Source organism: Klebsiella sp. GG_Kp173, from assembly GCF_040062415.1.
Classification (GTDB): Bacteria; Pseudomonadota; Gammaproteobacteria; order Enterobacterales; family Enterobacteriaceae; genus Klebsiella; species Klebsiella quasipneumoniae.
Window position 1 is genome coordinate 280429 of sequence record NZ_JBEAFZ010000001.1, and the last position, 57671, is coordinate 338099.

A 57671-nucleotide genomic window follows, 5' to 3' on the forward strand; every position below is an offset into this window, starting at 1 on the left:
TCGCCTTTATCCTTGGCGATTTGTGCCGCTATCCGACGATGGGGTGGGGAAAGATGGCCTGTTTCCCCGGGAAGGCCAGCAAAATATCCTCTTTGTCAGAGTTATAGTGATGACATCAATGAATAAGCTGCATCACATTGGTTATGTTGCTCTTTCCGCCTGAAGAATGACTTCAGGTCGCTGATAAGCTGCTGGGGGAACTGACAGGATGAGCACCACACCGTTAACGCTTTCTATTGCCGGGCAACCGACGCCCATCACCCTGCCGCAGGTGCCGGGAACCCGGGGCCATGTGGGAGTCGACATACGCGAGCTGAATCACTCCGGATTCTGCAGCTACGACCCTGGCTTTGCCAACACCGCCGGATGCCAGTCGGCGATCTCGTGGATCGATACGGAAAACAGCGTGCTGCTGCACCGCGGCTATCCGGTGGATCAGCTGGCTCGCCAGTGTGATTTTCTCGAGGTGGCGTACATCATGCTGCGGGGCGACGCGCCGGATGAGGCCAGCTATCAAACGTTTCGCGAGACCATCACCCGCCATACCCTGGTGCACGAGCAGATAGCCCGCATGTGCAGCGGCTTTCGTCGCGATTCGCACCCGATGGCGCTGATGTGTGCTCTGGTGGGGGCGCTGGCGGCGTTCTATCATGATGTTCTGGACGTGGAAAATCCGCAGCATCGGGCGCTGGCCGCCACGCGGCTGCTGTCGAAAATGCCCACTATCGCCGCCATGAGCTACAAGTACACCATTGAACAACCCGCCGCCTATCCGCGCAACGATCTCTCCTATGCCGGAAATTTCCTGCAGATGCTGTTTGCTATCCCGGCCGAGAAGTACGTCCTCAATCCGGTTATCGAGCAGGCGATGAACCAGATCCTGGTCCTGCATGCCGATCACGGGCAGTGCGCCTCCACCACCACGGTGCGCGCGGCGGGCTCCTCCGGAGCGAACTTATTCGCCTGCGTCGCCGCCGGGCTGGCATCATTATGGGGACCGATGCACGGCGGCGCCAATGAGTCGAGCATGCGGATGCTGGAGGAAATTGAAAGCGTCGATCAGGTTCCGGCGTTTCTGCGTCAGGCAAAGCGCGACCCGCAGGCATTTCGCCGCCTCGGTTTTGGCAACTCACGCTACCGTCACCGTGACCCGCGCGCCGATATCCTGCGTGAAACCAGCCATCGGGTCCTGGCGGAGGTAGGCATGTCCGACCGTTTGCTGCAGGTAGCGATGGCCCTTGAGGACGTGGCGCTGACCGATCCCTACTTTGTGGAAAATGGCCTGTCGCCGAGCGTGGATTTTTATACCGCGGTGATCCTCAAGGCGATGAATCTGCCTTCGTCGATGTTTGCGGTGGTCACCGCGGTCGGCCGGACGGTCGGCTGGGTGGCGCACTGGAACGAGATGCACCAGGCGCCGTTGACCATCTACCGGCCACGGCAGATTTACGTTGGCGAGGAGTATCGGGATTACGTCTCACGACGTAGCGAGCAGCCGACCGGATCGCGGTGACAGCGGGTGAGGCGAACGCCAGCGCGACCTTCGTGGTGACCTATAACTGATCTGCCTGACGGCGCGACGCCGTCAGGCATGCGCCAGTAAAGGAAACATCAACTTCCTGTCTTTAAACAAGTTTTCCTTCTGGTCATAGACAAAGAGGATATCTTCTCCCTCAATCTTCTCGTACTCGCCGAGCCGGTCTTCATTGGGGGTAAAGCCGAGGATAGCCTGGTAAACATGGTCATCGGCCAGCTCGTTGACCAGCGTCGACAGGCTTTTGTCCGCATCGCAGAATAGATCAAAGCAGATCAGCACCGGACCGTTTTGCATGGCGATAACCACCGCCTCATTTTTTGCCGAATAGTAAACGAAATGCTTCATAAAGGCTGAGCAGTAAAACATCAGCAGGCCAAAGTTGTGCTCCACCCGCAGCGGTGAGAACGGGTTGGATTTTTCATAGTAATGGCGGAGCAGGGCGACATCGTCAGCGCTGTCCATATCCAGTTTGCGAAAATCACCGGCGCGCGGAGCGACCGGCATAATATATTGATGCTCTTCGCTGCGGGTGAAACCAAATTTGGGGTAAAAATCCACCGTGGTGGGATTGGCAAATAAAAAGAAGGCGTCCGCCTCCTGCTGCCAGTCCTGCAGAATATGGTGGATAAGCTGGCCGGCTAATCCCTTATTGCGGTGGTCCGGTTCGGTCATCACGGTACCAATCTGAATATACCGCCGGGGCTCGCCCTGCCAGCGCAGATCGATGATGTTGGCCGAGGCGTTAGCGATAATTTTATTACGTTCGACAAAGGCGTAGGGGATATAGGCGTCGGTCCAGTAACCTTGCTGATACCACTCTTCAAAAGACAGGTCGAAAGTCTTAACGGCAAGGTCAATGAAGCTTTTTCTTAATATGTTATTTTCTCTGACTTGCTTCACTAATTGATAATTCATTGTCATAGTTCCTTCTCACTATGGCTTCTGAAAGCGACGACGTCGGCAAAGGCACTTGCGTCGAATGAGCGCTGTAAACGTAGCATATCTGGGAAAAGGATCCGCAATGTCGATGCTTAACCTTTGCCCGAGTCACAAATAACCGCATGAAGGCGTCACAAATGACGTTGAACATCCCGCCGCGCAGCACGTTATCTCCGTGCTGCAGAGCAACCACGGGGCCAATGCAACAGGCGATGAGAAAATATGCTGTTTGTTTTTTGGGCAACCAGTCGCGCTGTAGAGGTCTGGTTTATTTTTTTATGCATAAAAAAGGAAGTTTTACGCGAAGTGGCTAATAATAGAGTAGCCGCAATCGCAAGACTGAAATTAGTGATTGAACAACGTATAATATCGTGCTTTGTGTCTTAGTGTTACCGCACGAATTGGAAAAATACAACCGGCAGGATCCGCTACTTTATTTCGCGGTTTTTGCTCAGCTATTATTGAGTGAATTAACAGGATTACTATGTCAAATTTACCCAAATTTTCCCGCGCGCTGTTGCACCCGCGTTACTGGCTGTTATGGCTGGGAATTGGCCTCTTATGGCTGCTGGTGCAATTACCGTATCCGGTGATCTACCGACTGGGCACTGCGCTCGGGCGGCTGGCAATGCGGGTGATGAAAAGCCGCGCACGGATTGCCAGACGTAATCTCGAACTCTGCTTTCCCGCGATGAGCGTCGCCGAGCGTGAGGCACTGCTGGTGAAAAACTTTGAATCGCTGGGCATGGGGCTGATGGAGACCGGCATGGCCTGGTTCTGGCCGACGCACCGGGTGGCGCGCTGGACCGAGACCAGCGGCGTAAACGAGGTGGTCGAACTTCTGGAACAAAAGCAGGGCATCTTACTGATCGGTATCCATTTTCTGACCCTCGAAATGGGGGCGCGAATGTATGGCATGTTTACCCCGGGGATCGGCGTCTACCGGCCCAATGATAACCCGCTGATTGACTGGCTGCAGACCTGGGGACGCTTGCGCTCGAACAAGACCATGCTGGATCGAAAAAATCTGAAAGGCATGGTCAGGGCGCTGAAAGAGGGAGAGATCCTCTGGTACGCGCCGGATCATGATTACGGGCCGGCCAGCAGCGTTTTTGCGCCGCTGTTTGCTGTCGAGCAGGCGGCGACCACCACCGGCACCTGGATGCTGGCGAAGATGTCCGGGGCGACGATTGTGCCGTTTGTTCCGCGACGCAAGCCTAACGGTATGGGATATGAGCTGATCTCCCTGACGCCGGAGCGCACGCCGCCGCTGGCCAGCGCCGAGGTTACCGCGGCGTGGATGAACCAGATTATCGAACAGTGCATCCTGATGGCGCCTGAACAATATATGTGGCTGCACCGGCGCTTTAAGACCCGCCCGGAAGGGGTGCCGCCGCGTTACTGAACGCTGCGGCCAAAAAATCAGCGCACCGGTAGCACGCTTATTAAATCGCCGTCTATACTGAAAGAGCCTGATCTAAGGCCCATTCCAAGGAGATTGCAGGATGAAAAAAGTGATAGTCGCGTTAGCCCTTTCCGCCGTTGCATTTGGCGCGTCCGCCGCGCAGTTGATCACCAAAGAAGAAGCTAAACACTTCAAACTGACCAAGGTCGGACCGATCTCGGTGGGGCCGTCAGGTGGGCAGTTCTCTTCACCTTCCGATCTGCACGATCAGCTCTCTAAGCTGGCCGATGAGAAAGGCGGAAAGTACTACGTGATTACTGCTGCGCGTGAGCATGGTCCTAACTTTGAAGCCACAGCGGAAGTGTATAAATAATCGATTCTTCCGCGTGCCATAACGGCACGCCACTGACTGAGCCTGGAGCGCATTACGCCTCCGGGCTTATTTTTTTCCGCTGCCCACGTTCCGCCGGCTAAGCGGAAGCGAAAACGTTTTTTATCGCTATATATGAATTTGATGATCACGTTGTTAATGAAATATTGCTTTTTATTGTCGCTAAAAGGCGAATTCCAACCTAATGCCTGAGGGAGTGACCCCTGGCAAAAATAGGTAGGACAAATGTGTTATCATCGCGCCTTTCCCTTTTTGTCTGGGGCTTTCTTGTATGCTACAACCTGTTGTTCGCGTCGGTGAATGGCTGGTAACCCCCTCTGTAAACCAAATCAGCAGGAAGGGGCGCCAGCTTACCCTTGAACCGCGTTTAATCGACCTTCTGGTCTTTTTCGCTCGCCATCCGGGGGAAGTGCTTAGTCGGGACGAGCTTATCGAAAACGTCTGGACCCGGAACGTTGTGACCAGCCACGTCGTCACGCAGAGTATTTCTGAACTGCGCAAGTCGCTCAAAGACGGCGACGACGTTAGCCTAGAGTACATCGCGACGGTACCCAAACGGGGGTATAAGCTCACGGTGCCGGTGATCTGGTGCACCGAAGAAGGGGAGGAACTCGCCCCACAGATGGAGGCGCTGACGCCTTCGCCTTCGGTCGCCGCGACCGCGCCGCCGGCTGCCGGTGCGCCGCCCGATGCGCCCGTCTCCGCCGCCGATCCCGCCGTGCCAGCTCCCGCTCCGACAGTGGCCAGCGCGCCGTCAGTGCGTAAACGGCTCACCACCGCCCTGGTGTGGGGACTGTTCCTGTTGGCGCTGGGCACCTGCGTGGCGCTGGTGGCGCTGTCGAGCATGGAATCGCGGCCGCCGGTCAACAAGGCGCGCCTGTTGCTTAATCCGCGCGATATCGATATCCACCTGGTGAATGGTAACTCCTGCACCAACTGGTCGTCGCAGCACTCCTACGCGGTCGGCCTGGCCAGCCTGATCACCACCTCGCTGAACACCTTCTCGACCTTTATGGTGCATGACAAAACGGACTACAACATCAATGAGCCGAGCAGTTCCGGTAAAACGCTAACCATTGAGTTCGTCAATCAGCGCCACTACCGGGCGCAGCAGTGCTTTATGTCGGTCCAGTTGGTGGATAATGCCGACAGCTCGACGATGCTCGATAAGCGCTACTTTGTGACCAATGACAACCAGCTCACCATCCAGAACGATCTGATGAACAGCCTGTCGGATGCCCTGACGCAGCCGTGGCCGGCGCGGATGCAGGCGATGCTCAGGCAGTATCAGCCGTCGCAAAGCGTGGCGTTAACCTATTTCTACCAGTCGCATCAGCTGTTAATGAAGGGCGATGTTGACTCATTAAGTAAGGCCAGCAGCCTGCTGGATGATGTGATTAAACGGGCGCCTGATTTTATTTATGCGTATGCCGAAAAGACGCTGGTGGATGTATTACGCCATTCGCAACAGCCGCTGGATGATAAACAGCTGGCAGCCCTCTATAGCGAAGTTGAGCGGGTAGGGGAGATGCCAGGTATCAAAGATATGGCGATTTATTATCAAATAAAAGCGGTGGATTTGCTGGGGAAAGGCAAAGTCGATGAAGCAAATACCGCTATTAACAGTGCGATCGATTTAGAGATGTCGTGGCTGAATTATGTGCTGTTAGGCAAAGTCTATGAGATGAAAGGTGAGAACCGGCTGGCAGCAGATTCTTACATTACGGCGTTTAATTTACGCCCCGGGGGAGACACATTGTACTGGATTGAAAACGGGGTTTTCCAGACGTCGGTCAACCGGGTGGTTCCGTATCTCGATAATTTCCTCTCTTCAGAATAAGTAAACCCTCATCGTGTACAAGGTTTTGGGCATGATGAGGTTAAATTTATGTTTCTCATGAAGCCTCTTGTTGTTATTTGTATTTAGCATTCAGGAGGCTTTAAATAACAGTTCGGCAACACACCGCATCTGGTTTAAGTGCATGTAAAACAACAATGTTTATCTTTTTATGACACCCTGTTGTCATGTTTATATGTTAAGCGAAAAAGGTCAAAATATCATTTGTCTGATGTTTGTTGTTATTTCACTTTATCTTTAGGACTTATCTCGTACAAATCAGTAATCTTGTTGGCAGTTGGTCGGGTCAATTAATGGTTCTGTATCATGATCTGTACCTCCCAAATAAACTTAGGAGAAAAACAACCATGAGTTCTGCCAAGAAGATCGGGCTATTTGCCTGTACCGGTGTTGTCGCCGGTAATATGATGGGGAGCGGTATTGCATTATTACCTGCGAACCTGGCCAGCATCGGTGGTATTGCCATTTGGGGCTGGGTAATTTCAATTATTGGTGCGATGTCTCTGGCTTATGTTTATGCCCGACTGGCCACTAAAAACCCGCAGCAGGGTGGCCCAATTGCTTACGCAGGGGAAATATCTCCGGCATTCGGTTTCCAGACCGGTGTGCTTTATTATCATGCAAACTGGATTGGTAACCTGGCTATCGGGATTACCGCGGTTTCTTATCTGTCTACGTTCTTCCCCATTTTAAATAACCCGGTGCCAGCAGGGATTGCCTGTATTGCCATCGTGTGGATCTTTACTTTCGTTAATATGCTCGGCGGGACCTGGGTCAGCCGTCTGACCACTATTGGTCTGGTGCTGGTGCTTATTCCAGTGGTGATGACCGCGGTCGTCGGCTGGCACTGGTTTGATGTCGCTACCTATCAGGCGAACTGGAACACCTCCAGCACCACCGATAGCCACGCGGTCATTAAAAGTATCCTGCTCTGCCTGTGGGCCTTCGTTGGCGTAGAATCCGCCGCCGTGAGTACCGGGATGGTGAAAAACCCGAAACGTACCGTACCGCTGGCTACCATGCTAGGTACTGCGATGGCCGGTATCGTCTATATCGCCGCGACTCAGGTTATCGCCGGTATGTATCCTGCTTCTCAGATGGCCGCGTCTGGTGCGCCGTTCGCGATTAGCGCCTCCACCATCCTCGGCGGCTGGGCTGCGCCGATGGTATCCGCTTTCACCGCCTTTGCCTGCCTGACTTCTCTGGGCTCGTGGATGATGCTGGTTGGCCAGGCAGGTGTCCGCGCCGCCAACGACGGTAACTTCCCGAAAGTGTATGGCGAAGTTGATAGCAACGGTATCCCGAAAAAAGGCCTGCTGCTGGCCGCAGTGAAAATGACCGCGCTGATGGTGCTGATTACCCTGATGAACTCCGCCGGTGGTAAAGCCTCTGACCTGTTCGGCGAACTGACCGGTATCGCGGTACTGCTGACCATGCTGCCTTACTTCTACTCCTGTGTTGACCTGATTCGTTTTGAAGGCATCAACATCCGTAACTTTGTCAGCCTGATTTGTTCGGTACTGGGTTGCGTGTTCTGCTTCATCGCGCTGATGGGCGCAAGCTCCTTCGAACTGGCCGGCACCTTTATCGTTAGCCTGATTATCCTGATGTTCTACGGTCGCAAAATGCACCAGCGCCAGAACAACACATCGGATAGCAACAGCCCCGCTAACGCGCACTAATCAGTAACCCTTTTTCCTGAGGCTCCTTCCATCACCTGTCATAGCGCGACGGGAGGGGCTTTCTACATCTGGAGATTTGACTATGAACGTTATTGCAATCATGAATCACATGGGGGTTTACTTCAAAGAAGAACCCATCCGTGAACTGCATCGTGCTCTCGAACGCCTGGACTTCCGCATTGTCTACCCGAACGACCGTGACGACTTATTAAAACTGATCGAAAACAACTCTCGTCTGTGCGGCGTGATCTTCGACTGGGATAAATACAATCTCGAGCTGTGCGAAGAAATCAGCAAAATGAACGAGTACATGCCGCTGTATGCGTTCGCTAACACCTACTCCACGCTGGACGTTAGCCTGAACGATCTGCGCATGCAGGTTCGCTTCTTCGAATATGCGCTGGGCGCTGCGGAAGATATCGCGAACAAAATCAAACAGAACACTGACGAATATATCGACACCATTCTGCCGCCGCTGACCAAAGCGCTGTTCAAATATGTGCGTGAAGGCAAATACACCTTCTGTACCCCGGGCCACATGGGCGGTACCGCCTTCCAGAAAAGCCCGGTAGGCAGCATCTTCTACGACTTCTTTGGCTCCAACACCATGAAATCCGATATCTCGATTTCGGTTTCTGAACTGGGTTCCCTGCTGGACCACAGCGGCCCGCACAAAGAAGCGGAAGAGTATATCGCTCGCGTATTCAACGCTGAACGCAGCTATATGGTGACCAACGGCACCTCTACCGCCAACAAAATCGTCGGTATGTACTCCGCGCCGGCCGGCAGCACCGTATTGATTGACCGTAACTGCCACAAATCGCTGACTCACCTGATGATGATGAGCGACATTACGCCGATCTACTTCCGTCCGACCCGTAACGCCTACGGCATCCTCGGCGGTATCCCGCAGAGCGAATTCCAGCACGCGACTATCGCCAAGCGTGTGAAAGAGACGCCGAACGCGACCTGGCCGGTACACGCGGTGATCACCAACTCGACTTACGATGGTCTGCTGTACAACACTGACTTCATCAAGAAAACCCTGGATGTGAAATCCATCCACTTTGACTCCGCGTGGGTGCCTTACACCAACTTCTCGCCGATCTATGAAGGCAAATGCGGGATGAGCGGCGGCCGCGTCGAAGGGAAAGTGATTTACGAAACCCAGTCCACGCACAAACTGCTGGCGGCGTTCTCTCAGGCGTCGATGATCCACGTGAAAGGCGACGTTAACGAAGAGACCTTTAACGAAGCCTACATGATGCACACCACCACCTCCCCGCATTACGGGATCGTGGCGTCCACCGAAACCGCGGCAGCGATGATGAAAGGCAACGCCGGTAAGCGCCTGATCGACGGCTCTATCGAACGTTCCATCAAGTTCCGTAAAGAGATCAAACGTCTGAAAGGCGAGTCTGACGGCTGGTTCTTCGACGTATGGCAGCCGGAACATATCGACGGCCCTGAATGCTGGCCGCTGCGCTCCGACAGCGCATGGCACGGTTTCAAAAACATCGATAACGAACACATGTACCTCGACCCGATCAAAGTCACGCTGCTGACCCCGGGGATGAAGAAAGACGGCACCATGGATGACTTCGGTATTCCGGCAAGCATCGTGGCGAAATATCTCGACGAACACGGCATCGTGGTGGAGAAAACCGGTCCGTACAACCTGCTGTTCCTGTTCAGCATCGGTATCGACAAAACCAAAGCGCTGAGCCTGCTGCGTGCGCTGACCGACTTCAAACGCGCGTTCGACCTGAACCTGCGGGTGAAAAACATGCTGCCGTCGCTGTACCGTGAAGATCCTGAATTCTATGAGAACATGCGTATTCAGGACCTGGCGCAGAACATTCACAAACTGATTGAGCACCACAACCTGCCGGATCTGATGTTCCGCGCCTTCGAAGTGCTGCCATCGATGGTGATGACCCCGTATGCCGCGTTCCAGAAAGAGCTGCACGGTCAGACGGAAGAAGTGTACCTCGAAGAGATGGTCGGCCGCGTCAACGCCAACATGATCCTGCCGTATCCTCCGGGAGTGCCGCTGGTGATGCCGGGTGAAATGATCACCGAAGAGAGCCGTCCGGTGCTGGAGTTCCTGCAGATGCTGTGCGAAATCGGCGCCCACTACCCGGGCTTCGAAACCGATATCCACGGCGCCTATCGTCAGGCGGATGGTCGTTACACCGTTAAAGTGCTGAAAGAAGAGAATAACAAGTAATAGACGCACACCAGGGAAGTGGCTTGCCACTTCCCTTTTTCACGCTGCAAGGAGAACACATGAAAACACCCTCACAGCCGCGCGCGATTTACTACATCGTTGCGATCCAGATCTGGGAGTACTTCAGCTTTTACGGCATGCGCGCCTTACTCATCCTCTACCTCACCCACCAGCTTGGCTTCGACGACAGCCACGCCATCAGCCTGTTCAGCGCTTACGCATCTCTGGTTTACGTTACCCCTATTCTCGGCGGCTGGCTTGCCGACCGCCTGCTCGGCAACCGCACGGCGGTGATTGCCGGGGCGCTGTTGATGACTCTCGGCCACGTGGTGCTGGGCGTTGAGTCGACCTCCGCATGGAGCCTGTACGTCGCGCTGGCGATCATTATCTGCGGCTATGGCCTGTTCAAATCCAATATCAGCTGCCTGCTTGGCGAACTCTACGCCCACGACGATCCGCGTCGCGACGGCGGCTTCTCGCTGCTGTACGCCGCCGGCAATGTCGGCTCCATCGCCGCGCCCATCGCCTGCGGGCTGGCGGCCCAGTGGTACGGCTGGCATATCGGCTTCGCCCTGGCGGGAATCGGTATGTTCATCGGACTGATGATTTTCTTAAGCGGCAGCCGCCATTTCCGGCATACCCGCGGCGTCGATAAACCGGCGCTGCGGGCGGTGAAATTCGTGCTGCCGACCTGGGGCTGGCTGCTGGTGATGCTGTGCCTGGCGCCGGTGTTCTTCACGCTGCTACTGCAAAACAACTGGTCCGGCTATCTGCTGGCGATCGTCTGCTTGTTTGCCGCCCAGATGGTGGCGCGGATCATGATCAAAGCGCCCGAGCATCGTCGCGCGCTATGGCAGATCGTCCTGCTGATGCTTGCCGGGACGCTGTTCTGGGTGCTGGCTCAGCAGGGCGGGAGCTCGATTAGCCTGTTTATCGACCACTTTGTTAACCGCCGCCTGCTGAACTGGGAGGTGCCGACGGCGCTGTTCCAGTCGGTTAATGCGGTGGCGGTGATGGCGGCCGGCGTGGTACTGGCGTGGCTGATGCGTCCGGAAGGCAGCGTACGTTCGGTGCTGCGCGTCTGGTTGAAATTCGCTTTCGGCCTGCTGCTGATGGGCGGCGGCTTTATGCTGCTGGCGCTTAATGCCCGCCACGGCGCCGCTGACGGTCAGGCCTCGATGGGCATGATGGTCGCCGGGCTGGCGATGATGGGCTTTGCCGAACTGTTTATCGACCCGGTGGCGATGGCGCAAATCACCCGCCTGAACATGCCCGGCGTCACCGGGGTGTTGACCGGGATCTACATGCTGGCCACCGGCGCGGTGGCCAACTGGCTGGCGGGCGTGGTCGCCCAGCAGACCACCGAATCGCAAATCAGCGATACGGCGATTGCCGCCTATCAGCATTTTTTCTCGCAGATGGGCGAATGGACCCTCGGCTGCGTGGCGGTGATGGTGATTATCGCCTTTGCCGCAGCCTGTAGCGTCGGCAAACGCCGCGCGGCGGCTGGCGAACTTCCCGGCGGCGGCGCCTGATGCGCGTCCCGGCGGGTGTAACCGCCTCCGCCGGGCTATCGGCCAGCGCGATTTATCGCCCCGGTAAGCGCAGCGCGACCGGGGGTATTCCATCAACAGCGGAGCGCAAAGCCGCTCCTTGCACAGCGTAGTGAACAGGAGGAGGATATTCTGGCAGGCGCGGAAGCCAACGATAAAAAATACCGTTAGTGAAGGCATAGCTGAGTGAGATCAGCTTGAAGTGAAGCCAGATTCGTTACTCTTGTTCTTCGGTGTAAAGCCGGAGACAGGCCGCGCGGAAGGGTGACCTGGTTCAATTTATCGAAGCTAGTTTGAAAGCAAGGTTATGAGGAACCCATATGTCTGAACAACAAGCACAAGGTGCCGATGAGGCCATTGACCTTAATAATGAACTGAAAACTCGTCGCGAAAAACTGGCTGCGCTGCGTGAGCAGGGCGTAGCTTTCCCCAACGATTTCCGTCGCGATCATACCTCTGACCAATTGCACGCTGAATTCGATGCGAAGGATAACGATGAACTCGCTTCCCTGAACGTTGAAGTTGCGGTGGCCGGCCGGATGATGACCCGCCGCGTGATGGGCAAAGCCTCCTTCGTCACCCTCCAGGACGTCGGCGGCCGTATCCAGCTGTACGTGGCCCGCGATGACTTGCCGGAAGGCGTCTACAACGAACAGTTTAAGAAATGGGATCTCGGCGACATCATTGCCGCCCGCGGCAAGCTGTTCAAAACGCAAACCGGCGAACTCTCCATCCACTGCACCGAGCTGCGCCTGCTGACCAAAGCCCTGCGCCCGCTGCCGGATAAATTCCACGGCCTGCAGGATCAGGAAGTCCGCTATCGCCAGCGCTATCTGGATCTGATCGCTAACGAAGAGTCGCGCCATACGTTCCGCATCCGCTCGCAGATCCTCGCGACCATGCGTCAGTTCATGGTGGCTCGCGGCTTTATGGAAGTGGAAACCCCGATGATGCAGGTGATCCCTGGCGGCGCGTCCGCCCGTCCGTTTATCACTCATCACAACGCGCTCGATCTCGATATGTACCTGCGCATCGCGCCGGAACTGTATCTGAAACGTCTGGTGGTCGGCGGTTTCGAACGCGTGTTTGAAATCAACCGTAACTTCCGCAACGAAGGGATCTCGGTACGTCATAACCCAGAGTTCACCATGATGGAACTGTACATGGCGTACGCGGACTACAAAGACCTGATCGAACTGACCGAGTCGCTGTTCCGCACCCTGGCGCAGACGGTGCTGGGCAAAACCGAGGTGCCGTATGGCGACCAGGTTTTTGACTTCGGCAAGCCGTTTGAAAAACTGACCATGCGCGAAGCCATCAAGAAACACCGTCCGGAAACCAACATGGCGGATCTGGATAACTTCGACGCGGCGAAAGCGCTGGCGGAATCTCTCGGCATTCAGGTAGAGAAAAGCTGGGGTCTGGGGCGCATCGTCACCGAAATCTTCGATGAAGTGGCGGAAGCGCACCTCATCCAGCCGACCTTCATCACTGAATATCCGGCAGAAGTCTCCCCGCTGGCGCGCCGCAACGACGTGAACCCGGAAATCACCGACCGCTTCGAGTTCTTCATCGGCGGCCGCGAAATCGGTAACGGTTTCAGCGAGCTGAACGATGCGGAAGATCAGGCGCAGCGTTTCCAGGATCAGGTCAACGCCAAAGCGGCGGGCGATGACGAAGCGATGTTCTATGACGAAGACTACGTCACCGCGCTGGAGTACGGCCTGCCGCCGACCGCCGGTCTGGGCATCGGTATCGACCGCATGGTGATGCTGTTTACCAACAGCCATACCATCCGCGACGTAATCCTCTTCCCGGCCATGCGTCCGCAGAAGTAATCTGTTGCACTCCCTCCCGGCCCGCGCCGGGAGGTCTCCCCGCATGAGTCACATCACATTGCTTGCCTGGCCGGATGAACCGGTCACCGCAGTCTATCGGCATGGTGTGCCCCCGCCGGGGAGCAGGGAGTTTACTCTATTTTTTGCAACGTGCCGCGCTGGCTGCCGTTTGTCCAGTTGCCGTTAAAGGCGTCGTTGAGAGTAAAGGTTGAGTTTTTCACCCGGAAAGTCAGCTTACCCTGGCTCGCTTTCGCGTCCTCCACCAGATGACCATGAGTTTTCACCGTTTTAGCGGTGACGGTAATCTCATCAATTTTGTCGCCATATTCAGTATAAACATACCAGGTGCCCAGCCAGGGGCCGAAGCCGCTGCTGGCCTGCTGCGCGGCGGCGGCATTCTCGGCTTTGGTTTTATGAATATCGCAGGTGGTCCCGTCGGTCATCTGCGTACAGCCGGAGCGTTCAAGCTGCTCCCGGTATTTCGCGCTAATGGCGTGGGCCGGCGCGGCGGCGACCAGCGCCAGGGTGAGGGTGGTGAAAAGCCAGGTCTTATTCATCTTATTGTTTCTCATTGCGATAGCGGCGCGCATTGTCATAAAGGTTGATACACATTGGTGTATTCTCCGGGGGCGTCAGAATAAATATAACCGCAGCCATTCCTGACAAATAATGAGCAGAAAGGCGAAGGGTTATTTATTTGTAAAAACATCATTACCCTGATTTTATTTATCACCGTATCTTCCCGCTGCTTGTCATATTATTGCAGAGAGAATGTTAAGTAATTGATGTTTTAAAAGCGATTATTTGTCACTTACGCAAATAACAGCAGGCCAGACCTGGGCGCAGGGCTAAAGCCCGCGCTGGTGCGGTATTGAGTTTTTTTCATATTGCTATCATCATATTTCGAATGAAAGGGATAACCTCTGAAACGGGTTATTAAGCCAGTAATTTTTATCTGCAAAATAAGCCTGCGGCAAGCATTATTTCCATTAATTTTCCAGGGCTACTGGCGACAACGGATATTCCGCCCGCGGCAATGATGGATTTCCATCATTTCTCCGTTTTCATCGCTGGTCGTCGCCTGCTTATAGTGACGGCACACCAGACGACTGGCTGAAAAGGAGATAAACATGGCGACAGAGCACCTGCAGTGGGGCATTAGCCCCCTGTGCTGGACCAACGATGTGCTGGAGGATTTAGGCGGCGATATCCCTCTCGACACCTGTCTGCGCGAGGCGCGGGAGGCGGGATTTCAGGGCATTGAGTTAGGGCGCAAGTTTCCCCGCCAGGCGGAGACGCTGGGGCCTCTGCTGGCGGCGGCTGACCTGCGGCTGGCGTCCGGCTGGTACAGCGGCTTACTGGCTGACCGCAGCGTGGAAGCGGAGCTGGAGGCGGTGCGGGGCCACGCGCAGCTCCTGCAGCAGCTCGGCGCCAGGGTCATGGTCTATGGCGAGTGCGGGCAACTGCCCGGTGAAACGCCGCTTGATGAGCCGATCTCGCTCTCACCGCCGTTAAGCCGCGTCAGTCTGACGGTGTATTGCCATAAGCTGAATACCTTTGCCGACCTGCTGCTGCGGGACTACGGTCTGCGCCTGGCCTATCACCATCACCTGATGATGCTGGTGGAGCACGACGACGAGCTGGAGCGGTTTCTGTCACAGACCCATGACAACGTCGGGCTGGCGTTTGATACCGGACACGCCTTCGTCGCCGGGGTCGATATCCCGCGCGTGCTGGAAAAATATGGTCACCGTATCCACCATCTGCATCTGAAAGACGTCCGTCCGCAGGTGCTGGGGCGCCTGTATCGCGAAAACCTGAGCTTTAACGAGGCGGTGCGCGCCGGGCTGTTTACCATCCCTGGCGACGGCTGCATCGACTATGCGCCGATCCTCGACTTTGCCCGCGACAGCGACTACCGCGGCTGGCTGATTATCGAAGCCGAGCAGGACCCGGCGATGGCGCCGCCGTTGGCCACCGCCCGCCGCGCCTTCGCCTGGCTGGCGCACCATTTCTCGTCCCCTTCATCATCAGAGGAGCACGCATCATGAGCGCGCGGTTAAATATTGGTCTCATCGGCTCCGGTTTTATGGGGCAGGCGCACGCCGACGCTTACCGTCGCGCGGCCATGTTCTATCCCGATCTGCCAAAGCGCCCCTATCTTTACGCGCTGGCGGATCAGGATCAGGCGCTGGCCGAACGTCATGCGGTGAAGCTGGGGGCGGAGAAGGCTTACGGTGACTGGCGCGAACTGGTGAACGATCCGCTGGTGGACGTGGTGGATATTACCTCGCCGAACCATCTGCACTACACGATGGCGATGGCGGCGATCGCGGCGGGTAAACATGTCTATTGCGAGAAGCCGCTGGCGGTTAACGAGCAGCAGGCGCAGGAGATGGCGCAGGCGGCCCGGCGCGCGGGGGTGAAGACCATGGTGGCCTTTAACAACATCAAAACCCCGGCGGCGCTGCTGGCAAAGCAGATTATCGCCCGGGGCGATATTGGCGAACCGGTGCGCTTTCGCGGCACCTTTGATCAGGGGTTTTATAACGACCCGAACCTGCCCTGGTCCTGGCGCTGCTCGAAAACCCTCGGCGGCAGCGGGGCGCTTGGCGACCTCGGCGCCCATACCCTGTCCGTCGCCCAGTTTTTGATGGGCGGGATCCGTGAAGTGACCGCCAGCGCGCAAACCTGTCTGCGCCAGCGTCCGGTACCGCAGACCGATGCCGGGTATGCCAGCCGGGTCGCGGCCGATGCCGAGTGGCGGGAAGTGGAAAATGACGATCAGGTTCAGTGTCTGGTCAATTTCGACAGCGGCGCCGCGGGGGTGATTGAGGCCTCGCGCATCGCCGCCGGGCGCATCTTCGGCGTGTTCTGGGAGGTCTCCGGCACCGAAGGCACGCTGTATATGGACGGGGAGCGCTTTAACGAACTGCAGGTCTATCGCTTCCGCGATGACAAACACGACCGCGGCTTTAAAACGCTGTATGCCGGGAGCCAGATCCCGGCCTATGCCGGCTTCTTCGGCTTCGATTTTGGCGGCGGCGGGCTGGGCTATTTTGACGTCAAGGTGATTGAAGTGCATGACCTGGTGCAGGGGATTTGCGGGGACGACGACTGCTATCCCAGCTTTGAATTTGGTTTACAGAATCAGCGCGTGCTGTCGGCGATTGAAGCCTCGATGGTCAGCCGTCGCTGGGTTAACGTGGTTAAGGATTAAGGAGCCGCTATGTTTCCCTCACAATTACCGACCCCGCGCCGCCCGGCGGCGCAGAGCATTCCTTCCCTGCGCTGGGGCATCATCGGTCCAGGCTGGATCGCCGAGCGCTTTGTGCACTCATTGAAAACCCAGAGCCGGCAGCAGGTGGTGGCCGTTGCCTCCCGCAGCCAGGCGAAGGCCGACCGGGTAGCCGCGGAATGGGGGATCCCCCAGGCTTACGGCCATGTGGCGGAGATGCTGGCGCGTCCGGATATTGATGCGGTGTATATTGCGACGCCGCACAACCATCACTTTCCCGACGGCATGCAGGCGCTGAAGGCGGGCAAACACGTGCTGATTGAGAAGCCCTTCGCGCTCAACCTTGGCGAAGGACGTGAACTGCAGGCCGAAGCCGCCCGCCAGGGAAAGCTGGCGCTGGAGGCGATGTGGTGCGATTACGCGCCGAAGTATGATGTGATCCGCCAGCTGCTGGAGGATGGGGTGCTCGGCGACCTGCATACCCTGCTGGCCGATCACGGCGAGTATTTTACTACCGACCACCGCATCTTTAATGCCGACCTTGCCGGCGGGCCGATGATGGATCTCGGCAGCTATCTGACCTCGTTTGCGCTAATGGTGGGCGGTATGCCGCAGGAGATAGTCGCCCGCGGCAGCGCGACGGCAGAGGGGCTTAACGGTCAGACGTCGATGCTGTTCAGCTGGCGGAACGGGATGCAGGGGCTGTTAAACACGACGTTGTTCAGCAACACGCCGGGCGGGGCGGTGGTGGCCGGACGCCAGGCGACCCTGACGATCGACGGTCAGTTTTACGCCCCCGGCGGGTTCACCCTCGCCGCCAGCCAGGGCGGGCAGGCGCTGCGCTGGGAAGAGCCGCGCAATCGCTACGACCAGCTGTTCTGGCAGGCGGAGCATTTTGCCTGGTGCATCGGTCAGGGGCTGCGGGACTCGCTGCTGCGGCCGCTCAGTCGGGTGCTGCAGAATCTGCAGGTGATGGATGAGGTGCGGCGCCAGGTGGGCGCGGTGTTTAACGAAGAACGCTAAGGGGCCGGCCGGGCTTTGGTTTGCAGGCAGCGCCAGCGTGTCCGCCATTGCCCGGCACCGGGACGCGCACGGTGCCGGCTGTCCTGGCCCGGCGGCGCTGCGCTTGCGCGGGCCTGGGATATCTATGCAACCATTTGATATTAAAGCAGATTAATGCCTGTGTTATGTAGGCCGGGCAAGGCGTTGCCGCCGCCCGGCATAAAGGCAGGTTCAGAGCCTGATAGCTGGTGCCACGCAACCCCTCATCGACAGTCGTCGACGGCGACAAACTGGCCGCGCTGCAGAGACTGAACGGCTGCTTCGGCAATCGCCTGCGCCTGCAGGCCGTCCACCAGGCCGGGCAGGTCGGCCACGGTTTCACCATTCAGAGCGCGGATAAAGGCGTCAAGATGCTGGTAATAAGATCCTTGCACCCGGCTGAACCAGTCCGGCCACAGGCCTGGCTCAATGCGCTGATTGCCGCGCCACAGGGTAGGGCCCACCGGCGACTGGCTGCCGGACTCCAGCGCGCCCTCTGCGCCCAGCAGGGTGATCCGTTCATCATACCCGTGGCCGGTGCGGCGGGTGTTGTCCAGCTGCGCCAGCGCGCCGCCGCGCATCTGCATCATCAGGATGGAGGTGTCAACATCGCCAAATTCGGCGATTTCCGGCAGGGCCAGCGCCGCGCCCATCGCCGCCACGGTATGCACTTCATCGCCGGTGAGAAAGCGCAGAAGGTCGAAGAAGTGAATCGCCTGATCGCGCATCTGACCGCCGGAGCTGCGCAGATAGTCGAGCGGCGGCATGCTGGAGGCGCGGCAGACCATCTGCACCAGCTCCACCCGACCGATCGCGCCTTGCTCCAGCTGGCGGCGGAGCTGCTGATGGCTGCTGTCGAAGCGCCGGTTAAAGCCGACGGTGACCGGCACGTTCAGGGGAAGCACCCGCTCCACCACCTCGCGGGCGCGCGCCAGGGAGAGGTCGATCGGTTTTTCGCAATAGACCGCCTTGCCCGCCCGGGCGGCGGCTTCCAGCAGTTCGGCATGCGACGGGGTCGAGCTGGCGATCAGCACAGCGTCGATGGCGTCGCTACGGAGAGCCTCGCTCACCGTCACCGCCCGGGCGCCATAGCGGGAGGCCAGCGACTGGGCGCGCTCCGGCGCGACATCGGCTACCATCGTCAACTCGCTCCCGTCATGACGGGCGAGGCTGGCGGCATGAACCTGACCGATAAAACCACTGCCTACCAGGGCAAAACGTTTGCAATTCATTATTTTTCTCCAGAATGGCGAAGGGAAGGTGCCACCATAATCGGTTTGCTAAACTCACTGACACTGCCGTTTTGATGTATTTCCATCATTGAAGAGAGGGGCGATGAAAAACATGTCACTGGCGATGCTGGCCAGACAGATTGGCGTCGGCGTGGCCACTGTGGACCGGGTGCTGAACGAACGCGGCGGCGTATCGCCGCAGACCACGCGCAAAGTGCTGCAGGCGGCGCGGGAGGCGGGGCTGAAGCGGATCCTGCCGGAGGAGCACCGCTTTCCATGGCAGATTGAGCTCTTTCTCAGCAGCAATGACTCGTTCTTTTTTCCGCAGCTGGCGCAGGATTTCGCCGCCGTCGCGGATAGCCTCGGCTATCGCCGTCTGACCCTGCACCGCACCTTTGTCCCGGAGTCGCAGCCGGCGACCCTGGCCCGGCGCATTATGCGCAGCTGCCAGCAGCGTCAGGGGATCATCGTCTTCGGCAATGACCACCCTGTGGTGCATGACGCGCTGCGCCGCTGCCGGGAAGCGGGCGTCCCCGTCATCACCCTGGCGACGGATCTGCCCGGCGCCGACCGGCTCTGCCACGTCGGGATCAATCAGCTGCAGGCTGGCCGCACCGCGGGGTTAATGATGGGGAGAATGACGCCACGGCCCGGGGCGGTGCTGATGGTGAGCGGCCGGGAGGATTACAGCGCGCATCGCCTGCGCATCCAGGGGTTCCGCGAGGTGCTGAGCCAGCGCTTTCCCCACCTGCAGCTTAATGAGGTGCTGGCGGGCGAGGAGCGGCGGGAGCAGATCACCCGCCTGCTGGAGCAGGCCCTGTGCCGCAGCCGGCATATTGTCGGGATCTATAACACCGGGCTTGGCAATACTCAGATTGCCGAGGCGCTGGCTCGCCACCGCCGCGAAAGCGACGTCTGCTGGATCACCCATGAGCGCTACAATACCACCCGCCAGCAGCTGGCCCGGGGCAGCCTGGCGTTAACGCTCGATCAGAACACCCGCCAGCACGCCCAGCTGGCGATCGACCTGATGCTGCGCCATCTGGAGTCCGGCTATCAGCCGCAAACCTATGCCGACGGGAAAGTCGACTTTATCCTCTACAGCGCCGAGAACGTGGACTAAGGCGTGCGGCGCCTCCCTTCCTGACAACACGGATTTCCCCGGCGGATAAATGCCAACCCCGCCGGGGGCGATCGCTTTAAAGCGTTGTCTGCCTCTCATTTTTCGCTCATTTATGCAGCAATGTTAGATGTCTGTCAAAATTCTGTTACTGCATAGTTTTAAAATTTTCATTTCAGTTATTTACTTATAAAAGTTTCAAATGTCTTGTTAATGAAATAAATGGTCTGGAATTCACGGTGTGGCATAAATGGACTGATGTTTCAAAAAAGTGATGATAAAACAGCCATTATTTGTGATTCCGATCACGACGAAATGCGGAAAACCCCGCAGCGCCGTCGCCGTCACAACAGACATTTGTCGCAACCTGACTGAAATTAATTTTTCATTTTGTTTCATTCACCGGCGTACCTACAAAATCAAGGATCAACTATGAATATTAAGAAAACGATTGTTGCCTCTTTGTTAGCCTGCATGCTGCCTGCGGTGGTTATGGCAAAAGATGTCTCCATTGGCGTCTCGATGGCGCTGTTTGACGATAACTTCCTGACGATCCTGCGTACCTCGATGCAAAAAGAGATGAAAAAAGATGGGGTGAAATCGCAGATCGAGGACGCGAAAGGGGATGTCTCCCAGCAGCTGCAGCAGGTGCAGAACTTTATCGGCCAGGGGGTGGACGCCATTATCGTTAACCCGGTGGATACCAATGCGGTGAAACCGATCATGGATCAGGCCACCAAGGCCGGGATCCCGCTGGTATTTGTGAACCGTCGCCCGCAGGCGGAGCTGACCGACAAGATGGCCTATGTTGGGTCGGACTCGATTCTCGCCGGCCGTCTGCAGATGGAAGCGCTGGCGAAAGCGATGAACGGTAAGGGCAATGTGGCGATCCTGCTCGGCGACCTGGCGAATGAATCCACTCGCGACCGCACCAAAGGGGTGGAAGAGGTTGTCGCCAAATACCCGAACATCAAAATCGTGCAGAAGCAGACCGCGAAATTCACCCGCAATGACGCCGTGGACGTGGTCAGCAACTGGATGACCAGCGGCGAGGATATCCAGGCCATCGCCTCCAACAACGATGAAATGGCGATCGGCGCCCTGCAGGCGCTGGGTAAAAACCCGAACCATATTCTTATCGCCGGCGTGGATGGCACCCCGGATGCGCTGCAGATGCTGAAGAGCGGCAAGATGATCGCCACCATCTTCCAGGATGCGAAAGGCCAGGGTGAGGGCGCCGTAGACGCGGCCATCAAGCTGGCGAACGGTGAGAAAGTGGAGAAAATCATCGACGTGCCGTATCAGCTGATCACCAAAGAGAACATGGCTGAATTTACCAATCGTAATCAGAAATAATCCTGGCCAACCTGTGGTACGGAGGTGGATGTATGAACGCTTTTGCCCTTGAAGCCGAAGGTATCAGTAAGTTCTTCCCCGGCGTGAAGGCGCTCGATAATGTCTCATTACGCGTGCGCCCGGGAACGGTGCACGCCCTGATGGGTGAGAACGGCGCCGGTAAATCCACGCTGATGAAGTGCCTGATCGGTATCTATCGCCCGGATAAAGGATCGATTCGCGTGAAAGGAGAGCCGGTTGAGTTTACCGACACCATGGATGCGCTGCGCTCGGGGATATCGATGATCCACCAGGAGCTGAATCTGGTGCCGCATATGACGGTGGCGGAGAATATCTGGCTGGGGCGCGAGCCGATGAAGTACGGCTTTGTCGACCACGGCCAGCTGACCCGCCAGACCCAGGCGCTGCTGGATAAGCTGAATATTCGCTTAACCGCCGACCGGCTGGTGGGCGACCTGAGCATCGCCGCCCAGCAGATGGTGGAGATTGCCAAAGCGGTCTCATGGAACGCGGATATTGTGATCATGGATGAGCCCACTTCGGCGCTGACCGAAGGCGAGGTAGCTCACCTGTTCACCATCATCCGCGACCTGCGGGCCCAGGGCAAAGCGATCATCTATATCAGCCATAAAATGGATGAGATCTTCGCTATCACCGATGAGATCAGCGTCTTTCGCGATGGGACCTGGGTGGGGAGCAAAAACACCACCGAGTTTACCCGCCAGTCGCTGATCACCCAGATGGTGGGCCGCGAATTAACCCAGCTGTTCCCGAAATTTAATAACACCATCGGCGAAGAGGTGCTGACGGTGCGCAATCTGACGCGCCAGGGCGTGTTCCATGATGTCAGCTTTACCGTGCGTCGCGGCGAGATCCTCGGCGTGGCCGGGCTGGTGGGCGCCGGGCGCAGCGAGGTGATGGAAAGCCTGTTTGGCATGGAACGCTTCGACAGCGGCGAAGTGCTGATCGACGGGGCGCAGGTGACCATTGATTCCCCCTCCGTGGCGATTGAAAAGGGAATGGCGTTATTAACCGAAGACCGTAAAAAGTCGGGCCTGTTTCTGGTGCTGTCGGTGCTGGAAAATATGAGTATCGTCAAAATGCCGGAATATATCGGCAAGAGCGGTTTTGTCCAGCACGTGAAAATGGCCGAAGACTGCATGGAGCAAATCCGTCGGCTCAATATTAAAACGCCGACGATGGATCAAATTATTAATAACCTCAGCGGGGGGAATCAGCAAAAAGTTCTGATTGCGCGCTGGCTGTTAGCGCAACCGAAAATCTTAATTCTCGATGAGCCGACCCGCGGCATCGACGTCGGGGCGAAGGCGGAAATTTATCATCTTATCAGTGAACTGGCGAACCGGGGGGTGGCGGTCATTATGGTCTCCTCTGAGCTGCCGGAAATCCTTGGCATGAGTGACCGGGTCATGGTGATGCATGAAGGCCGTATCACCGGCATCCTGGAAAAAGACGAAGCCGACCAGGAAACCATTTTGTCGTTGGCATCCCATTGAGGCACAGAGAATGAGTAATATGAAATTAACGGCGGCTCCGGCCAGCGAGGGTTCCTCCTTCTTCGCTAATTTGCGGCATAAAATGCCGAAAGATACCGGCATCTTTGTGGTGATGCTGGTGATTGCCCTGACCTTTGAAATCGCCGGCTGGTATGTTCGCGACCAGTCGTTCCTGCTCAATACCAACCGCCTGGTGCTGATTGTGCTGCAGGTGGCGATCATCGGCATCATCGCCGTCGGCGTCACCCAGGTGATCATCACCACCGGGATTGACCTCTCCTCCGGTTCGGTTATCGCCCTCGCGGCGGTGGTGGCGGCGAGCCTGGCGCAAACCTCCGACAGCCTGTCGCCAATGTTCCCGGCGCTGGTCAACCTGCCGGCGGTGATCCCGATTTGCGCGGGGATCGGCGTCGGCCTGTTGTGCGGGCTGACCAACGGTTTCCTGGTGACGCGAACCGGCATCCCCCCATTTATCGCCACCCTCGGGATGATGGTCTCGGCGCGCGGTCTGGCGCAGTATTACACCCAGGGCAATCCGATAAGCTTCCTCTCCGACAGCTTTACGGCGATAGGCCAGGGGGCGATGCCGGTGATCATCTTCTTCGTGATTGCCGCAGTGTTTCACATTGCGCTGAAGCATACCCGGTATGGCAAATATGTGTATGCCATCGGCGGCAACATGACCTCGGCCAAAGTGTCCGGCATCAACGTGAATAAATACCTGGTGATCGTCTACACCATCGCCGGGGCGCTCTCCGGGCTGGCTGGGGTAGTGCTGGCGGCGCGCGTCAGCAGTGGCCAGTCCAGCATGGGGATGTCCTACGAGCTGGACGCGATTGCCGCGGCGGTGATCGGCGGCAGCAGCTTAATGGGTGGGGTGGGGCGCATTACTGGCACCCTGATTGGCGCGATGATCCTTGGCCTGATCAAGAGCGGCTTTACCTTTGTCGGCGTCGATGCCTACGTGCAGGATATTATTAAAGGGATCATTATCGTCGCGGCGGTGACCATCGACATGCGCCGCAACCGGAAAAAACGCTAATCTTATCAACTGGCGGCAACGGCGAAGCGCGTCGTTGCCGCCAGCCCTGTCCAGAAATAAACAAAATACGTCCCGCCAGGCGCCGGCTGTCTATTTTTCCCGCGCTGCGCATCCTGTACAGTTTCGCGACTTTTGTTGTCCATTCGCCAGGGGGCCACGCCTTGCCCCCTGTTTCTGGAGTCGTATGAATACACCATCCTTAATCAAATCCTCGCCGCTCTCGCGACCGGGGAGAAGGGGCATTATCGTCAGCCTGTTAGCGGGACTGGCGATCCTGATCCTCAGTCGGGGCGTGAACCTGCCGGCCAGAGAGGTTTACCGTGAGATGCATACCCGGCAGCTGGAGGAGGATGCGCGGTGGGTGGCGGAACGCCTTGAACAGCGGATGAACACCCCCGCTCCGCAGCGGGAAGCGACCTGGCCGCTGGCGGTGATGCGCGCCGATCTGCATACCCTGGCCCGGCAGCGGCATTATCGGCTACTGCTGGTGAATGGCGACGGGCATCTGCTGGCGGCATCGCATGCGTTGCCGGCCAGCGTGCTGGCCCAGGTGCAGGCACAATTCCCGCGGGAGATGCAGCCGCCGCTGTTCGGCAGCCATTACCAGACCATTCAGCCCTTCGCCCCGCATCAGCGGATGTTAAGCCGGGCGCTGAACGGCAATGCCGGCCTGGCGGGCTGGAATCTCGTGATGCTGGCGCCGGACGGCGGATTGCCCTCGCTGCTGATGGCTTACCGCTGGCAGGTAACAATTGGCCTCGGCGTGGTGCTCGCCAGCGTGCTGCTGACGCTGAGGCAGGCGGCGCGCGTCCGGCGAAAACGCTAATCGCCGCCGGCGCCGTCAGGCATGGCGAAACTGCAGGGTAGCGGGCAGATAGCGCTGGAGCGGCTCCGGCGCCTGGCCGTCGATCAGCTGGCTGAGCAGATCGTAGCAGTGCCAGGCCAGCTGGCGATTATCCTGCTGCACGGTATCAATGCGCAGGGAAAGTGAATCGTACAGATAGTGATCGTCGAAGCTGGCGAGATGAATATTGGAGTCCAGCAGATGGTGCTGGCTCATATAGCGCAGGACCCCTTCCAGCAGGCCGCAGGCCGCGGTGAACAGCGCCTTCGGCGGCCGTCCCAGCCGCGCGCAGAGCGCGGCGAACATCTCGTAGCCGGAGCTGGGGTGATAGTTGCCGTTGATCACCCATTCGGGACGCAGCGTAACCCCCGCCTGAGCCAGGCCCTGGGTGAATCCCGCCAGCCGGTCGCGCGAAGGCGATAGCCGCGGCTGGCCGCCGAGAAACCAGAACTCGTCCGCATGCTGAGGGGCGATGCGGGAGATCAGTTCGGCCGTTGGGGTGACCGAGTCAGTCATCACCAGCGGCAGGGCGCTGTCGCTGGGGGAGCGGTCAAACAGCACCACCGGCAGCTGTTCGCTGAGCTTCAGGTAGTCGGCATCGCTGTGCATGCACGAGGCGACGATCAGGCCGTCGACCTGGCGGGCAATCATGTTATTGACCACCACGCTCTCCTGGCCGGGGTTTTCGTCGGTGCAGGAGATAAGCAGCTGCACGCCGGCTTCCCGGCAGAGCGTCTCAAGCTCATGGGAGAAAACGGCAAACCCGTAGTTGGTGATTTCCGGCACCACCAGGCCAATGGTATGGCTGCGGTTATCACGCAGCGAGCGCGCGTGAATGCTCGGCTGATAGTGCTGCTCGCGGGCGATCGCCAGCACGCGCTCGCGCGTCTCCTGCGCCACACGCAGCTCTTTGCCACGACCGTTGAGTACCAGGCTGGCGGTCGCTTTGGAGACGCCCGCCAGTTCGGCGATATCTTTGATAGTTACGCGTTTGGTTTTCATCAGCACCCGGGAGCCTGAAAGCAAAACGCTTATTCTACCATGCATGGCCGCAGCAGCCAGCGGCAGAATGCCACCGGCGTCGCACCGCTGAAGATGAGCTGCCCCGGATAGCCCGGGAAGAAGCGGCTGCTCATTACCCCTTCGCCATCGTTGATGAAAATTTCCACACTGGAGCGGTCGATAAAGATCTGCAGCCGCTGCGCCTCGCCGCGCCAGTAGCGATGATGCATCTCCGCCGTCTGCAGGCCGCGGCGCGACAGGCGCAGGCCGTCGCGGTTGACGGTGAGCTGCAGGGCGCCGGCAAAATCCAGCCCCAGCGTGCTGTTGGGGGCGATGTCAAAGGCCAGCTCCATCGGGGCGAGGGGCAGGGTCTGCCCGCGCCAGCCCTGGGTTTCCCCGCGCAGGGCAGTCAGTTCGCGCAGCGGACGCTGATACAGGGCACCCGACTGCCACTCCAGTTCGCGCACGCAGGTCATCTGGTGGATCCATCCCTGCGCGCGGGTGGGCTGATGCATCTCTTCCCCGTCCGGGACGCCCATCCAGCCGACCAGCAGGCGGCGGCCATCTTCGGCCAGCATGGTCTGCGGCGCGTAGAACTCAAATCCGCTGTCCAGCTCGTGCAGCGGGCCATGGTCGAAGGCGCCGCGTTCGGCGTCGAAACGGCCTGCCATCCACACCGCAGGATAGGTATTGAGAAAACGCTGTGCTTCGCGGGCCAGCCCCTGCGGGCAGCAGATCAGCAGGTGGGTGTCCGCCAGCGGAAACAGGTCCGGGCACTCCCACATGTAGCCACCGTTCGCCAGGCCGTTAACGTCATGCCCGGCTATCTCGCCCACCAGGCGCCAATCCCGCAGGTCGCTGGCGGTAAACAGCAGCACTTTGCCGCGCTGTTGCACATCCTGCGCCCCGAGGACCATGTACCAGCACCCGTCCTGGCGCCACACCTTAGGGTCGCGTACATGGCCGGTATAGCCTTCCGGCAGCGGCAGTACCGGCCCCAGCTTGCTGAAGGTGCCATCGGCATTTTCCGTCGCCAGACATTGCCAGGCGGTGCGCCCGCCGTCGGGGAACTTCACGTTGCCGGTGTAGCACAGGGTCAGGGTACCCTCGAACTCGACTGCGCTGCCGGAGTAGCAGCCGTTGCGGTCATACTCTTCGTCCGGCATCAGGGCGATAGGTTCGTGCCGCCAGTGCAGCAGGTCGGCTGAGCTCCAGTGTCCCCAGCACTTATAGGTGTGGTTGCAGGCGAGCGGATTCCACTGATAAAACAGGTGGTAACGCCCGGCGACCTGGCAAAAGCCGTTGGGATCGTTCAGCAGTCCGCTGACCGGCGCCAGATGCCATTGCGGGTAATGGTCGTCGGCCAGCGCCTGCGGCTGGCCCTGCATAACGGCCTGCAGGATCGCAGGCAGGCGTGACGGTAATGACATTATTCAGCGTCCGTTTTGTATTTCAGCGTCAGAGAGAGTACGAATGCCACGGCGAAGGCGATCGCCATCCCGATAATGTAGTTCAGCAGCGAACTGGCCTGCACGATGGCCATTCCCGGGATCGCCGTCAGGCCCACCGCGGTCATGTAGACGTGCATCGACACCACCCAGGCGCCGCCGGCGGCACCGCCCACCAGCGCGGCGATGAAAGGTTTTACAAAGCGCAGGTTAATCCCGAAGATCGCCGCCTCGGTGATCCCCAGCATCGCCGAAAACGCCGACGGCAAGGTAATGGCTTTGATTTTGGCATCTTTGGTTTTAAACCACACGGCAAAGCAGGCGCCGCCCTGAGCGACGTTGGCCATCGCCCAGATAGGCAGCAGGAAGTTGACGCCGATCGACGGATTGCCGAGCAGACCCGCCTCAATGGCATGGAAGCTGTGATGGATACCGGTAATGACGATCACCGAATAGAGGCCGCCGAACAGCAGGCCCGCCAGCCAGCCGGCATGGCTGATAAGCGTGCTGAGGATAAACGAAATGCCGTCGCCGAGCGCGCGGCCGGCCGGGCCGATCAGCAGCAGGGCGATAAAGCCAGAGATAATCACCGTCAGGAACGGCGTGAGGATCAGATCCAGCGCGTCAGGAATAACGCGGCGCAGCCGTTTTTCGACAAGGCTCATAAACCACACCGCCAGCAGCACCGGGAAGACCGTGCCCTGATAGCCGATCATCGCCACTTCGATGCCGAAGAAATTCATGGTGTGGAAGCCGGCGGCGACGCCCCAGGCGTTGGTCAACGCCGGGTGGGTGAGGATCCCGCCGAGGGTCGCGCCCAGATAAGGGTTGCCGCCAAATTCGCGGGCGGCGGTAAAGCCGATCAGGATCGGCAGAATAATAAACGCCGCCGAGCTGCACATATCCAGCATGATATAGATAGCGTTGCCCGGGTCGACCCAGCCGTAGGTTTTCACCATCCCCAGCAGGCCCATCAGCAGGCCGGAGGCGACGATGGCGGGAATAATCGGCACGAAGATGTTGGACAGCAGGCGGGCAATGCGCTGGAACGGGTTCAGCTTTTTCGCCGCCAGGTCGGCGGCTTCGGATTTGCTCGATTCGCTGATGCCCGCCGCCTGGATAAAGGCAGCATAGACTTTATTGACCACCCCGGTGCCGAAGATGATCTGCATCTGTCCGGCATTACGAAAGCAGCCTTTCACGCCGTCGATTTTGCCAATCGCCTGCTGGTCGGCGAGCGCGTCGTCGACCAGCACCAGCCGCAGCCGGGTGGCGCAGTGCGCGGCGCTGGCGATATTTTCCTTGCCGCCCAGCAGGGGAAGCAGTGAGCGGGAAATCTGTTCAAAATCCATAGTACCCTCTGAATGCATGATGATATGGCGTGGGCGGCACCGGCCATGGCTGGCACCGCGAACCTTATATTTATGTTTTACTTACCCTGTCGCCCGGGTTCACGTCAGAACCAGGTCTCCATTTGCATACCGAACGACCATTCGCCGCCCGATTTGAACCCGTTGCTGCCTAATGCGTCGTCGTTGGCGTAGTTATCCAGCTTTTTGCTCCAGTCCATCCACGATGTATAGAAGCGGATCTCCGGGCGCGAGAAGAAGTCGCCGATGCTGCCGACCTTGAAGGTCGGGGCGAAGGTCAGCTTGTAGAAGCTGCCATTGACCGCATGGCGATCGTTGTAGCCTTCAGGCTGCAGATCCATGTACTGATAGCTGCCCTCCCAGGCGAGGGCGAAGTTCTGCGTCACTTCCTGAATCAGACGCAGGTTGAGAGTGGCCCACTGATAGCTGTCGCCATCGACATAGCGATCTTTACTGCTCTGCGCCAGCACGGCCGGGGCAATAAACCAGCGATCGCTCAGCGGGGTGGTGCCGTAGCTGGCGAAACGCCAGGTGTTGGCTCCCGGACGCAGCGCGCCGTCGGAGCCGATGCCTTTGACCTCGGCGCCCAGGCCGTGACCGTACAGCAGGGCCGTTTTGCTGGTCCCGTCGCGCAGCCCATAGAAGCTCTCATTGTGCAGACCCAGCAGGGCATGAACCCCGGTGTTAGCGGCATCGCCTTTCACCAGATTGCCGTTTGCGTCCTGGCGGTCGTCATTATCTTTCGCCCGCATCCCGCTGACCATCATCTGCACCGGGCCGGCAAAGTTATTCATGCTGACGATATAGTTCTGCACGCTGTTGCTGCTGTCGGCGATATCGCCAAAGTTGCGGCCGTATAACGAGAAGTTGCTGCGCAGGCTGTCGTTCCACTTCACGTCGTAGATCCCGCCGCCGGTCCCGGCGAGGAACACCACATCCGAGTCAATCCAGTGGATATCGAAGTTGTCGCGGTCAAATCGCTTCCCGGCCCACAGGGTCGAGCCTTTGAACGGACCCTCGAAGGTCGGCAGGTTGCCCAGCTCGACGAACGCCTGGCGTACGTTCAGGTCGCTGCTGCTCGCCGTCCAGTCGTTATAGGTGGTTTGCCCATCGGCCACCATCACTTTGAACCGGGTGGTCGCCCCGTTGTCCAGGGTCTGCTTATGTTCGAGGTTCATTTCCACATAGGTGTCGGCTTGGTTGCCCAGACGACCAATGGCGCCGCCGGTTTCTCCGGCGGGGGTCATATAGGCCCCGGATTTCGTGCTGGCGGCGGAGTCGTTCATGATCACCCCGGAGCGGGCGTAGCCGTGGAACTCAAAGCCGCCGGGCCGTTCGGCTTTTTCTTCCAGTTGGGTGGTGCGTTTGGCCACCTGCTGGGTGGTGGCCTGGGTTTGTTGCTGCTGCTGGGTTAGCTGCTGAACTTTCTGCTCCGCCGAGGCGGCGCGGCTTTCGGCAGTGCTGGCGCGAGTCTCGGCATCCTGCAGACGTTTTTCCAGGGCGGCGAGACGCGCTTCAATGCTGTTCAGGTCTGTCTGCCCATGGGCGGCGGCGGCGCCGGTTAGCAAAGCAATAAGAATGGCTAACTTCCGTTTTTTATACATGTTGGTGACATCCAAAGGTAAATCAGTGAGTGTGCTAACGTTTGCTAAACCGGTTTAGTTAATATGGTAAACATGTCGGTAATGCGGTGAAAATAAAAATTGCTAAACCGGTTTAAGAATTGTGATGTCGCCAGCAAAGTGGGCCGTTAACCGGCCCAACGGGATCACAGCGAGCGTTGAAGATCGTCCCTGTAGGGCAGGGCGGTCATGGCGCCTTTGGCGGTGGTGGCCAGCGCGCCGCAGGTTTGCGCCAGCGTGAGGTCGAGAGCCAGGGCGGCGAGGTTGTCAGGGATACCATGGGCGGCGAGTCCGGCGAGCAGCCCGGCGACAAAGGCATCGCCGGCGCCGGTGGTATCGACGGCGACCACCGGGCGGGCAGGGAAGTGGCTAACCTGCCCGCGCAGCGCGGCCTGAACCCCCGCTTTGCCCTGGGTCACCAGCAACAGCGTCGGCTGGAAGCGGGCGTTCAGCCGGGCGATGCCGCTGACGATGTCGTCGCTGCCGCTGATAAAAGCCAGCTCCTCTTCCGAGAGTTTTATGGCGTCGGCGAGGGCCAGCGCCCGGTCGAGACAGTCGCGCAGTTCCTGCGGATCCTGCCACAGGTCGCTGCGGATATTGGGGTCGAAGCTGACATAGCCCCCGGCGCGCTTTATCGCCTCCATCGCCGCGAATGCCGTGCTGCGGCTCGGCTCCGCGCTGAGAGCGATAGAGCAAACGTGCAGCCACTGACCGGCGGCAAACGGCGGAAGATCCTCAGGCGCAAGAAACAGGTCGGCGCTCGGGCGGACCATAAAGGTAAAGGTGCGCTCCCCGTGGCGATCGAGATCGACCACCACCGTGGAGGTGCGCTGCGCCGCATCGAGGCGCATATAGTTCACATCCACCTTCTCCTGCGCCAGGGTGTGACGCATAAAGCGGCCGAAGGGATCGTCGCCGACGCGGCCGATAAACCCGCTATCGCCGCCGAGCCGCGCCACGCCGACCGCGACGTTGGCCGGCGCGCCGCCGGGGCATTGCAGCAGGCGGCCCTCTCCGTCGGGCAGGAGATCGACGACCGCATCGCCGAGTACCCAGATTTTACCATTCATAGGACTAGTTCCTCTTAGCTAAACTTTGTTAAACCGTTTTAGCTAATTAAAGCACAGCCTGGCGGCAAGCGGAACGATTGGCGGACGAAAGGGCGGGGCGAGGGTGAAAAATGTGAGCCAGGCGGAATATTTCGCCACTCCAGATCTGGACTTTTCCTTCCTGACCCGCTTAGGTATAGTTCCACAGGCCGCGGTTAGCCCCGCCGCGGTGATAAAAGGTGAAGGAGTGCGTAGCGCGATGAACCCCAGTTTTGGCGATATTTACGATCGGTACCAGAAGCTGACGCTGACCACGCACCTGCCGGCGGTGATCGCCTGCAGTGAAACCCTGAGCCTGAGTAAAGACCAGCCGTTTCTGCCGCAGCCGGGCTATCTCTATTTTTTGCTGCAGGGGCAAATGACGCTGGCCTTTGGTGACGAGCAGAACCTGATTGGGATTGTTATCGCGCATATGCCGTTAGGGTTGCTGGAACATTATTGTCCGTCGGTGGCGCTCTATTATCAGTGTCTGGGCGAATGCCAGCTGGCGAAAATATCCGCCAGCGATTTTGAACGGATATTCTTTCATTCGTCGCCGGGCTATATGCAAGAGCTGACCACGATCCTGGCCTATATGGGTATATTTGCCCTTGATGCCCACTATGAACGCGGCAGCCAGACTAGCTTTCAGACTATTAAGTCGATGCTGTCGCGCTATTTATATCGCGGTGAAATCGATGGCGGGCAACATGAAAGTCTGTCGGCATTTATTATTAAACGGACCAATCTCTCGCGCAGCTATGTTTATCAGGTGCTGGCCGCCCTGCGCGAAGGGGGATATATCACGGTGAAAAAAGGCAAACTGATTTCCATCGACCGCTCTATTCCTGAGAAATTCTGATTCAGATTCGTCGGCTCCCCGACATAACGTCGCTAAAATCCGCCCGGGGAAAGCGCTAAGCGCGCGTTTTCTCCCGGCCCTGCTACGCCTGAATCTGGCCGTTTTATTTATTTAACCTTGCACTCTGGAGTTATTTTATGACCCTGGACTATGTGGCGCTGGCGATTCTGATCGCCGTGGCCTTAATACTTTTTTATGGCGTGATTGTTATTCACGATATTCCTTATGAAATCGCCAAAGAGCGGCGCCATCCTCATCAGGATGCGATTCATTATGCTGGCTGGGTCAGCTTATTTACCCTGCATGCCCTGTGGCCCTTGTTGTGGATCTGGGCGACGCTGTGGCGCGAAGACCGCGGATGGGGGATGCGCCGCATCGCTGACGACCAGCAGGTGCTGCATCAGCGTCTGGAAACGGTGGTCCAGCGGCTGGAGCAGGTGCAGCGCGAAGTGGACCTTCTGAAAGCGAAGGAGGCAAAATAATGGAAACCTTAATGTTGCTGACCTACGCCGCGCTATGCATCGTGGTGTTTAAAGTCTTCCGCATCCCGCTCAATAAGTGGACCGTGCCGACGGCGGTGCTCGGCGGTATCGCCCTGATTGGCGCGGTGATCTTCGGGATGAATTACAACTTCCCCTATACCGACGTCGGCAATCAGGTGTTTCGTACCGTACCGATTGTGTCGCAGGTGCGCGGTCGGGTGCAGAGCGTACCGGTGAGACCTAACCAGAGGCTGCATAAGGGCGATGTGCTGTTTACTCTCGACCCGACGCCGTTCCAGGCAAAGGTGGACGATCTGCAGGCGCAGATTAAAGCGGCCAGCCAGGATGCGCTCTCCCTCAACGCCGCGTTAAGCCAGGCGGAGGCCGAGCTGAGCAGAGCGGTGGCTCAGCGCGACCAGTCGCGGCGGGAGTATGCCCGCTTTCGGGAGGGGCATGCCCAGGGCGCCTTCTCCGATCAAATGGTCGATACCCGTCTGCAGACGTGGAAAGCCGATGAAGCCAGCGTCAGCGCGGCTCAGGCGAAAGTGGTTCAGGCGCGTAACGCGCTGGACTCGGTGGTGAAGGGCAAAAATACCACCGTGGCCTCCCTGCTGGCGCAGCTGCAGAAGGCGCAGTTTCAGCTGGATAACACCGTCGTCCGCGCCCCGGAAGACGGCTATGTCAGCACCGTCGGCTTACGGCCAGGCACCATGTCCACCGCGCTGGGGATGCTGCCGCTGATGACCTTTGTGCCGGTGGAAGGTGACGCCTCGCGGGAGTATGTCGCGGCATTTCGCCAGAACGCCCTGCAGCGTCTGTACAAAGGCGAGCCCGCGGAGCTGATGTTTCCGGCCATCCCGGGCACCGTCTTCCGCGGGGAAGTGGCCGATGTGCTGCCGGCGATTGGCGAGAGTCAGTTTCAGGGCCAGGGCAAACTGCTGACCACGGACGCGCTCAATACCCATGGCCGGGCGCTGGTGGTACTAAAGGTGACCGATCCACGTTTTGCCGAATACGCCCTGCCGCAGGGTGCTACCCTCGAGGCGGCGGTCTACTCAGATCACCTGAAAGAGCTGTCGCTGATCAGGAAGATCCTGATCCGCATGAAGAGCTGGGAAAACTACATCTATCTCGATCACTAAGCCGGCGGGCGCGGGGAGGACCAACCATCCCCGCGCCGCGGTCAGGCCTCGCGGTCCACCAGCCCGTCAATAATCACCTGCCGCACCCCCTGCGAACAGGGTTCAATACGGCCGCGCACGCCATAGACGGCCGCCAGGGTCTCAGGGGTGATGACCGTGGCCGGGGTGCCGTCGCCGAGCAGCTGGCCCGCTTTGAGCATCAGCACGTGGTCGGCGTGACGCAGGGCAATATTGATGTCGTGCACCACCACCAGAGTCACGATGTTGCGCCGCCGGGTCTCCCGGCGCACCAGATCCATCACGTGAAACTGGTAGTTGAGGTCAAGCGCGCTGAGCGGTTCATCGAGTAGTAGCAGGCGCGGCTGGCGAATCAGCGACTGGGCGAGACCCACCAACTGTTTTTGCCCGCCGGAGAGCTGATCGAGGTAGCTCATCGCCAGGTGGGCAATTCCCAGCTGTCGCAGCAGCGCCATCACCTCTTCCTGCTGCTGGGCGCTGTGGCGTCCCCCGGCGGCGCGCTGGGCCACGATAATCGACTCCAGCACATGCAGATGCACGCCGGCGGGCAGCGTCTGCGGAAGATAGACCACCTGTTCTGCGCGACGTGAGAACGGCTGCGTCAGCAGATTTTCTCCCTCCAGGCGCAGCTCGCCGCGGCAGGGGCCCAGTCCCGCCATCGCTCGCATTAACGTCGATTTACCGCTGCCGTTTGGCCCCAGCAGCGCGGTGATTTTCCCCCGCGGCAGATGGGGAACCGTCAGGTTCTCGATCACCTTACGTCTGGGGTAGCCAGCGCTGAAGTGAGACAGCGACAGCCCGGATAACGTCTGGTCGCTCATACTTGCCCCCGGTGACGTAAAATAATGCTCAAAAAGAACGGGACCCCTACCAGGGAAGTGACGATCCCCACCGGAATAATGGCCCCCGGTATCAGGTTCTTCGAGGCGATGGAGGCCAGGGAGAGCACCAGGGCGCCGATCAGCGCGCTGGCGGGCAGGTAAAAGCGATGATCTTCGCCGAAGAGCATCCGCGCAATATGCGGCGCCACCAGGCCGATAAAGCCGATTGGCCCGACAAAGGCCACCGAAAGCGCCGACAGAATGCTGATCCGCAGCAGCGTGGTCAGGCGCAGACGGCGAACGTTAATGCCAAAGCTGATGGCCCGGTCCTCGCCCAGCCTTAGGGCGGTCAGCGCCCACGCGCTGCGCAGCGACAGGGGCATCACCAGCGCCAGGGCGACCAGCAGGATGGCGACTTTGCTCCAGGAGGCGCGGTCGATGCTGCCCATGGTCCAGAACACCAGCCCCTGCAGAGTGTCTTCATTAGCAATGAACTGCAGCATCGAGACCAGGGCGTTAAAGGTAAAGACCAGCGCGATGCCGAACAGAATGACGCCGGAGGTAGCCACCTGGGTCCAGCGGGTAATGCCATCCAGCAGCAGGGCCGCCAGCAGGGCGAAGATAAAGGCGTTGGCCGAGATAAACCACTGGCCGGGAATACCGGGCAGACCAATACCCAGCACAATCGCCAGCGCGGCGCCAAACGCCGCAGCCGAGGAGACGCCCAGGGTAAACGGGCTGGCCAGCGGGTTATTGAGGATGGTCTGCATTTCGGCACCAGCCAGTCCCAGCGCCAGACCGACGATAATCGCCATCACCGCATAGGGTAGGCGGATATCCCAGACGATGGCGCGAATGCCCGGATCGGCGCTGGCCGGATCGGTTAACGTCTGCCACAGGCTCTGCAGCGGCAGTCCGGAAGGGCCGAGCATAAAATCGAACAGCAGTGAAGCGACAATCAACAGCGCCAGCAGCAGCAACAGCAGCAGGCGGCGACGCACGATATGGCGATAATGATCCATCACGCCAGAAGTCCCGGCGGGCAGCTCGTCGAGCACGGAGTCGGAGGTTAAACGCATGCCGGATTACTCGCTCTGCTGCCAGGAAAAGACGAACGGCTGGTCCGGCAGGTCGGTGAAGTGACGCACGATATAATGGTAAGTCTCATCGGGGTTGAGATCGCGGAAGGCCTGCGGATAGATATCTTTCGCCAGATATTCCATGCCGACAATATTCCACGGATGGTTATAGAAGTGGTGATAGACGCCATAGGCCCGCTTTTCCTGCACCGCCGGGATCTGGCTGACCCCCGGTCGCGCCAGCAGCGTCTGCGCCTGGGCTTTCACCGCCTCCGGCTTAACCTCATAGCCGAGGGGCAGCACCTGGCTGTTTCCGCGCTTCGAGCCGGTCATTATCCAGGCGTCGGGCTTCATGCTGATGATTTTCTCCAGCGAGACGAACCCGGAGGCGCCCGGCAGCAGCTGCGAACCGATATTGTTCGCCCCGACCGCCTCCACCAGCCCGCCCCAGCCGCTGTGGCCGTGAGTAAAGCAGCAGGCGTCGCTGTTGCCGGCCAGCGCTTCCACGAAGACGTTGGCCTTCGGCGTGATGGTCGCGGTTTTCTGGCGAATCGACTGCAGCTGCTGACGATAGTAATCGGTAAAGGCTTTGGCCTGGCTCTCGCGGTTGAGGACTTTGCCCAGCAGGTCGATGCTGGGAGCGGTATCTTTCGCCGGGTCGATCTCATAGTCGACAAACAGCACCGGAACGTGCAGGGCGCTGAGCTTGTCGATGACGCCGCTCTCCATCAGCGCTGGCCTGGCGCGCAGCTGGGCGATCATCAGATCCGGCTGGCGGGCGATGACGCTTTCAAGATCGACATTCCCCTTGTCGCTGAAGCCCATGTCAAGGATCGTGGCCGACTGCGGCCACGTCGTTTTCAGCATCTGCCAGGTGGCAACGTCCTGCTTTTTCGCCAGATTATTCCATGCCACCAGCCGCTTAAACGGATTGTCCCGGTCCAGCAGGGCGAGGGTCATAATGTCGCGGCCATCCTGCAAAATAATACGCTGCGGCTCTTTAGCCAGGGTGACCTGCCGGCCGTCAAGGTCGGTAACCGTCAGAGGATATTGGGTCGCATAGCTGAAGAAGGGAGTCGCGATCAGCGCAGTAAGCAACAGCGATCTTACTGATTTTCTTGCCATAAAATGAGTTCCGTTTGCCAATTTATAAATATAATGATTCTGAGAATTATTCTCGAGTAAACGTCAACGGCAAGTATATCAAGCGCAAATTTCACGAAATGTAACAAACATGTTGGAAATTATGCCAACGCCGACAGGGCGCGCAGCGGCAGCATTTTCTGCCATGGTTGCAGGTCGAAGACGTTTTTCAGGCTAATTCCTAATGTCATCCCCGGTTCGTTGTGCCATCCTGAATGCGACTCATAACACGACACGTGAGAGAGGATATTATGAAAAAAGCAATGATTGCGTTATCGGCTATTCTGGTTGCGGCTCCGGTTTTTGCTGCGACAACACATGCAACAGATGATACCGTCGCGGCGGCCAAGGCCAACGCCAACACCGCCAAAGAGAAGCTGCATCAGGCCCAGCACGAGGGCGAAGAGCAGCAGCTGAAGGCGAAACATGCGGCCGAAGGCAAACAGGATAGCGTCGGCAGCCAGGTGAGTGAAGGCGCGCAGAAGACCTGGAACAAGACCAAAGAAGGGACTGAGAAAGGTTGGGATAAGACCAAAGAGGTCAGCGAAAAAGGCTGGAACGCCACCAAATCCGGCGCAGAAAAGGGCTGGGATAAAACCAAAACCGGCGCTGAAGAGTTAAAAAATAAAGTGACTGAGTAAGTCCTGATAGCAGTCTGAATAAAGGTCGCGAGAGCGGCCTTTTTTATTGCTCGTACTCCCCCATAATGCCTTCCCCGACAGCAGAAACCCCAGATGCCAGGAATCGTCCTGGTTAAGCGGATACTCACTCTTTCTTCACATTTTCCCGTTACAAAGAACTTCAATCAGGAGGTGTACGATGAAAAAGATGATTTCTCTGGCGGTAATATTATCCACTGTGCTGAGCGTCCAGGCCTTTGCCGATGGCCCAAACGACGGCCATCGTCCGGGGCAGCCAACGGTGTGGCAGAACGGTTCGGATCATCATGGGCATGCGCCGCAGGGCGGACCTGACGCGCATCATCAGGGTGACCATGACCAGCGTGGCCCGGATCGTGACGGGCATGACAAACGCGATCAGGCACGGCATGAGCAGGACCATTTCGCCTGGCGCGGTAACGATTTCCGCAAAGGCCACCCGGCTCCGGCGCCGTTCCGTGGCGATGAGTATCGCGTCCGTGACTGGAGCGACCGCGGCCTGCCGCCCCCGCCGGAGGGCCATCACTGGTCCTATATCGACGGTAACTATGTGCTGATCGCCGCGGCGACCGGGATCATCACCTCGATTCTGGTGAGCGGCGCCCTCGGCCACTAAATGCGCGTCTCCCAACGCCGGGCAGGGAACACCTGACCCGGCGATGGATCACCGCCGGGGCTACGGGTTCAGTTCGTCATCCGGCCAGTATTTATAGCCATTGACCATCGCCTGGGCGGCCAGCCCCTTGTCGGTGATTTCATAGACGTTCACTTTTGACGGCAGCGAGGAGGTGTCCTTCGCTACGCCGTTCGCGGAGGCGGCGATCGGCGCGATGCCTTTGTCATCATATTTCGCCGCGGCGTTCGCATCGGCGCCGACCATATATCCCTGGCGGATAAAGGTCTCCAGGGCCGCTTTATCATGGAAAACCAGCACCGTGCGTTGCTGTTTAATCCCCATCCCCAGGCCGGCGCCGCCCTGGGCCATTTTCATATAGGTGTCCTTCCCGGTGGCCTTATCCCGCACCACGCCGTAGCCGCTGCCAAATCCGAACAGCAGGATCTTGCTGCTGTTGTTGGCGAAGACCGCATAACCCTTCGCATGCTGAATATCGCTGCGGGCCTCGGGCTGCAGGGTGTAAAGTTTATTGAGGGTTTCGTTGCGCATCTTCTGAATACTGGCCCGCTGCTGGCTGGCGGTATCCCCCTGCGCGCTGCAGCCCGCCAGCGCGGTCATGGCGACGAGGAAAAGCGTCTGTAATCTCATAGAAGTCTTTTTATTTAAATCTGAATACGGCCGGAAATAGTAGGGTAAATAACGGTTAATCCTCCATAAAATAAACATTTATTTTTAAATTTCACCGTTTCGAATGCTTTTTACACTGCCGTGAACGCATTATTAAATAAGATGCCGTCATTTCCGATATTAGAAATCCTGCTTGCATAAAGTTTTCACCACGATACCGTGTTAAGTCCTTACGATATTTCCCGGAGAGCGGCATGAGTGATTATGTAATTCCAGAAATTAAAGCGACGGAAGCGGAAATGATTTCTCTGCGTCATTATTTACATGCCAATCCGGAATTAAGTCTTGAAGAGTTTAATACCAGCGAACTGGTCGCCAGCAAGCTGACCGAGTGGGGCTATCAGGTGACGCGCGGCCTTGGCAAGACCGGGGTGGTCGGCAGCCTGAGCAAAGGCGATTCGCCGCGCACCATCGGCCTGCGCGCCGATATGGACGCACTGCCGATCGAGGAAACCACCGGTTTACCCTGGGCCAGTACGGTGTCGGGGAAAATGCACGCCTGCGGTCATGACGGCCATACCACCATTCTGCTGGCGGCGGCGAAATACATCGCCTCGCCGGCCTGTCAGTTCAATGGCACGGTGCATCTGATTTTTCAGCCGGCGGAAGAGGCTATCGGCGGCGCCGATTTAATGATTAAAGACGGCCTGTTTGAGCAGTTCCCCTGCGAACGCATTTTCGGTCTGCACAACATGCCGGGGTTGCCGGTGGGCAAGCTGGGCTTCTACGCCGGCAACTTTATGGCCTCGGCGGATACCGTCAAAATCACCCTTACCGGCTACGGCGGTCACGGCGCCCATCCGGAGCGCACCGTCGACCCGATCGTCGCCGGCGCGGCGCTGGTGATGGCCCTGCAGAGCATCGTGGCGCGCAACGTGCCGCCGGGCGAAACGGCGGTGGTCAGCGTCGGCACCTTCCAGGCCGGTATCGCCTCCAACGTCATTCCGGAGAGCGCGGTGATGGAGCTCAGCGTGCGGGCGATGAAGCCGGAAATCCGCGACCTGCTGATCAAACGTATTCACGAGCTCAGCGAATTTACCGCTAAAAGCTATGGTGCCAGCAGCGCGGTGGAGGTTTACGACTCCTACCCGGTATTAACCAACAGCCCTGAAGAGACTGACTTCGCCCGGGCGCTGGCTCTGGAGGTGTTTGGCCGCGAAGGGGTGCTGGAGTCGGTCTCGCCGATGAACGCCAGCGAGGATTTCGCTTTTATGCTGCGCGAACGTCCGGGCTGCTACTTCCTGCTGGGCAACGGCGAGAAGGGGGAGAAAGGCGGCTGCATGGTGCATAACCCCGGCTACGACTTCAACGATGACATTATCACCACCGGCGCGACGCTGTTCGCCCGTCTGGTGGAAAAGCACTGCCGTTAACCTCTGGAGAAGAACTGGAATGAAAAAATCACTACTGCTATGGCTGGCGTTAATGGCGTCGACGTCGGCGCTGGCCGAAGGGGAAAAGGCGATCCGCTTTGGCGTCGACCCGACCTTCGCGCCGTTTGAATGGAAGGATCCGCAGGGCAAGCTGGCGGGGTTTGATATCGATTTAGGCAACGCCATTTGCCAGCAGCTGCAGGCGAAATGCGTGTGGGTGGAAAGCAATTTCGACGGCATTATCCCGGCGCTGAAGGCGCGGAAATTCGACGCCATCCTTTCCGGGATGTACATGACCGAGAAGCGTAAAGCGCAGATTGCCTTTAGCGACAAGCTGTATAACGGGCCGGTGTTCCTCGTGGCGCGTAAAAATACCCTGAAAGGCAATACGCCGGAGCAGCTGAAGGGCAAAACCATTGGCGTCGAGCAGGGCTCGGCGCAGGAGACTTACGTTAATCAGCACTGGCGTCCGCAGGGGATCAACATTGTGGCCTACCAGGGGGCCGATAGCGTGGTGCGCGATCTGGAGTCCGGGCGCATCGACGGCGCAGTGCTCTCCGGCATGATGGCCGACTACAGTTTCCTGCAGCAGCCGCAGGGTAAGGAATTCGCCTTTGTCGGCGGCCATCTGCAGGATGATACGCTGTTTGGCGCCGGGGCGGCGATCGGCTTGCGTAAAGACGATGAGGCGCTGCGTCAGGAAATAAACGGCGCGATTGCGAAGATCCTTGCCGACGGCACCTATAAAAAATTAGCCAGCAAATATTTTAGCTTTGATGTTTATTCCGGGACATAATGTCTGAGTGTACCTGCGGGCGTGGAGCGCCCGCCGTAAGATTCCTTTTCTGATTATCCAATCACCTCCTCTCCTGACCCCTGCGGTTACCTGAGGGAAGCAGAATATAAGCTAAGGAGTACTCGGCATGATGACACGTCCCTTGGGCAAAACCGGATTTTCCATCGCCCCGTTAGTGTTTGGCGGTAACGTCTTTGGCTGGACCATTGATGAAAAAACCAGTTTTGCCCTTCTTGATGCTTTTGTTGACCACGGCTTTGACGCTATCGATACGGCGGATGTTTATTCCCGCTGGGCAGAGGGCAACCAGGGCGGCGAATCCGAAACCATTATTGGCCGCTGGCTGCAGGCGCGTCCCGGCATGCGCGATAAGGTCAAAATCTTCACCAAAGTCGGCTCCGATCTCGGCCTTCCCGGCCATAAGGGACTCAGCAAAGCCTGGATCCAGCAGGCGGTAGACGACTCCCTGCGCCGCCTCAATACCGACTATATCGACCTCTACTTTTCTCACTGGCCGGATCCGCAAACCCCGGTAGCGGAAACGCTGGAGGCTTTCCACAGCCTGCAACAGGCGGGGAAAATTCGAGCGATGGGGGCCTCTAACCTCGATGCAATGCAGCTGGCGGGGGCGCTGGAGGTAGCGCGCAAGGGCGGCTTGCCTGCCTGGCAGGTGCTACAGCCGGAATATAACCTCTACCACCGCTCCGCCTTTGAAGGCGCGCTGTGCGATCTCTGCGTCAGCCGCGATATCGGGGTGGTGACCTACTACAGCCTGGCCTCGGGATTCTTAACCGGTAAGTACCGTCAGCCGTCGGACCTGGCGCAGAGCCAGCGCGGAGGAGGGATTGGTAAGTACCTAAATCCGCGCGGGATGCGGATTATCGATACCCTGGTGGCGGTCGCGGATGAGCAGGGGGCGAAGCCTGCGGAAGTGGCCCTCGCGTGGCTGATCGGCCGCGAAGGGGTGACCGCGCCGATCGCCAGCGCCACCAGCGTGGCCCAGGTGGAAAGTTTTGCCCGCGCGGCGGCGCTGAGCCTGAGCGCGGAGCAGGTGGCGCGACTGGACAGCGCCAGCGCCTGAGTCACGCCCTCTTCCCGGCGGGGAGAGGGTGGACAAATGGCGCGGACCGCAGGCCGGGTCAGGCGCAGCCGCCACCCGGCATAAAAGCGGCTCCGTACCCGCTGTCATCGCCCGGTGGCGCTGCGCTTACCGGGCCTACGATGTGTCAGCCTGTGAGAGGAGCCCGTAGGCCGGGTAAGGCGCAGCCGCCACCCGGCGAAATAGCGGCACAATCGTCAATTCCCCTGTTTGCAATGCGTCTGGCAGGGCTACAACTTCTATGTGATTTCCGGACAGATTGCGCTCCCGATATGTCTTCTGCGCTATGTCTCTTATGGCGCTGGGAGCGCACAGGGGGCGGCCAGTCGCCGCCGCCCCCTGTACCCCCGGGCTCCGGCCAGCAAAATCGCCGCTGCGCGGTCCCTTCGACTTATCCCTGCAGGCTTCGGGTCGGGCCGAGGCAGCGTCCGTGCAAAACACGGCCCTCAGCCCGCATCCATGCGGGCTGCCCCGGCCTTCCGGGAACGTCTCAGCGATTTTGAGGCCGTCAGCACCGGCAGTTTCAGTCGTGCAAGTGGGTAAATCAAGGACAGGTCGCACGAACCCTGTAGGCCGGGTCAGGCGCAGCCGCCACCCGGCATAAAGCGGCTCCGTACCCGCTGTCATCGCCCGGCGGCGCTGCGCTTGCCGGGCCTACGATGTATCAGCCTGTGAGAGGACCCCGTAGGCCGGGTAAGGCGCAGCCGCCACCCGGCAACATGACGGGCAGGGGGCCTGAAAGCGTGCCCGGCGGCGCCCCTTTATTCCTGATGGCGGGTGAGGTTGAGGATCTTCGCGCTGGCGCCGACCGGGAAATTGCTGAGGGCGCCGAAGTCGCTGCCCTGATAGCCCATGATCTTGCCGTCGGTGCGCATCTGCTGAAGATCGATCAGGATCACCCCCAGCGTGGGAATGATTTTCTCGCGCCAGACAAACAGATAGAGATCCTCCGCCACCTGCACGTAGTGGCAGCGGTCGACATCCGCCAGCCCCTTTTCCACGCCGTCCAGACACTGCCATGCGTAAAAATTATCGTTGAGATAGATGTGCTCATAGCGCTCAGTCGGGCTGTAGGTGTACTGATTGCGCATGCCGACCAGCGCAGTGGTAAAGCCCGGCAGCGGCCCCGGCTGCGCATCCAGGCGGGCGAAGACAAAGCGCGTTTCTACCGCGGTCAGCGGCAGGCCTCGCTCTACCCGGCTGAAAGCGTCCAGCCGCGCGGCGGCTTCGTCCGGCAGCTGGCCGTAGACCAGGGTGGCGTTGCACTGCGTCAGGTTGCATACCGCGCTGATGCTGGCGTTATTCCGCTCCGGGTCAAGGAAGTCGATAAACAGAATATCCGGGCGCAGGGCGGTCGCCCGCCAGGGGGCGCGCTTGCCGTTCCAGCTTAGCGTCTGCTCATCTTCGATGATCAACTGCTGCGGCTCACTTCCGGCGACATAAAAGGTAAAGCGCTCGCCTGCGGGCAGGCTGGCGGTGGCGAGTAAATTACCGTGTGGCGCAAAACCATCGGCCAGCGCGCCGACCTGGATAAATACGGCTTCTGAAGTCATAGGGGCTCCTGAACAGAGTAGGGCGTTAGGCAAACGCCAGAGTGGGAACATCGACGATACTGGCGCCGCCGTCGGCGACCAGCGTGGCGCCGCTGATGATGGCGGCCTGCGGCGAACAGAGAAACTGACAAGCCTCGGCTATCTCCTCGGGGCTGGCGGGGCGGCGCAGCGGAACGTCGCGACAGACTCGCTGATAAGCTTCAGTCAACGATAGCCCTTCCGCCTGCATCAGCGGGAGCATCTCTTCATCCGCCATCGGCGTGGTGACCCAGCCGGGGCAGACGGCGTTGGCGCGCACCCCCTGGGGACCGTAATCGCGGGCGACGGAGCGCATCAGGCCGATTAAGGCGTGTTTGGCGGTGACGTAGCCGCAGGCCTGCGGACCGGCGGCCAGCGAGGCGATGGAGGCGACAAACAGCACGTTGCCACGGCGGGTAATCAGCGAGGGCAGGCAGGCGCGAACGCTGGCGAAGGCGCTGGTGAGATTGCCGTCCAGCGCCTCGCGCCACTGGCGGTCGCTGGTCTCGGCGGCGGGGCTGTTGCCCATCCCGCCGGCGCTGCAGATGAGGACATCAACACCGCCGCTCTGGTCGAGAATGGCCGGCAACAGCCGCTGGCGCCACACCTCGCCGTCGGCGGCATCGCCCATCAGCGCCGTGGCGCCGGTCTCATCGGCGACAGCCTGCAATGGCGCCTCGCGCCGTCCGGTAATAAACACCCGGTCGCCCGCGGCGCGCATCAGCCGCGCGCAGGCGGCGCCAATTCCGGTTCCGCCGCCGGTGATCACCACGACTCTCGCCATTCGCTCTCTCCTGTAATGGGGTTTCCGATTACCTTAAAAAGCGCGTCAGCTCCCGGCTATCGCCCGGAAGAACGATAGCCGCGGGGTTAATGGATCTCGCTCACCGGGATCGCCTGCGGCGCCGGAACCGGCTTCATGGTGGCGGGATCGACCGCCAGATAGCGTCCGGTTTTGCTGTCGATACCGACGTAATCGATCATCTTGCCCTGCGCCCGGGTGACCATGGTGCGTCTGGCGAACGCCTCGTAGGCCTCGCTCATCGCTTTGACCCGATCGGGATGTTGGGCCGCGACGTCATGGGTCTCCAGCGGGTCGTCGTGCAGATTAAACAGCTGCCACGGCGCGTCACCGGCGGTGAGGCCCCGCGGCACCAGCCGCCGCAGCTTCCATTCACCATCGACCCACGCCGCCTGATGGTGCAGCTCAACGCCGTATTTCCCGCGCGGCGGCGCCTGTACTTCGCCGGTGAGATAGCGCTTAAAGCTGACGCCGATCATCGGCAACACCGGCTTCTTCGCCAGCGATTTATTCGGATCGATACCGGCGAATTCATACAGGGTCGGCGCCACGTCGTACACCGCCATCGTCGAGGCGTCGATGTGACCGTGGCGCGTGATCCCGGGACCGGCGATCATAAAGTCGGTGTTAATCCCGCCCTGGGCGCTGGTGGTCTTATGGTAGTTGGCGTAGGGGGCGTTGCTGACGTTGGCCCAGTGCGGGCCGTAGGAGACAAACGAGCCTTTGCGGCCGATGTTGTCATAGCGGTTATCGAACTGCTTCCAGAATTCCGGGGTAGATTCGTAGTAGAAACCCTGCGCCGGGTTGGCGCCGTTATCGGTTAAAAAGACCAGCAGGGTATTTTTATCGCGCCCGGTCTGCTTCAGTGTTTCCATCAGGGTGCCGATCTGCGCGTCCATATTGGCGATCATCGCCGCGTAGACCTGCATCACTTTCGCCGTATATTTCTGCTGCTCCGGGGTCAGCGCCTCCCACTCTTTATCCAGCTCAAGGTGCGGCAGCGGGGTGTCGTCATGGATAATTCCCAGCGCTTTCAGGCGGGCGATGCGCTGGCGATAGACCTCGGCGTAACCCTGCTCATACTGGCCTTTGAAGCGCTTAATCCACTCGTCGGGGGCCTGCAGCGGGTCGTGCGGGGCGGTGAAGGCCAGCCAGGCGAAGACCGGTTGTTCCGGCGGCGTATCTTTAATCCAGCTATTCATCTGCCGGGCGTAGGCCTCGCTGGAGTAAAAATCATCCGGCAGGGAGACGCGCTCGCCATCGCGGGTGTAGTAGGTGTGGAAGGCTTCAACGGTCCCCAGGGGTATCGCGTCGTTAAAATGGCTGGTGCCGCCGCCCATAAAGGCGAAGGAGTGGTTAAAGCCGCGGTCCTTCGGCGTGGCGCCGGGAACAAAACCGAGGTGCCACTTGCCGGCCATCAGGGTGTTATAGCCCGCGTCTTTAAAACGCTCGGCCATGGTGGTGACGCGGTCGGTCAGCCGCAGCTCGTAGCCCTCCTTGCCAATGGTGCTGTCGTACCACCACATACCGCCCATCCCGGCCTGCTGGTTGCTGTTACCGGTGAGCAGCATCGAACGCGCCGGGGCCGACATCGGCGAGGTGTAATACTGGCTCATGCGCATCCCCTGCTCGGCCATCGCCTGCAGGTTGGGGGTGGGGATTTCGCCACCGAAGGGGCTGATGTCAGAGTAGCCCATATCATCGGCGATAATCACGATGACGTTCGGACGCTCTTGCTGGGCGGCGTGCGCGCCACCGGCGAGGATCACACTGACCGCCGCGGCCATGGCTGTTTTATTCACAACGGATTCTCCTGTTTCTGCGGGTATCACTTTCAGAGCAATGGGCTACGCCGGATGCGCGGCCCCGACAAACGCGGCCCGCCAGGCTTGTAGCCCTTGAAGGTCGCGGGAAAAGGGGCGCACGGGCGCCAGAATTTCGCTAAAGAAGCGGTAGTAGCCGCCGCAGAGGCGGTTGTTGCCTGCGGCGTTCAGATGCGCCGGGCAGCCGCCCTGGCAGACCATTTTGACCGCGCAGGTCTGGCATTCGCGGCGCAGGCTTTTCTGCTGACCGAAAGGCAGCTGCACCGAGGCGTCGACCGCGTGCGCCAGCGTCATGTCGTCAAGGCGGCCCAGCCGATGTTCGGCGTTGATCAGATGGTCGCAGGCGTAGAGCTCTCCGTCGGGCTCCATCACCAGATTGCTGCCGCAGCGGGCGCTGTGCACGCAGCTGCCGCTGGTGTGAGTGAAGTACTGCGCCCACGCATGCTCGATATTGATTACGAACACCCGCCCCTTGTCGCAGCGCTTCTGCCACTGCCGCCAGATGCCGACCATAAAACGCCCCCAGTTATCGGCACTCAGCTGATAGCCCTCGCGCAACGCTGCGCCTTCGCTCATCAGCGGCTGAAACTGTAGATAGCGCGCGCCGAGGCTGACCAGCCGGTCATAAATCGCCGCCGCGTGGGCCGCCATCTCGTTATGCACCACCACCAGCAGGTTAAAATCCACCTGATGCTGGTGGAGAAAGCCGATGCCGCGCAGTGCCGCCGGCCAGCTGGCCCGGCCGCGTTTATCCGGACGATGCTGGTCCTGTAGCGCTTCGCTGCCTTCGAGGCTCAAGCCGATAATAAAGCGATGCTCGCGGAACAGCCGGCACCAGGCGTCGTTGATCAGCGTGCCATTGGTCTGCAGACTGTTGCTGATGGTGACGCCGTCGGGGGCATAACGCGCCTGCAGGGCGAGCGCTTTTTTGTAAAAGCTCAGGCCGGCCAGCAGCGGCTCACCGCCCTGCCAGACAAAGTTGATTTCCCGCGCGCCGACGGGCTGGGCCGCGATGTAGCGGCGGATAAACTGCTCCAGCCGCGCCTCGTCCATCTTGTTGACCGGCGTTTCATCCTGGGGGTAATAGCAGTAGCGGCAGGCGAGATTGCAGGCGGGGCCAATCGGCTTCATCAGAATATGAAACGGCACCGGCGAGCGCGGCTCAGCGGCCAGCGGAATTTGCTGCTGGCGCAGGGCGGCGATATTCAGCATCGGCTTATCCTCGGTTAATGACCGGCGCTGTTGCTATTATTTTGGCAACAGCGGGTCAGGCGTAATCACATGATTAAGCCGCGGCGAAAATTAATGGCATCCTGTTAAGGGTATAAGTGAAAAAAAACAGAAATCCATCGTTCTTAAGGATGAGAGAGACGCGTCCGGGATAGGGTTTTTTTATCACCAGAGGCAGGTACGCCGGGTATTAATCTTTTTTGTTTATGTTTTAACGCCGCTATCGTAAGGCATGGCGAGTGTGTTTTTTAAATGCTTTATATAACAATGCATTGCTGAAAATTTTGTAACGGCTATCACATTGTTAATATGTTAATGATTGTGTTACTTAAATGTGAAATGTATGCTTCAATTATCGGTAGTCATCCATGTGTCATGCACCATCATCTCGACGGGGAGGCCCTATCATGTCTGCTTTGTTAAAAGCCAGCCGTAATGATGCGATAATAGCCCGTTGTTTACAGACTATTTCTCAGTTAATTCCTCTGACTTCAGCGGTGTTTTATCGAGTAAATAACCGGTTAAAACCCGAAAACTATATATTGCATAATATTTCCGATAATACGCACCAACAATATCTGGAAAACTTCCAGCCGCTGGATCCGCATTTACCGGCGCACTTTAGCCACCAGAACACCACCGTGGCGGCGATGACGCCGCGGCTCTGCGATCGCAACCGGCATTATTATCATGAATTTATGTTGCCGAATAACGTGCGTGACATGACCGAGATCTTTATCCGCCGCGAGCGGCGGATCATCGCTGGTATCTCGCTGATGCGCGACGTGCCTTTCTCCAGCGAAGAGCGTCATCGGGCCCAGGCGGTGCTGCCGCTGGTGGAGCTGGCGATCCGCGACTGCCTGCAGGAAGAAGATGACCTGCCCGCTATCCTGACCGCCAAAGAGCGGGAAATCGTCGGCATGGTGCGCGAAGGGGCCAGTAATAAGCTGATTGCCCGCCAGCTGGATATCTCGCTCTCGACGGTGAAAACGCACCTGCGCAATATCTTCGCCAAGACCGAAGTGGTCAATCGTACCGAACTGGTTTCCCGAACCTGGATGCCGGCTGCTCAGCGTACGCTGCATCTGTGATCTGACTTTCACATCCCGCGCGCGCCGTGGCAACACGGCGTTTTCCTGATGCCTGTGGGTATCACTCCCTGGAGGATCCTCCGGGGGGAGGCTTTTTTGACCGGAGCACGCCCTACGATGTCGAGTACACCTGTCACTGATAATGCGCTTTCCCGGCCCGCCGGGCTGGTGGTGTCCCTGCGTTTGCTGGCGGCGATTGTGATTTTTGCCGCTATTGCGCCGGGTATTCTGATGACCGCGCCGGCGGTGGCGGCGCAGCTGGCCGGCGAATGGCAGCTAAAACCCGGGCAGGTAGGCTGGCTGTTCTCAGCGGAGCTGGGGGCGATGAGCCTGGCGACGCTCCCGGCGTGGTGGTGGATGAGTCGCCTCGACTGGCGGCGGGTCGCCCTGACGGCCGGGGGGGTGTTTCTGATCGCCAACCTCGCCTCGGCGGTGGTCACCCAGTATGAGACGCTGCTGGCGGCGCGCTTTATCGCCTCACTGGCGGGCGGCACGCTGATGATTCTGTGCATCAGCTGCGCGGCGGGAACGCCGAACCCGTCGCGGGTCTACGCCTTTTGGGTGCTCGGGCAACTGCTGTTGGGGATGCTTGGCCTGCTGGCGCTGCCCGGCCTGTTCGCGACCTTTGGCCTGAAGGTGGTGTATCTGATCCTCGCCGCCATCATGCTCTGCTGCCTGCCGCTGGTGTCCGCTTTCCCGCCGCGCTTTCAACCGCTCTCTGCCTCCCGCCAGCAGCCGTCGACGGCGCTGTGGCGTCAGGCGCTGGCGGTGCTGGCGGTGCTCACTTTCTATATCAGCCTCAGCGCAGTGTGGACCTTTATCGGCACCATCGGCAGCACGGCGGGGCTGAGCCCGACGCAGGTGGGGCTGGTGCTGGCGGCGGCGACGGTTTGCGGCATTATCGGCGCCGGCGGCGCGGCCCTGCGCGGCACCCGGCGCGCCGATCGCTTACCGGTGTGGCTGGGCTACGGCCTGCTGATCGTCAGCGTCGGGCTGCTGGTTGGCCAGCCGCTGCTGGCGCGCTACGCCATCGCGGCGCTGCTGTTTAAGTTCACCTGGACCTTCGTGCTGCCCTTTATTCTCGCCCGCGTCGCCGGGCTCGATAACAGCGGTCGGCTGATGAACAGCATCAATCTGGTGATCGGCGGCGGCATGGCGGCAGGCCCGGCGCTCGCGGGGGCCTTACTGCAACACTTCGCCAGCGCCGACCCGCTGCTGGCGGCGGCAGGCGTCTGCGCGCTGCTGTCACTGATTTTAATTGTGGCGGCTTCCGCCGCCGGGAAGGGTTAGCCCACGGGAGGATAGAGTGAAAAGAAAAACCGGTTTCTTCTTTGATGAACGTTGTTTCTGGCACAGTACCGGGCTGCACGCAGTGACGCTGCCGGTGGGCGGGTGGGTACAGCCACCCGCCGGCGGCGGTCATGCCGAATCGCCGGAGACCAAACGGCGGATGAAAAACCTGATGGATGTCTCCGGGCTGACGCCGCAGCTGGCGCTGCGTAGCGCGGCGCCGGCGAGCCTTGCGGACCTGCGGCGGATCCATCCCGACAGTTATCTGGAGCGCTTCAAGGCGATAAGCGATAACGGCGGCGGCATGCTCGGCAAAGAGGCGCCGCTGGGGCCGGGCAGTTATGAAATCGCCTGTCTTTCCGCCGGGCTGGCCTGCGCGGCGGTGGAAGCGGTGCTGAAGGGGGAACTGGATAACGCCTATTCGCTGTCGCGTCCGCCCGGACACCACTGCCTGCCGGATCAGTCGATGGGCTTCTGTTTTCTCGCCAATATCCCCATTGCCGTGGAGCGAGCGAAAGCGCTGCTCGGGCTCGGCAAGGTGGCGATCATTGACTGGGACGTTCATCACGGCAACGGCACCCAGCATATCTACCTGCAGCGCGATGACGTGCTGACTATCTCCTTGCATCAGGACGGCTGCTTCCCGCCGGGCTACTCTGGTGAGGACGATCGCGGCGTGGGGGCGGGGGAGGGTTACAACATCAATATTCCGCTGCTGGCCGGCGCGGGGGATGACAGCTGGCGCTATGCGCTGGAAACCATCGTTATTCCGGCGCTGGCGCGCTTTGAGCCGGAGCTGATTATCATCGCCTGCGGCTATGATGCCAACGCCATGGATCCGCTGGCGCGCATGCAACTGCACAGCGACAGCTTCCGGGCGATGACTGAACAGGTCCAGCAGGCGGCGGATCGCCTGTGCGGCGGGAAACTGGTGATGGTGCACGAAGGCGGCTACGCCGAATCCTACGTGCCGTTCTGCGGCCTGGCGGTGATGGAGGCTCTGAGCGGCATCCGCACCGAGGTCCAGGATCCGCTGCGGGAATTTATTCAACAACAACAACCGCGGGCGGAGTTTGCGCAGTTCCAGAGGCAGGCTCTCGATCGGCTGGCGCAGCAGTTTGGCCTGCAGTAGTCGCTCCCGCTCACGTTGATCCCTAAAGTCCCAATATGGGACTTTTACTTTACTTAGTCCCGAAATGGGACTAGTCTCTGCACATGAAGATAATCTCAGTGAAAACCTTAAGGGACTTCTGGGCGGAGAATCCCGACGCTGAACAACCGCTAAAGGCCTGGGTAGACGAAGCGACAAAAGCAGACTGGAAAACCCCGGCGGAGATAAAGGACCAATACCGCAGCGCAAGTATTCTGAAAAATAAGCGGGTGGTATTCAACATTAAAGGAAATGATTACCGGTTAATCGTAGCCGTTGCTTATCTGCGGGGGTGGGTGTTCGTTAAGTTTATCGGTTCGCATAAGGAATATGACGAGATAAACGCTGAGACGATAGAGAGGAAGTAAATGATGAATGTGAAGCCTATCCGCACTGAACAAGATTACGAAGCCGCGTTAAGCGCGGTCGAACCTTTTTTTGATAATGAACCTGCGCCGGACACGCCGGAAGGGGATTTTTTTGAGGTGATGTGCCTGCTGATTGCTGAGTATGAAAAAAAGCACTATCCCATCGAGCCGCCGACGCCGATAGAGGCGATCAAGTTTCGCATGGAGCAGCAGGGGCTGACCGTCAAAGATCTGGAGCCGGCGATTGGTAAATCTAATCGCGTGTATGAAATTCTCAATGGTACGCGCAACCTGACGCTCCCGATGATTCGCCGACTTCACGCACAGTTCGGCATTCCTCTGGAGAGCCTGATCGGCGCGTGATGGCGCGGGCATCCGGCTCATTCATGCATCCACTGACTTACCGCCTGATTAATCATCGCCAGCACGCTGAGCAGCAGCATCCGCTGCTGCGCTTCCAGCCGCAGATAACGGCGCAGCGGCGGCATTTTACAGACCACTTCGCTGGCGGCCCAGGGTTCAATACTGCAGCGCCAGCCGCGACCGTCAAAGGTCAGCGAAAAGCGGCGGTAGTCCAGCTCGCTTAAGGTCTGCTGGAGATTAGGGAAACCATTAAGATAGCCGGCGAGTGCCTCGCTGCCTTTGCCGCCGATAAAGCGGATCGGCTGGCGTTTCCACCAGCCGGATTGATGGGCGCGAATGTTACCGCGTACGGGCCGGGTCACCGGCCCCTCGACGACAAACTCGCAGCTGTGAATGCTGGCCATAAACAGCCGCTTCTGACGCACGCTGAAGGTCACAGCGGTGGTGTTGTTCAAGCGCAGCAGCGCGCTGCGCTCGCTCAGCTTTTCGCAGGGCCAGCCGGCCAGATCGCGCTGCACCGCGTTCATTAACGGCGTTTCAAACCAGGGGACGGAGGACATCTGGCGTCATCTCCCCGCGGGTCTGTTTTTCGTAGTTGTTGATGGCGCGCTCCACTACCTCTTCCACCACCAGCGGCTTGAACGGATTGACGCGCTGCACGCACACCGTCCAGAACAGGGCGTAGGCGGCGGTCAGGCCGAGCATAATGCCGAACGGCACCAGCACCTGGCGACTGTCCATCCCCGGCGGGGTGATATTGACGATAGCGATGATAATGCCGACGCTGGAGATAATCTGCGGCAGTGGGAACCACGGCGAGCGGTAGGCGCGCGGCAGGTCCGGGCGGCGAATGCGCAGCATCACCACCGACAGCGTCACCAGCAGATAGGCGACGCCCCAGGCGCAGACCGCGGCGAGGATCAGCGGCACGATGCGGTCCAGATCGCCGTTCAGATACCAGGCGTGCAGGCAGGGGATCGCCACCCCGATGGCGATGGCGATTACCGGCGTTTTAAAGCGCGGATGCAGCCAGGTCAGAAAGCGGGGCAGCGCGCCGTCCAGCGCCATACCGTAGATAATGCGCGGCACGGCGGCCATCAGCGTATTGATGGTGGCGCAGCCCGCCAGCAGCAGCCCGACCCCCAGCCAGTACTGGCCGGCGTGGCCCATCACCCGCTCGGCGAAGGCCGGGATCGCCATCGGCGTATCCAGCAGATGGACGTTGTTGGCCGCGTCGAGCACGGTATTCTCCACCTGGCGGTTGATCGCCGCACCGTAGATAAACATGCAGCTGGCGACCCCCAGCAGGCCCAGCGCCATCGCCCGCGGTATGGTGCGGTGGGCCTGTTTGATCTCCGGCGCCATCGGCGTCACCAGTTCGCAACCGACGAACATAAACATCGCCATGCCGATATAGCCGAACAGGCCGTTGATATCGCTAACGTTCAGCGGCGTGCCGAACCAGCCGGAAAGATGAGTCACCGGCGCCATAAAAATGCCGCACAGGCCGAAAATGGTCAGCGTGGTCCACATGCCGAAGGTCAGCACCACTTCGACCTTGCCGAAGATTTCCACGCCGATGGCGTTCAGCAGGCCGAAAATCACCACCATGCCGACGCCCACCATCCAGGTGTTTTGGTGAGCGGCCATCTGGGCGTTGATCGATTCGAAGTTCACCAGCGCCATAATGCCCGCCAGGATCGTCTCCGCCGTCCCGGCGAAAATATGGACGATCAGATAGGCGCACAGCGCGCCGGTGATAGCGAAAAAGCGGCCCATGCCGCAGGAGATATAGTCGTACACCGAACCGGTGGTGGGAATGAGCGTTGCCGCCTCGGCAAAGGTGGTGACCTGCGCCTGCATCATAATAAAGGCCAGCAGCACCGCCAGCGCGAAGGTATCGCCGCCCATGCCGAAGCCGCTGGTCACCGTCAGGATCACCGGGCTGGCCATAATCAGCCCGACGGAGCTGGCGAGGGTGGTCGGGAAGCCGACGACGCCGCGCTCAAGATGGCTGGCAAGTCTGTTACTAAACATAGTCAACCTCTGCACAATAATGGGGTAGGGCAGGGAATAGCCAGCGCCACTCCCGGATAGTCATAATTTAGGCGGGCATCCTGCTCAACGAATATCGTCCGGAAGGTGGAGGGTGGCGCATGATTCTGTGACGCAGTCCATGAATGTGAGGGTGGATAAACAAGATGACCCCGAAAACCGGGGCCATCCGTCTTGCCACGTTGCGCCTGTTTCTGTCGGGTGGCGGCTAGCGCCTTACCCGGCCTACGGTCCGCGCGGCCTGCCTTTAATTTATTCACCATGCTGACTGAAACTGCCGGTGTTGGCGGCCTCAAAACCCCCGGTGGCGCTGCCGCTTACCGGGGCTACAGCGCTGTGCGATTTGGTAGCCCGGAGAAGGCACAATGCGTCGCCTCCGAGTCCCCCCTGTGCGCCCCCTGCGCCGCCGGGCAGTATCAGCGCGTTAGCGCGTCTCGACGTTCGCCAGGTAGTGCTTCACAAAGCGCGGCGTCAGGATTTTCCACTCCACTTCGGTGCCCTGTTTAACAAACCAGCTATCGCCTGGCGCAAAGCGCTGCGGTTCACCGCCGGCGACGGTCAACTCCACTTCGCCTTCCAGCACGGTGGCGTGTTCGGTAAACGGATAGGTCATGGTAAAGCTCCCTTCAGTGGACGAAAACAGTCCGCAGGTAAAGGCATCCTGCGGCTCGCCGTAGATCATCGCCCCGGCCACCTGCGGGTCGCCGGCGGTCGGCGTCGCGCCGAGCAGGCTGACGCTGCCGATTGGCTGCAGGTCGGGCACCGGGTGTTTAAGTTTAAAAGCGTGCATAGCGTTCTCCTGGTTAACTCCGGCCTTTCCAGAAACCGGCGGTTTGATGCATCAATTTTCCGGCGGTGACCAGCAGCAGGCGCAGGCTGTCACGGCCGTGGATGGTCGCGTGGGGGATGCTGCTCAGCAGACGATAGCGGTCTGAACCGCCGTTGATCCCTTCGGCGAGGATTTTGCACACGATGTGCGATGGGGTGACGCCGAAGCCGGAGTACCCCTGGACGTAAAAGACGTTGTTGTGATCGCGTAGCGTGCCGATCTGTGGAAACAGGTTGGCGCTACAGGCCATTGGCCCGCCCCAGGCGAAATCGATCTTCACATCCTTCAAATAGGGGAAGACCTCCGCCAGCAGGGTGCGGTTCCAGGCGGCGAAATCGTTCGGCGTATACTCCACAAAGCGGGTGGCGCTGCCGAACAGCAGGCGGTTTTCCCGGGTGACGCGGTAGTAGTTAATCACCGGGCGAATATCGCTGAAGGCGCCGCGCAGCGGGCTGATGCGCTCGATCAGTTCATCGGAGAGCGGCTCGGTCGATACCTGATAGGAGTAGGTGACCAGCGTTTTGTTGTAGATCTCCGGCTCCATATTGTTGAGGAAGCTGTCGCAGGCCCACAGCAGTTTGGCGGCTTTGACGCTGCCCATCGCGGTACGTACCCGCACCTGTTTGCCGTAATTCACCTCCACCACAGGCGAGGATTCGAAGATCTTCACTCCCAGCGAATGGGCGGCCTGCGCCGAGCCGAGGAGCATATTGAGCGAATGGATCTGGCCGCCGCCCATATGTTTCAGCGCGCCGCAGTAGACCTCGGAGCCCACCACCTGCTGCACCTCTTTCCCGGTATACAGCTCGATCTCTTCATCCGGGGTGGCAGCCTTAAACTCCTTCTCCCACTGGCGCAGCGTTTTCAGTTGCCGCTGGTTATAAGCGAGATAGCCGTAGCCGGGGACGAAATCGGCGTCGATATTATATTTGCGGATGCGTTCGCGAATGATGCCCGCGCCAAGGTTGGCGATTTTAAACAGCGTTTCCAGCCCCTCTTTGCCGACGTGCTTTTTCACCGCTTCGATGTCGTGACCGATACCGGCCATCACCTGGCCGCCATTGCGCCCGGTGCCGCCATAGCCGAGATGGCGCGCTTCCAGCACCACCACGTTGGTGATGCCCTGTTCCGCCAGCTCAAGGGCGGTGTTAATACCGGAGAAGCCGCCGCCGATAATCACCACGTCGGCTTCAATATCTTCCCGCAGCGCCGGAAAATGGAGGTGGTATTTCTTCGTCGCGCCGTAGTAGTTCAGCGCATCGATTTTGATGTTCATCGCGTTACCCTGTGGTCTTGCCTCGCTCAAGTGCCTCATCACAGCACGCCGCGCGGGCGTTGAATATCGTCCGAAAGAATGACGTTCTTTAGAACGATAGGCGGCGGCGGGAAGCCGTGCTGTGATGGGCCAACGTTGCTGAAAAAACGGGTACTGACGATGAGCGAGATAACCTTACTGGCGGAAGTGACCGCCTTTTTACGCCAGCCGCACGGGCAGTTTATCGCCGGTGAGCGAGAGGCGGGCCGCGGCGCGCCGTTTGCGGTGATCAACCCGGCCACCGGGCGGGCGATCGCCGAGGTCACCGCGGCGGATAGCGACCAGGCGGATCGCGCGGTAGAGAGTGCCCGCCAGGCGTTTAATCAGTGGCGCGAAATGCCGACGCTGGCGCGCGGAACCTTGCTGCTGAAGCTGGCGGATGCCCTGGCTGAGCATCGCGAAGCGCTGGCGCAGCTGGAAAGTCTCTGCTCCGGCAAGACCATCACGCTGGCGCGCATGCTCGAGCTGGATCAATCGGTCGCTTTCCTTCGCTACTTCGCCGGCTGGGCGGGGAAAGTCACCGGCGAAACCCTGAATGTGTCGCTGCCGTCGATGGCCGGGGAGAAATATACCGCCTTCACTCGCCGTCAGCCGCTGGGGGTAGTGGTGGGCATCGTGCCGTGGAACTTCTCCATCATGATTGCCGTCTGGAAGCTGGCGGCGGCCCTGGTCTGCGGCTGCACCATTGTTCTCAAGCCGAGCGAGTATACGCCGCTGACGCTGCTGCGCGTGGCGGAGCTGGCGAAAGCGGTGGGTATTCCGGACGGGGTGATTAACGTGGTCAACGGCGCCGGCGGCGAGATTGCTCAGCGGCTGATTACCCACCCGGCCTGCGCCAAGGTGAGCTTCACTGGCTCGGTGGCCACTGGCGAGAAAGTCCAGCGGTCGGCCAGTGCGTCAGGTAAACGGGTGACCCTTGAGCTGGGGGGCAAAAACGCCGCGCTGTTCCTGGATGATCTGACGCCGGAGGCGATGGTCAACGGCATTCTGGAAGCCGGCTACCTGAATCAGGGGCAGATTTGCGCCGCCGCGGAGCGCTTTTATCTGCCGCAGGGTAAACTGGATGCGGTGCTGGCGCTGCTGAAAGATAAGCTCAGCGCCTTCGCGCCGGGATCGCCGCTGGATGAGCGCACGCTGATGGGGCCGCTGGCCAACCGCCAGCAGCATGAAAAAGTGTTGCGGCTCATTCAGACCGCGCGCGACGAGGGCGATACCATCGTCTGCGGCGGCGAAGCCCTGCCGGGGGAGGGCTATTTCCTGCAGCCGACGGCGGTCAAAGTGCGCAGCGAAGAGAGCACTCTGATGCGCGAGGAGACCTTCGGCCCGGTGTGCAGCTTTATCGGCTATCACAGTGAAGACGAGGCGCTGGCGCGGATCAATGCCTCGCCGTATGGCCTGGCGGCCAGCGTCTGGTCGGATAATATTCGCCTGGCGCTGCGCTACTCGGAGGCGATTGAGGCCGGCATCGTGTGGGTCAATATGCATACTTTCCTCGACCCGGCGGTACCGTTCGGCGGCATGAAGGGCTCGGGCATCGGGCGCGAATTCGGCAGCGCGTTTATCGATGACTACACGGAGCTGAAGTCGGTGATGGTGCGCTATTAAGTTTTGTCGGTGGAGGTAGCCTTAACCGGGCTTCAGGCGTCTGCGTAGG

At 59.3% G+C, this 57671-nt stretch carries 50 protein-coding genes and 1 pseudogene; 31 read left to right on the forward strand and 20 right to left on the reverse strand.

Annotated elements, in window-relative coordinates:
- Positions 1-22: 22 nt before the first annotated feature.
- Together ABLU50_RS01395 and ABLU50_RS01400 are read left to right on the forward strand one after the other, a co-directional pair.
- The gene (locus tag ABLU50_RS01395; protein WP_165455330.1) at positions 23-163 is read left to right on the forward strand and encodes a hypothetical protein; all 141 of its coding nucleotides are present in this window, start codon (positions 23-25) and stop codon (positions 161-163) included.
- Between the two features lie 45 nt (positions 164-208).
- A complete protein-coding gene (locus ABLU50_RS01400; RefSeq protein WP_023319875.1) occupies positions 209-1513 on the forward strand; it encodes a citrate synthase in 1305 nt (434 codons plus the stop codon).
- A gap of 72 nt (positions 1514-1585) precedes the next feature.
- Here ABLU50_RS01400 and ABLU50_RS01405 read toward each other — a convergent pair whose 3' ends face one another.
- Entirely contained in the window at positions 1586-2452 is an 867-nt protein-coding gene (locus tag ABLU50_RS01405) for a GNAT family N-acetyltransferase (protein WP_049092954.1), read from the reverse strand.
- Between the two features lie 508 nt (positions 2453-2960).
- On the opposite strand from ABLU50_RS01405, the gene ABLU50_RS01410 reads away from it, so the two are divergent.
- The 7 genes from ABLU50_RS01410 to lysS all read left to right on the forward strand — a co-directional run bounded on the left by ABLU50_RS01410 (position 2961) and on the right by lysS (position 13433).
- Positions 2961-3881 (forward strand): Kdo(2)-lipid IV(A) acyltransferase, encoded by a 921-nt coding sequence (locus ABLU50_RS01410; protein WP_017898813.1) that lies wholly within the window; start codon positions 2961-2963, stop codon positions 3879-3881.
- Positions 3882-3981: 100 nt separating this feature from the next.
- Entirely contained in the window at positions 3982-4254 is a 273-nt protein-coding gene (locus ABLU50_RS01415; RefSeq protein ID WP_004202387.1) for a DUF1471 domain-containing protein, read from the forward strand.
- 289 nt (positions 4255-4543) lie between these two features.
- Positions 4544-6112 carry a lysine decarboxylation/transport transcriptional activator CadC gene (gene cadC, locus ABLU50_RS01420; RefSeq protein ID WP_017898812.1) on the forward strand — a complete coding sequence of 523 codons (1569 nt, stop codon included), beginning with the start codon at positions 4544-4546 and terminating at the stop codon, positions 6110-6112.
- Positions 6113-6477: 365 nt separating this feature from the next.
- Complete coding sequence (cadB, locus tag ABLU50_RS01425) at positions 6478-7812, forward strand: cadaverine/lysine antiporter (protein WP_004202389.1); 1335 nt, start codon at positions 6478-6480, stop codon at positions 7810-7812.
- An 82-nt stretch (positions 7813-7894) separates the two neighbouring features.
- Positions 7895-10042 carry a lysine decarboxylase CadA gene (gene cadA, locus ABLU50_RS01430; RefSeq protein ID WP_002892486.1) on the forward strand — a complete coding sequence of 716 codons (2148 nt, stop codon included), beginning with the start codon at positions 7895-7897 and terminating at the stop codon, positions 10040-10042.
- Between the two features lie 59 nt (positions 10043-10101).
- Positions 10102-11577, forward strand: a complete 1476-nt coding sequence (gene dtpD, locus ABLU50_RS01435) for a dipeptide permease DtpD (protein WP_004202391.1) — start codon at positions 10102-10104, stop codon at positions 11575-11577.
- A 338-nt stretch (positions 11578-11915) separates the two neighbouring features.
- Positions 11916-13433 (forward strand): lysine--tRNA ligase, encoded by a 1518-nt coding sequence (gene lysS, locus ABLU50_RS01440; protein WP_004202393.1) that lies wholly within the window; start codon positions 11916-11918, stop codon positions 13431-13433.
- Between the two features lie 131 nt (positions 13434-13564).
- Here the strand turns inward: lysS and ABLU50_RS01445 are convergent, their stop codons facing one another.
- The gene (locus ABLU50_RS01445) at positions 13565-13990 is read right to left on the reverse strand and encodes a hypothetical protein (protein ID WP_025999107.1); all 426 of its coding nucleotides are present in this window, start codon (positions 13988-13990) and stop codon (positions 13565-13567) included.
- 573 nt (positions 13991-14563) lie between these two features.
- On the opposite strand from ABLU50_RS01445, the gene iolE reads away from it, so the two are divergent.
- The 3 genes from iolE to ABLU50_RS01460 are packed head-to-tail and all read left to right on the forward strand — an operon-like array spanning position 14564 to position 17694.
- Complete coding sequence (gene iolE / locus ABLU50_RS01450) at positions 14564-15484, forward strand: myo-inosose-2 dehydratase (RefSeq protein WP_087832559.1); 921 nt, start codon at positions 14564-14566, stop codon at positions 15482-15484.
- Positions 15481-16653, forward strand: a complete 1173-nt coding sequence (locus ABLU50_RS01455) for a Gfo/Idh/MocA family oxidoreductase (protein ID WP_004202397.1) — start codon at positions 15481-15483, stop codon at positions 16651-16653. The genes iolE and ABLU50_RS01455 overlap by 4 nt, the downstream gene beginning before the upstream one ends.
- 9 nt (positions 16654-16662) lie before the next feature.
- A complete protein-coding gene (locus ABLU50_RS01460; RefSeq protein WP_087832558.1) occupies positions 16663-17694 on the forward strand; it encodes a Gfo/Idh/MocA family oxidoreductase in 1032 nt (343 codons plus the stop codon).
- A gap of 242 nt (positions 17695-17936) precedes the next feature.
- Here ABLU50_RS01460 and ABLU50_RS01465 read toward each other — a convergent pair whose 3' ends face one another.
- Complete coding sequence (locus ABLU50_RS01465) at positions 17937-18944, reverse strand: Gfo/Idh/MocA family oxidoreductase (RefSeq protein WP_069603314.1); 1008 nt, start codon at positions 18942-18944, stop codon at positions 17937-17939.
- 103 nt (positions 18945-19047) lie between these two features.
- On the opposite strand from ABLU50_RS01465, the gene ABLU50_RS01470 reads away from it, so the two are divergent.
- From ABLU50_RS01470 to ABLU50_RS01490, 5 genes and pseudogenes are all read left to right on the forward strand, one after another.
- Positions 19048-20067 (forward strand): LacI family DNA-binding transcriptional regulator, encoded by a 1020-nt coding sequence (locus ABLU50_RS01470; RefSeq protein ID WP_087832557.1) that lies wholly within the window; start codon positions 19048-19050, stop codon positions 20065-20067.
- 429 nt (positions 20068-20496) lie between these two features.
- Positions 20497-21420 (forward strand): sugar ABC transporter substrate-binding protein, encoded by a 924-nt coding sequence (locus tag ABLU50_RS01475; protein ID WP_002892597.1) that lies wholly within the window; start codon positions 20497-20499, stop codon positions 21418-21420.
- Between the two features lie 32 nt (positions 21421-21452).
- Complete coding sequence (locus ABLU50_RS01480) at positions 21453-22937, forward strand: sugar ABC transporter ATP-binding protein (protein ID WP_087832556.1); 1485 nt, start codon at positions 21453-21455, stop codon at positions 22935-22937.
- A 19-nt stretch (positions 22938-22956) separates the two neighbouring features.
- The gene (locus ABLU50_RS01485; protein WP_025999105.1) at positions 22957-23979 is read left to right on the forward strand and encodes an ABC transporter permease; all 1023 of its coding nucleotides are present in this window, start codon (positions 22957-22959) and stop codon (positions 23977-23979) included.
- 184 nt (positions 23980-24163) lie between these two features.
- Positions 24164-24767, forward strand: a pseudogene (locus tag ABLU50_RS01490) (hypothetical protein).
- A 53-nt stretch (positions 24768-24820) separates the two neighbouring features.
- Here ABLU50_RS01490 and ABLU50_RS01495 read toward each other — a convergent pair.
- From ABLU50_RS01495 to ABLU50_RS01515, 5 genes are all read right to left on the reverse strand, one after another.
- On the reverse strand, positions 24821-25831 hold the full coding sequence (locus ABLU50_RS01495) for a LacI family DNA-binding transcriptional regulator (RefSeq protein WP_017898803.1): 1011 nt from the start codon (positions 25829-25831) through the stop codon (positions 24821-24823).
- A 23-nt stretch (positions 25832-25854) separates the two neighbouring features.
- The gene (locus tag ABLU50_RS01500; protein ID WP_087832554.1) at positions 25855-27255 is read right to left on the reverse strand and encodes a sucrose-6-phosphate hydrolase; all 1401 of its coding nucleotides are present in this window, start codon (positions 27253-27255) and stop codon (positions 25855-25857) included.
- Entirely contained in the window at positions 27255-28625 is a 1371-nt protein-coding gene (locus ABLU50_RS01505; protein WP_004202407.1) for a sucrose-specific PTS transporter subunit IIBC, read from the reverse strand. Before ABLU50_RS01505 ends, ABLU50_RS01500 begins: the two co-directional genes overlap by 1 nt.
- Before the next feature lie 104 nt (positions 28626-28729).
- On the reverse strand, positions 28730-30247 hold the full coding sequence (locus tag ABLU50_RS01510; protein ID WP_004202408.1) for a carbohydrate porin: 1518 nt from the start codon (positions 30245-30247) through the stop codon (positions 28730-28732).
- Between the two features lie 164 nt (positions 30248-30411).
- Positions 30412-31335: an aminoimidazole riboside kinase gene (locus ABLU50_RS01515; protein WP_087832553.1), complete on the reverse strand. Its 924-nt coding sequence runs from the start codon at positions 31333-31335 to the stop codon at positions 30412-30414.
- A gap of 238 nt (positions 31336-31573) precedes the next feature.
- Here ABLU50_RS01515 and ABLU50_RS01520 point away from each other — a divergent pair, with 238 nt between their 5' ends.
- The 3 genes from ABLU50_RS01520 to ABLU50_RS01530 all read left to right on the forward strand — a co-directional run bounded on the left by ABLU50_RS01520 (position 31574) and on the right by ABLU50_RS01530 (position 33839).
- Positions 31574-32215, forward strand: a complete 642-nt coding sequence (locus tag ABLU50_RS01520; protein ID WP_004202412.1) for a Crp/Fnr family transcriptional regulator — start codon at positions 31574-31576, stop codon at positions 32213-32215.
- A gap of 137 nt (positions 32216-32352) precedes the next feature.
- Positions 32353-32697, forward strand: coding sequence for a DUF3302 domain-containing protein (locus tag ABLU50_RS01525; protein WP_004202413.1), 345 nt, complete (start codon positions 32353-32355; stop codon positions 32695-32697).
- The gene (locus ABLU50_RS01530) at positions 32697-33839 is read left to right on the forward strand and encodes an HlyD family secretion protein (protein WP_017898797.1); all 1143 of its coding nucleotides are present in this window, start codon (positions 32697-32699) and stop codon (positions 33837-33839) included. The genes ABLU50_RS01525 and ABLU50_RS01530 overlap by 1 nt, the downstream gene beginning before the upstream one ends.
- 41 nt (positions 33840-33880) lie before the next feature.
- On the opposite strand, the gene ABLU50_RS01535 is transcribed toward ABLU50_RS01530, so the two are convergent.
- The 3 genes from ABLU50_RS01535 to ABLU50_RS01545 are packed head-to-tail and all read right to left on the reverse strand — an operon-like array spanning position 33881 to position 36882.
- Positions 33881-34678 (reverse strand): ABC transporter ATP-binding protein, encoded by a 798-nt coding sequence (locus ABLU50_RS01535; RefSeq protein WP_017898796.1) that lies wholly within the window; start codon positions 34676-34678, stop codon positions 33881-33883.
- Entirely contained in the window at positions 34675-35703 is a 1029-nt protein-coding gene (locus ABLU50_RS01540; protein WP_072140534.1) for an iron ABC transporter permease, read from the reverse strand. The genes ABLU50_RS01535 and ABLU50_RS01540 overlap by 4 nt, the downstream gene beginning before the upstream one ends.
- A 60-nt stretch (positions 35704-35763) precedes the next feature.
- Entirely contained in the window at positions 35764-36882 is a 1119-nt protein-coding gene (locus ABLU50_RS01545) for an ABC transporter substrate-binding protein (protein ID WP_017898794.1), read from the reverse strand.
- 269 nt (positions 36883-37151) lie between these two features.
- On the opposite strand from ABLU50_RS01545, the gene ABLU50_RS01550 reads away from it, so the two are divergent.
- Both ABLU50_RS01550 and ABLU50_RS01555 read left to right on the forward strand, forming a co-directional pair.
- Positions 37152-37541, forward strand: coding sequence for a hypothetical protein (locus ABLU50_RS01550; protein ID WP_087832552.1), 390 nt, complete (start codon positions 37152-37154; stop codon positions 37539-37541).
- Positions 37542-37719: 178 nt separating this feature from the next.
- Entirely contained in the window at positions 37720-38175 is a 456-nt protein-coding gene (locus ABLU50_RS01555) for an RcnB family protein (protein ID WP_023319887.1), read from the forward strand.
- 60 nt (positions 38176-38235) lie between these two features.
- Here the strand turns inward: ABLU50_RS01555 and ABLU50_RS01560 are convergent, their stop codons facing one another.
- The gene (locus ABLU50_RS01560; RefSeq protein WP_017898792.1) at positions 38236-38823 is read right to left on the reverse strand and encodes a YSC84-related protein; all 588 of its coding nucleotides are present in this window, start codon (positions 38821-38823) and stop codon (positions 38236-38238) included.
- 233 nt (positions 38824-39056) lie between these two features.
- On the opposite strand from ABLU50_RS01560, the gene ABLU50_RS01565 reads away from it, so the two are divergent.
- The 3 genes from ABLU50_RS01565 to ABLU50_RS01575 all read left to right on the forward strand — a co-directional run bounded on the left by ABLU50_RS01565 (position 39057) and on the right by ABLU50_RS01575 (position 42112).
- Entirely contained in the window at positions 39057-40235 is a 1179-nt protein-coding gene (locus ABLU50_RS01565; protein ID WP_004202432.1) for a M20 aminoacylase family protein, read from the forward strand.
- A 19-nt stretch (positions 40236-40254) separates the two neighbouring features.
- The gene (locus tag ABLU50_RS01570) at positions 40255-41031 is read left to right on the forward strand and encodes an ABC transporter substrate-binding protein (RefSeq protein ID WP_065903692.1); all 777 of its coding nucleotides are present in this window, start codon (positions 40255-40257) and stop codon (positions 41029-41031) included.
- Between the two features lie 127 nt (positions 41032-41158).
- Positions 41159-42112: an aldo/keto reductase gene (locus ABLU50_RS01575; RefSeq protein ID WP_008805510.1), complete on the forward strand. Its 954-nt coding sequence runs from the start codon at positions 41159-41161 to the stop codon at positions 42110-42112.
- Positions 42113-42891: 779 nt separating this feature from the next.
- On the opposite strand, the gene ABLU50_RS01580 is transcribed toward ABLU50_RS01575, so the two are convergent.
- The 4 genes from ABLU50_RS01580 to ABLU50_RS01595 form a co-directional block, all read right to left on the reverse strand.
- Entirely contained in the window at positions 42892-43683 is a 792-nt protein-coding gene (locus ABLU50_RS01580; RefSeq protein ID WP_087832550.1) for a MoaF C-terminal domain-containing protein, read from the reverse strand.
- A gap of 25 nt (positions 43684-43708) precedes the next feature.
- A complete protein-coding gene (locus ABLU50_RS01585) occupies positions 43709-44485 on the reverse strand; it encodes an SDR family oxidoreductase (protein WP_004202438.1) in 777 nt (258 codons plus the stop codon).
- 86 nt (positions 44486-44571) lie between these two features.
- Positions 44572-46305: an arylsulfatase gene (locus ABLU50_RS01590; protein ID WP_087832549.1), complete on the reverse strand. Its 1734-nt coding sequence runs from the start codon at positions 46303-46305 to the stop codon at positions 44572-44574.
- Between the two features lie 45 nt (positions 46306-46350).
- Positions 46351-47538, reverse strand: coding sequence for an anaerobic sulfatase maturase (locus ABLU50_RS01595; protein ID WP_087832548.1), 1188 nt, complete (start codon positions 47536-47538; stop codon positions 46351-46353).
- Positions 47539-47963: 425 nt separating this feature from the next.
- On the opposite strand from ABLU50_RS01595, the gene ABLU50_RS01600 reads away from it, so the two are divergent.
- From ABLU50_RS01600 to ABLU50_RS01620, 5 genes are all read left to right on the forward strand, one after another.
- Positions 47964-48647, forward strand: a complete 684-nt coding sequence (locus ABLU50_RS01600) for a helix-turn-helix transcriptional regulator (protein ID WP_004202446.1) — start codon at positions 47964-47966, stop codon at positions 48645-48647.
- Positions 48648-48764: 117 nt separating this feature from the next.
- Entirely contained in the window at positions 48765-49937 is a 1173-nt protein-coding gene (locus tag ABLU50_RS01605; protein WP_087832547.1) for an MFS transporter, read from the forward strand.
- A gap of 16 nt (positions 49938-49953) precedes the next feature.
- Positions 49954-51069, forward strand: a complete 1116-nt coding sequence (locus ABLU50_RS01610) for a class II histone deacetylase (RefSeq protein WP_087832546.1) — start codon at positions 49954-49956, stop codon at positions 51067-51069.
- An 83-nt stretch (positions 51070-51152) separates the two neighbouring features.
- On the forward strand, positions 51153-51455 hold the full coding sequence (locus ABLU50_RS01615; RefSeq protein ID WP_004178884.1) for a type II toxin-antitoxin system HigB family toxin: 303 nt from the start codon (positions 51153-51155) through the stop codon (positions 51453-51455).
- The gene (locus ABLU50_RS01620; protein WP_023341146.1) at positions 51456-51818 is read left to right on the forward strand and encodes a helix-turn-helix domain-containing protein; all 363 of its coding nucleotides are present in this window, start codon (positions 51456-51458) and stop codon (positions 51816-51818) included.
- A 17-nt stretch (positions 51819-51835) separates the two neighbouring features.
- On the opposite strand, the gene ABLU50_RS01625 is transcribed toward ABLU50_RS01620, so the two are convergent.
- The 4 genes from ABLU50_RS01625 to ABLU50_RS01640 form a co-directional block, all read right to left on the reverse strand.
- Complete coding sequence (locus ABLU50_RS01625) at positions 51836-52378, reverse strand: DUF3156 family protein (RefSeq protein WP_087832545.1); 543 nt, start codon at positions 52376-52378, stop codon at positions 51836-51838.
- Positions 52356-53855, reverse strand: a complete 1500-nt coding sequence (locus ABLU50_RS01630) for an APC family permease (RefSeq protein ID WP_002892820.1) — start codon at positions 53853-53855, stop codon at positions 52356-52358. The genes ABLU50_RS01625 and ABLU50_RS01630 overlap by 23 nt, the downstream gene beginning before the upstream one ends.
- 442 nt (positions 53856-54297) lie before the next feature.
- The gene (locus tag ABLU50_RS01635; protein ID WP_002892824.1) at positions 54298-54663 is read right to left on the reverse strand and encodes a cupin domain-containing protein; all 366 of its coding nucleotides are present in this window, start codon (positions 54661-54663) and stop codon (positions 54298-54300) included.
- 13 nt (positions 54664-54676) lie between these two features.
- Positions 54677-55978: an FAD-binding oxidoreductase gene (locus tag ABLU50_RS01640; protein ID WP_017900836.1), complete on the reverse strand. Its 1302-nt coding sequence runs from the start codon at positions 55976-55978 to the stop codon at positions 54677-54679.
- Between the two features lie 159 nt (positions 55979-56137).
- Here ABLU50_RS01640 and ABLU50_RS01645 point away from each other — a divergent pair, with 159 nt between their 5' ends.
- Complete coding sequence (locus tag ABLU50_RS01645; protein ID WP_065878474.1) at positions 56138-57622, forward strand: aldehyde dehydrogenase family protein; 1485 nt, start codon at positions 56138-56140, stop codon at positions 57620-57622.
- Positions 57623-57671 lie beyond the last annotated feature (49 nt).

What these genes read in the sequence shown, in the direction of transcription:
- cadC (WP_017898812.1), top strand. Translation starts at nt 4,544, where the DNA reads ATGCTACAACCTGTTGTTCGCGTCGGTGAATGGCTGGTAACCCCCTCT.
- ABLU50_RS01415 (WP_004202387.1), top strand. Translation starts at nt 3,982, where the DNA reads ATGAAAAAAGTGATAGTCGCGTTAGCCCTTTCCGCCGTTGCATTTGGC.
- ABLU50_RS01555 (WP_023319887.1), top strand. Translation starts at nt 37,720, where the DNA reads ATGAAAAAGATGATTTCTCTGGCGGTAATATTATCCACTGTGCTGAGC.
- cadB (WP_004202389.1), top strand. Translation starts at nt 6,478, where the DNA reads ATGAGTTCTGCCAAGAAGATCGGGCTATTTGCCTGTACCGGTGTTGTC.
- ABLU50_RS01445 (WP_025999107.1), bottom strand. Translation starts at nt 13,990, where the DNA reads ATGAATAAGACCTGGCTTTTCACCACCCTCACCCTGGCGCTGGTCGCC.
- ABLU50_RS01645 (WP_065878474.1), top strand. Translation starts at nt 56,138, where the DNA reads ATGAGCGAGATAACCTTACTGGCGGAAGTGACCGCCTTTTTACGCCAG.
- ABLU50_RS01635 (WP_002892824.1), bottom strand. Translation starts at nt 54,663, where the DNA reads ATGCACGCTTTTAAACTTAAACACCCGGTGCCCGACCTGCAGCCAATC.
- ABLU50_RS01630 (WP_002892820.1), bottom strand. Translation starts at nt 53,855, where the DNA reads ATGTTTAGTAACAGACTTGCCAGCCATCTTGAGCGCGGCGTCGTCGGC.
- ABLU50_RS01500 (WP_087832554.1), bottom strand. Translation starts at nt 27,255, where the DNA reads ATGTCATTACCGTCACGCCTGCCTGCGATCCTGCAGGCCGTTATGCAG.
- ABLU50_RS01470 (WP_087832557.1), top strand. Translation starts at nt 19,048, where the DNA reads ATGAAAAACATGTCACTGGCGATGCTGGCCAGACAGATTGGCGTCGGC.
- ABLU50_RS01520 (WP_004202412.1), top strand. Translation starts at nt 31,574, where the DNA reads ATGAACCCCAGTTTTGGCGATATTTACGATCGGTACCAGAAGCTGACG.
- ABLU50_RS01620 (WP_023341146.1), top strand. Translation starts at nt 51,456, where the DNA reads ATGATGAATGTGAAGCCTATCCGCACTGAACAAGATTACGAAGCCGCG.
- ABLU50_RS01595 (WP_087832548.1), bottom strand. Translation starts at nt 47,538, where the DNA reads ATGCTGAATATCGCCGCCCTGCGCCAGCAGCAAATTCCGCTGGCCGCT.
- ABLU50_RS01640 (WP_017900836.1), bottom strand. Translation starts at nt 55,978, where the DNA reads ATGAACATCAAAATCGATGCGCTGAACTACTACGGCGCGACGAAGAAA.
- ABLU50_RS01400 (WP_023319875.1), top strand. Translation starts at nt 209, where the DNA reads ATGAGCACCACACCGTTAACGCTTTCTATTGCCGGGCAACCGACGCCC.
- ABLU50_RS01585 (WP_004202438.1), bottom strand. Translation starts at nt 44,485, where the DNA reads ATGGCGAGAGTCGTGGTGATCACCGGCGGCGGAACCGGAATTGGCGCC.
- ABLU50_RS01625 (WP_087832545.1), bottom strand. Translation starts at nt 52,378, where the DNA reads ATGTCCTCCGTCCCCTGGTTTGAAACGCCGTTAATGAACGCGGTGCAG.
- ABLU50_RS01605 (WP_087832547.1), top strand. Translation starts at nt 48,765, where the DNA reads ATGTCGAGTACACCTGTCACTGATAATGCGCTTTCCCGGCCCGCCGGG.
- ABLU50_RS01515 (WP_087832553.1), bottom strand. Translation starts at nt 31,335, where the DNA reads ATGAATGGTAAAATCTGGGTACTCGGCGATGCGGTCGTCGATCTCCTG.
- ABLU50_RS01550 (WP_087832552.1), top strand. Translation starts at nt 37,152, where the DNA reads ATGAAAAAAGCAATGATTGCGTTATCGGCTATTCTGGTTGCGGCTCCG.
- ABLU50_RS01480 (WP_087832556.1), top strand. Translation starts at nt 21,453, where the DNA reads ATGAACGCTTTTGCCCTTGAAGCCGAAGGTATCAGTAAGTTCTTCCCC.
- ABLU50_RS01475 (WP_002892597.1), top strand. Translation starts at nt 20,497, where the DNA reads ATGAATATTAAGAAAACGATTGTTGCCTCTTTGTTAGCCTGCATGCTG.
- ABLU50_RS01530 (WP_017898797.1), top strand. Translation starts at nt 32,697, where the DNA reads ATGGAAACCTTAATGTTGCTGACCTACGCCGCGCTATGCATCGTGGTG.
- ABLU50_RS01410 (WP_017898813.1), top strand. Translation starts at nt 2,961, where the DNA reads ATGTCAAATTTACCCAAATTTTCCCGCGCGCTGTTGCACCCGCGTTAC.
- ABLU50_RS01460 (WP_087832558.1), top strand. Translation starts at nt 16,663, where the DNA reads ATGTTTCCCTCACAATTACCGACCCCGCGCCGCCCGGCGGCGCAGAGC.
- ABLU50_RS01545 (WP_017898794.1), bottom strand. Translation starts at nt 36,882, where the DNA reads ATGGCAAGAAAATCAGTAAGATCGCTGTTGCTTACTGCGCTGATCGCG.
- dtpD (WP_004202391.1), top strand. Translation starts at nt 10,102, where the DNA reads ATGAAAACACCCTCACAGCCGCGCGCGATTTACTACATCGTTGCGATC.
- ABLU50_RS01535 (WP_017898796.1), bottom strand. Translation starts at nt 34,678, where the DNA reads ATGAGCGACCAGACGTTATCCGGGCTGTCGCTGTCTCACTTCAGCGCT.
- ABLU50_RS01525 (WP_004202413.1), top strand. Translation starts at nt 32,353, where the DNA reads ATGACCCTGGACTATGTGGCGCTGGCGATTCTGATCGCCGTGGCCTTA.
- ABLU50_RS01580 (WP_087832550.1), bottom strand. Translation starts at nt 43,683, where the DNA reads ATGACTTCAGAAGCCGTATTTATCCAGGTCGGCGCGCTGGCCGATGGT.
- ABLU50_RS01405 (WP_049092954.1), bottom strand. Translation starts at nt 2,452, where the DNA reads ATGAATTATCAATTAGTGAAGCAAGTCAGAGAAAATAACATATTAAGA.
- ABLU50_RS01455 (WP_004202397.1), top strand. Translation starts at nt 15,481, where the DNA reads ATGAGCGCGCGGTTAAATATTGGTCTCATCGGCTCCGGTTTTATGGGG.
- ABLU50_RS01570 (WP_065903692.1), top strand. Translation starts at nt 40,255, where the DNA reads ATGAAAAAATCACTACTGCTATGGCTGGCGTTAATGGCGTCGACGTCG.
- lysS (WP_004202393.1), top strand. Translation starts at nt 11,916, where the DNA reads ATGTCTGAACAACAAGCACAAGGTGCCGATGAGGCCATTGACCTTAAT.
- ABLU50_RS01615 (WP_004178884.1), top strand. Translation starts at nt 51,153, where the DNA reads ATGAAGATAATCTCAGTGAAAACCTTAAGGGACTTCTGGGCGGAGAAT.
- ABLU50_RS01465 (WP_069603314.1), bottom strand. Translation starts at nt 18,944, where the DNA reads ATGAATTGCAAACGTTTTGCCCTGGTAGGCAGTGGTTTTATCGGTCAG.
- ABLU50_RS01505 (WP_004202407.1), bottom strand. Translation starts at nt 28,625, where the DNA reads ATGGATTTTGAACAGATTTCCCGCTCACTGCTTCCCCTGCTGGGCGGC.
- ABLU50_RS01560 (WP_017898792.1), bottom strand. Translation starts at nt 38,823, where the DNA reads ATGAGATTACAGACGCTTTTCCTCGTCGCCATGACCGCGCTGGCGGGC.
- ABLU50_RS01565 (WP_004202432.1), top strand. Translation starts at nt 39,057, where the DNA reads ATGAGTGATTATGTAATTCCAGAAATTAAAGCGACGGAAGCGGAAATG.
- ABLU50_RS01575 (WP_008805510.1), top strand. Translation starts at nt 41,159, where the DNA reads ATGATGACACGTCCCTTGGGCAAAACCGGATTTTCCATCGCCCCGTTA.
- ABLU50_RS01600 (WP_004202446.1), top strand. Translation starts at nt 47,964, where the DNA reads ATGTCTGCTTTGTTAAAAGCCAGCCGTAATGATGCGATAATAGCCCGT.
- ABLU50_RS01485 (WP_025999105.1), top strand. Translation starts at nt 22,957, where the DNA reads ATGAAATTAACGGCGGCTCCGGCCAGCGAGGGTTCCTCCTTCTTCGCT.
- ABLU50_RS01510 (WP_004202408.1), bottom strand. Translation starts at nt 30,247, where the DNA reads ATGTATAAAAAACGGAAGTTAGCCATTCTTATTGCTTTGCTAACCGGC.
- iolE (WP_087832559.1), top strand. Translation starts at nt 14,564, where the DNA reads ATGGCGACAGAGCACCTGCAGTGGGGCATTAGCCCCCTGTGCTGGACC.
- cadA (WP_002892486.1), top strand. Translation starts at nt 7,895, where the DNA reads ATGAACGTTATTGCAATCATGAATCACATGGGGGTTTACTTCAAAGAA.